The sequence below is a fragment of the Exiguobacterium sp. s157 genome (genome assembly GCF_018618205.1).
GTDB lineage: Bacteria > Bacillota > Bacilli > Exiguobacteriales > Exiguobacteriaceae > Exiguobacterium > Exiguobacterium chiriqhucha.
Window position 1 is genome coordinate 115,344 of the sequence record NZ_JACSLQ010000005.1, and the last position, 55,552, is coordinate 170,895.

Annotated in this window: 60 protein-coding genes, 1 tRNA gene, 1 other RNA gene and 2 riboswitches (2 of these 64 only partly in view); of the genes, 37 read left to right on the forward strand and 25 right to left on the reverse strand. The window is 53.4% G+C overall.

Features of this window, described 5'->3' with window-relative positions; translation table 11 throughout:
* Together KNP67_RS10750 and KNP67_RS10755 are read right to left on the reverse strand one after the other, a co-directional pair.
* On the reverse strand, positions 1–797 hold the 5' portion of the coding sequence (locus tag KNP67_RS10750; protein ID WP_214756585.1) for a cation:proton antiporter. The gene continues 379 nt to the left of window position 1, outside the view; only the first 797 of its 1,176 coding nucleotides appear in the window; it begins with the start codon at positions 795–797; its stop codon lies off the left edge, out of view.
* 40 nt (positions 798–837) lie between these two features.
* Complete coding sequence (locus tag KNP67_RS10755) at positions 838–1,257, reverse strand: GNAT family N-acetyltransferase (RefSeq protein ID WP_029595384.1); 420 nt, start codon at positions 1,255–1,257, stop codon at positions 838–840.
* Between the two features lie 126 nt (positions 1,258–1,383).
* Between KNP67_RS10755 and KNP67_RS10760 the strand changes: the two genes are divergently transcribed.
* The 5 genes from KNP67_RS10760 (at position 1,384) to KNP67_RS10780 (ending at position 6,026) form a co-directional block, all read left to right on the forward strand.
* Positions 1,384–1,932 carry a glycerol-3-phosphate responsive antiterminator gene (locus tag KNP67_RS10760; RefSeq protein ID WP_214756586.1) on the forward strand — a complete coding sequence of 183 codons (549 nt, stop codon included), beginning with the start codon at positions 1,384–1,386 and terminating at the stop codon, positions 1,930–1,932.
* A 49-nt stretch (positions 1,933–1,981) separates the two neighbouring features.
* The gene (locus KNP67_RS10765) at positions 1,982–2,686 is read left to right on the forward strand and encodes an SDR family NAD(P)-dependent oxidoreductase (RefSeq protein WP_198922697.1); all 705 of its coding nucleotides are present in this window, start codon (positions 1,982–1,984) and stop codon (positions 2,684–2,686) included.
* Positions 2,687–2,798: 112 nt separating this feature from the next.
* On the forward strand, positions 2,799–3,653 hold the full coding sequence (locus KNP67_RS10770; protein WP_353048270.1) for an HD domain-containing protein: 855 nt from the start codon (positions 2,799–2,801) through the stop codon (positions 3,651–3,653).
* A gap of 207 nt (positions 3,654–3,860) precedes the next feature.
* Positions 3,861–4,862: a sodium:calcium antiporter gene (locus KNP67_RS10775; RefSeq protein WP_214756588.1), complete on the forward strand. Its 1,002-nt coding sequence runs from the start codon at positions 3,861–3,863 to the stop codon at positions 4,860–4,862.
* A gap of 102 nt (positions 4,863–4,964) precedes the next feature.
* Positions 4,965–6,026 (forward strand): bifunctional glycosyltransferase family 2/GtrA family protein, encoded by a 1,062-nt coding sequence (locus KNP67_RS10780; RefSeq protein ID WP_214756589.1) that lies wholly within the window; start codon positions 4,965–4,967, stop codon positions 6,024–6,026.
* A 43-nt stretch (positions 6,027–6,069) separates the two neighbouring features.
* Here KNP67_RS10780 and KNP67_RS10785 read toward each other — a convergent pair whose 3' ends face one another.
* From KNP67_RS10785 to KNP67_RS10795, 3 genes are all read right to left on the reverse strand, one after another.
* Positions 6,070–6,636: a 3'-5' exonuclease gene (locus KNP67_RS10785; RefSeq protein ID WP_029595390.1), complete on the reverse strand. Its 567-nt coding sequence runs from the start codon at positions 6,634–6,636 to the stop codon at positions 6,070–6,072.
* Between the two features lie 65 nt (positions 6,637–6,701).
* A complete protein-coding gene (locus tag KNP67_RS10790; RefSeq protein ID WP_021067537.1) occupies positions 6,702–7,034 on the reverse strand; it encodes a four-helix bundle copper-binding protein in 333 nt (110 codons plus the stop codon).
* A gap of 113 nt (positions 7,035–7,147) precedes the next feature.
* Positions 7,148–7,220, reverse strand: a tRNA-Ala gene (locus tag KNP67_RS10795).
* Positions 7,221–7,354: 134 nt separating this feature from the next.
* On the opposite strand from KNP67_RS10795, the gene KNP67_RS10800 reads away from it, so the two are divergent.
* Positions 7,355–8,218 carry a GRP family sugar transporter gene (locus KNP67_RS10800; RefSeq protein WP_029595391.1) on the forward strand — a complete coding sequence of 288 codons (864 nt, stop codon included), beginning with the start codon at positions 7,355–7,357 and terminating at the stop codon, positions 8,216–8,218.
* Positions 8,219–8,247: 29 nt separating this feature from the next.
* On the opposite strand, the gene msrA is transcribed toward KNP67_RS10800, so the two are convergent.
* Both msrA and KNP67_RS10810 read right to left on the reverse strand, forming a co-directional pair.
* Positions 8,248–8,760, reverse strand: coding sequence for a peptide-methionine (S)-S-oxide reductase MsrA (gene msrA, locus KNP67_RS10805; protein WP_029595392.1), 513 nt, complete (start codon positions 8,758–8,760; stop codon positions 8,248–8,250).
* A 64-nt stretch (positions 8,761–8,824) separates the two neighbouring features.
* A riboswitch (SAM riboswitch) is annotated at positions 8,825–8,926 on the reverse strand.
* Between the two features lie 44 nt (positions 8,927–8,970).
* Positions 8,971–9,132, reverse strand: a complete 162-nt coding sequence (locus KNP67_RS10810) for a hypothetical protein (RefSeq protein ID WP_029595393.1) — start codon at positions 9,130–9,132, stop codon at positions 8,971–8,973.
* Positions 9,133–9,243: 111 nt separating this feature from the next.
* Here KNP67_RS10810 and KNP67_RS10815 point away from each other — a divergent pair, with 111 nt between their 5' ends.
* From KNP67_RS10815 to KNP67_RS10855, 9 genes are all read left to right on the forward strand, one after another.
* Positions 9,244–10,647, forward strand: a complete 1,404-nt coding sequence (locus tag KNP67_RS10815; RefSeq protein WP_131471195.1) for an amidase family protein — start codon at positions 9,244–9,246, stop codon at positions 10,645–10,647.
* A 69-nt stretch (positions 10,648–10,716) separates the two neighbouring features.
* A complete protein-coding gene (rlmN, locus tag KNP67_RS10820; RefSeq protein ID WP_021067532.1) occupies positions 10,717–11,778 on the forward strand; it encodes a dual-specificity RNA methyltransferase RlmN in 1,062 nt (353 codons plus the stop codon).
* Between the two features lie 176 nt (positions 11,779–11,954).
* Complete coding sequence (locus KNP67_RS10825; RefSeq protein ID WP_131471194.1) at positions 11,955–12,836, forward strand: SMP-30/gluconolactonase/LRE family protein; 882 nt, start codon at positions 11,955–11,957, stop codon at positions 12,834–12,836.
* A 12-nt stretch (positions 12,837–12,848) separates the two neighbouring features.
* The gene (locus KNP67_RS10830) at positions 12,849–13,112 is read left to right on the forward strand and encodes a hypothetical protein (RefSeq protein ID WP_029595396.1); all 264 of its coding nucleotides are present in this window, start codon (positions 12,849–12,851) and stop codon (positions 13,110–13,112) included.
* Positions 13,113–13,214: 102 nt separating this feature from the next.
* Positions 13,215–14,408 (forward strand): GTP-binding protein, encoded by a 1,194-nt coding sequence (locus KNP67_RS10835; protein ID WP_029595397.1) that lies wholly within the window; start codon positions 13,215–13,217, stop codon positions 14,406–14,408.
* 61 nt (positions 14,409–14,469) lie between these two features.
* A riboswitch (TPP riboswitch) is annotated at positions 14,470–14,570 on the forward strand.
* A gap of 81 nt (positions 14,571–14,651) precedes the next feature.
* Complete coding sequence (locus KNP67_RS10840; protein ID WP_131471193.1) at positions 14,652–15,245, forward strand: YkoF family thiamine/hydroxymethylpyrimidine-binding protein; 594 nt, start codon at positions 14,652–14,654, stop codon at positions 15,243–15,245.
* Positions 15,238–15,813 (forward strand): ECF transporter S component, encoded by a 576-nt coding sequence (locus KNP67_RS10845; RefSeq protein ID WP_131471192.1) that lies wholly within the window; start codon positions 15,238–15,240, stop codon positions 15,811–15,813. Before KNP67_RS10840 ends, KNP67_RS10845 begins: the two co-directional genes overlap by 8 nt.
* Positions 15,806–17,134, forward strand: coding sequence for an ABC transporter ATP-binding protein (locus KNP67_RS10850; RefSeq protein ID WP_165569414.1), 1,329 nt, complete (start codon positions 15,806–15,808; stop codon positions 17,132–17,134). Before KNP67_RS10845 ends, KNP67_RS10850 begins: the two co-directional genes overlap by 8 nt.
* Positions 17,134–17,868, forward strand: a complete 735-nt coding sequence (locus tag KNP67_RS10855; RefSeq protein WP_029595401.1) for an energy-coupling factor transporter transmembrane component T family protein — start codon at positions 17,134–17,136, stop codon at positions 17,866–17,868. Before KNP67_RS10850 ends, KNP67_RS10855 begins: the two co-directional genes overlap by 1 nt.
* A gap of 15 nt (positions 17,869–17,883) precedes the next feature.
* Here KNP67_RS10855 and KNP67_RS10860 read toward each other — a convergent pair whose 3' ends face one another.
* Both KNP67_RS10860 and KNP67_RS10865 read right to left on the reverse strand, forming a co-directional pair.
* The gene (locus KNP67_RS10860) at positions 17,884–18,471 is read right to left on the reverse strand and encodes a DUF1643 domain-containing protein (RefSeq protein WP_029595402.1); all 588 of its coding nucleotides are present in this window, start codon (positions 18,469–18,471) and stop codon (positions 17,884–17,886) included.
* 34 nt (positions 18,472–18,505) lie between these two features.
* A complete protein-coding gene (locus KNP67_RS10865) occupies positions 18,506–19,198 on the reverse strand; it encodes a lytic transglycosylase domain-containing protein (protein WP_029595403.1) in 693 nt (230 codons plus the stop codon).
* 78 nt (positions 19,199–19,276) lie between these two features.
* Between KNP67_RS10865 and KNP67_RS10870 the strand changes: the two genes are divergently transcribed.
* Positions 19,277–19,975: a CPBP family intramembrane glutamic endopeptidase gene (locus tag KNP67_RS10870; RefSeq protein WP_131471190.1), complete on the forward strand. Its 699-nt coding sequence runs from the start codon at positions 19,277–19,279 to the stop codon at positions 19,973–19,975.
* On the opposite strand, the gene KNP67_RS10875 is transcribed toward KNP67_RS10870, so the two are convergent.
* On the reverse strand, positions 19,932–20,831 hold the full coding sequence (locus KNP67_RS10875; RefSeq protein WP_131471189.1) for an alpha/beta hydrolase: 900 nt from the start codon (positions 20,829–20,831) through the stop codon (positions 19,932–19,934). The two genes, KNP67_RS10870 and KNP67_RS10875, sit on opposite strands and share 44 nt — an antisense overlap.
* Before the next feature lie 183 nt (positions 20,832–21,014).
* On the opposite strand from KNP67_RS10875, the gene KNP67_RS10880 reads away from it, so the two are divergent.
* Complete coding sequence (locus KNP67_RS10880; protein WP_214756590.1) at positions 21,015–21,443, forward strand: hypothetical protein; 429 nt, start codon at positions 21,015–21,017, stop codon at positions 21,441–21,443.
* 54 nt (positions 21,444–21,497) lie between these two features.
* On the opposite strand, the gene KNP67_RS10885 is transcribed toward KNP67_RS10880, so the two are convergent.
* The 5 genes from KNP67_RS10885 to KNP67_RS10905 form a co-directional block, all read right to left on the reverse strand.
* A complete protein-coding gene (locus KNP67_RS10885; protein WP_035385665.1) occupies positions 21,498–22,145 on the reverse strand; it encodes an ABC transporter ATP-binding protein in 648 nt (215 codons plus the stop codon).
* Positions 22,142–23,149, reverse strand: a complete 1,008-nt coding sequence (locus tag KNP67_RS10890) for an ABC transporter permease (protein WP_131471188.1) — start codon at positions 23,147–23,149, stop codon at positions 22,142–22,144. Before KNP67_RS10890 ends, KNP67_RS10885 begins: the two co-directional genes overlap by 4 nt.
* Before the next feature lie 67 nt (positions 23,150–23,216).
* Positions 23,217–24,563, reverse strand: coding sequence for a sensor histidine kinase (locus KNP67_RS10895; RefSeq protein ID WP_131471187.1), 1,347 nt, complete (start codon positions 24,561–24,563; stop codon positions 23,217–23,219).
* Positions 24,560–25,225: a response regulator transcription factor gene (locus KNP67_RS10900; protein WP_131471186.1), complete on the reverse strand. Its 666-nt coding sequence runs from the start codon at positions 25,223–25,225 to the stop codon at positions 24,560–24,562. Before KNP67_RS10900 ends, KNP67_RS10895 begins: the two co-directional genes overlap by 4 nt.
* Before the next feature lie 63 nt (positions 25,226–25,288).
* Positions 25,289–26,179, reverse strand: a complete 891-nt coding sequence (locus KNP67_RS10905; RefSeq protein ID WP_131471185.1) for a hypothetical protein — start codon at positions 26,177–26,179, stop codon at positions 25,289–25,291.
* A 169-nt stretch (positions 26,180–26,348) separates the two neighbouring features.
* Between KNP67_RS10905 and KNP67_RS10910 the strand changes: the two genes are divergently transcribed.
* Entirely contained in the window at positions 26,349–26,756 is a 408-nt protein-coding gene (locus KNP67_RS10910; protein WP_131471184.1) for a hypothetical protein, read from the forward strand.
* Between the two features lie 105 nt (positions 26,757–26,861).
* Positions 26,862–28,316 (forward strand): S8 family peptidase, encoded by a 1,455-nt coding sequence (locus tag KNP67_RS10915; protein WP_131471183.1) that lies wholly within the window; start codon positions 26,862–26,864, stop codon positions 28,314–28,316.
* A 38-nt stretch (positions 28,317–28,354) separates the two neighbouring features.
* Here the strand turns inward: KNP67_RS10915 and KNP67_RS10920 are convergent, their stop codons facing one another.
* The gene (locus KNP67_RS10920) at positions 28,355–28,759 is read right to left on the reverse strand and encodes a hypothetical protein (protein ID WP_021067512.1); all 405 of its coding nucleotides are present in this window, start codon (positions 28,757–28,759) and stop codon (positions 28,355–28,357) included.
* Between the two features lie 121 nt (positions 28,760–28,880).
* Between KNP67_RS10920 and rnpB the strand changes: the two genes are divergently transcribed.
* From rnpB to KNP67_RS10940, 4 genes are all read left to right on the forward strand, one after another.
* Positions 28,881–29,248: RNase P RNA component class B (rnpB, locus tag KNP67_RS10925), an RNA gene on the forward strand.
* 106 nt (positions 29,249–29,354) lie between these two features.
* Positions 29,355–30,521 (forward strand): THUMP domain-containing class I SAM-dependent RNA methyltransferase, encoded by a 1,167-nt coding sequence (locus KNP67_RS10930; RefSeq protein WP_021067511.1) that lies wholly within the window; start codon positions 29,355–29,357, stop codon positions 30,519–30,521.
* A gap of 442 nt (positions 30,522–30,963) precedes the next feature.
* Positions 30,964–31,446: a VOC family protein gene (locus KNP67_RS10935; protein ID WP_131471182.1), complete on the forward strand. Its 483-nt coding sequence runs from the start codon at positions 30,964–30,966 to the stop codon at positions 31,444–31,446.
* A 21-nt stretch (positions 31,447–31,467) separates the two neighbouring features.
* Positions 31,468–31,965, forward strand: a complete 498-nt coding sequence (locus KNP67_RS10940) for an NUDIX hydrolase (RefSeq protein WP_131471181.1) — start codon at positions 31,468–31,470, stop codon at positions 31,963–31,965.
* Positions 31,966–32,010: 45 nt separating this feature from the next.
* Here KNP67_RS10940 and KNP67_RS10945 read toward each other — a convergent pair whose 3' ends face one another.
* Complete coding sequence (locus tag KNP67_RS10945; protein ID WP_131471180.1) at positions 32,011–32,877, reverse strand: DNA/RNA non-specific endonuclease; 867 nt, start codon at positions 32,875–32,877, stop codon at positions 32,011–32,013.
* Positions 32,878–33,133: 256 nt separating this feature from the next.
* Between KNP67_RS10945 and KNP67_RS10950 the strand changes: the two genes are divergently transcribed.
* The 6 genes from KNP67_RS10950 to KNP67_RS10975 all read left to right on the forward strand — a co-directional run bounded on the left by KNP67_RS10950 (position 33,134) and on the right by KNP67_RS10975 (position 37,640).
* On the forward strand, positions 33,134–33,316 hold the full coding sequence (locus KNP67_RS10950; RefSeq protein ID WP_021067507.1) for a hypothetical protein: 183 nt from the start codon (positions 33,134–33,136) through the stop codon (positions 33,314–33,316).
* Between the two features lie 68 nt (positions 33,317–33,384).
* On the forward strand, positions 33,385–34,290 hold the full coding sequence (locus tag KNP67_RS10955) for a Gfo/Idh/MocA family protein (protein WP_029595415.1): 906 nt from the start codon (positions 33,385–33,387) through the stop codon (positions 34,288–34,290).
* Between the two features lie 59 nt (positions 34,291–34,349).
* The gene (locus tag KNP67_RS10960) at positions 34,350–35,768 is read left to right on the forward strand and encodes an alanine/glycine:cation symporter family protein (RefSeq protein WP_029595416.1); all 1,419 of its coding nucleotides are present in this window, start codon (positions 34,350–34,352) and stop codon (positions 35,766–35,768) included.
* A 108-nt stretch (positions 35,769–35,876) separates the two neighbouring features.
* Entirely contained in the window at positions 35,877–36,698 is an 822-nt protein-coding gene (locus KNP67_RS10965) for a YihY/virulence factor BrkB family protein (protein ID WP_131471179.1), read from the forward strand.
* 79 nt (positions 36,699–36,777) lie between these two features.
* Positions 36,778–37,332, forward strand: a complete 555-nt coding sequence (locus KNP67_RS10970) for a hypothetical protein (RefSeq protein WP_029595418.1) — start codon at positions 36,778–36,780, stop codon at positions 37,330–37,332.
* A gap of 83 nt (positions 37,333–37,415) precedes the next feature.
* Positions 37,416–37,640 carry a hypothetical protein gene (locus KNP67_RS10975; RefSeq protein WP_021067502.1) on the forward strand — a complete coding sequence of 75 codons (225 nt, stop codon included), beginning with the start codon at positions 37,416–37,418 and terminating at the stop codon, positions 37,638–37,640.
* 147 nt (positions 37,641–37,787) lie between these two features.
* Here KNP67_RS10975 and putP read toward each other — a convergent pair whose 3' ends face one another.
* Together putP and KNP67_RS10985 are read right to left on the reverse strand one after the other, a co-directional pair.
* Complete coding sequence (gene putP, locus KNP67_RS10980; protein ID WP_029595420.1) at positions 37,788–39,269, reverse strand: sodium/proline symporter PutP; 1,482 nt, start codon at positions 39,267–39,269, stop codon at positions 37,788–37,790.
* A 358-nt stretch (positions 39,270–39,627) separates the two neighbouring features.
* Positions 39,628–40,605, reverse strand: coding sequence for a D-alanyl-D-alanine carboxypeptidase family protein (locus KNP67_RS10985; RefSeq protein ID WP_035385667.1), 978 nt, complete (start codon positions 40,603–40,605; stop codon positions 39,628–39,630).
* Between the two features lie 201 nt (positions 40,606–40,806).
* Here KNP67_RS10985 and KNP67_RS10990 point away from each other — a divergent pair, with 201 nt between their 5' ends.
* From KNP67_RS10990 to KNP67_RS11010, 5 genes are all read left to right on the forward strand, one after another.
* Positions 40,807–42,339, forward strand: coding sequence for an FAD-dependent oxidoreductase (locus KNP67_RS10990; protein ID WP_214756592.1), 1,533 nt, complete (start codon positions 40,807–40,809; stop codon positions 42,337–42,339).
* 66 nt (positions 42,340–42,405) lie between these two features.
* Entirely contained in the window at positions 42,406–43,872 is a 1,467-nt protein-coding gene (locus KNP67_RS10995) for a carboxypeptidase M32 (RefSeq protein ID WP_214756593.1), read from the forward strand.
* 11 nt (positions 43,873–43,883) lie between these two features.
* The gene (locus KNP67_RS11000; protein WP_029595424.1) at positions 43,884–44,597 is read left to right on the forward strand and encodes a glycerophosphodiester phosphodiesterase; all 714 of its coding nucleotides are present in this window, start codon (positions 43,884–43,886) and stop codon (positions 44,595–44,597) included.
* Positions 44,598–44,850: 253 nt separating this feature from the next.
* Entirely contained in the window at positions 44,851–45,648 is a 798-nt protein-coding gene (locus KNP67_RS11005) for a DUF4397 domain-containing protein (RefSeq protein WP_021067496.1), read from the forward strand.
* The gene (locus KNP67_RS11010; RefSeq protein ID WP_236355686.1) at positions 45,596–46,234 is read left to right on the forward strand and encodes a class F sortase; all 639 of its coding nucleotides are present in this window, start codon (positions 45,596–45,598) and stop codon (positions 46,232–46,234) included. Before KNP67_RS11005 ends, KNP67_RS11010 begins: the two co-directional genes overlap by 53 nt.
* Positions 46,235–46,334: 100 nt before the next feature.
* On the opposite strand, the gene KNP67_RS11015 is transcribed toward KNP67_RS11010, so the two are convergent.
* Together KNP67_RS11015 and KNP67_RS11020 are read right to left on the reverse strand one after the other, a co-directional pair.
* Complete coding sequence (locus KNP67_RS11015; RefSeq protein WP_021067494.1) at positions 46,335–46,772, reverse strand: MarR family winged helix-turn-helix transcriptional regulator; 438 nt, start codon at positions 46,770–46,772, stop codon at positions 46,335–46,337.
* Positions 46,773–46,863: 91 nt separating this feature from the next.
* Positions 46,864–47,922 (reverse strand): GTP pyrophosphokinase, encoded by a 1,059-nt coding sequence (locus tag KNP67_RS11020; protein ID WP_251130850.1) that lies wholly within the window; start codon positions 47,920–47,922, stop codon positions 46,864–46,866.
* A 112-nt stretch (positions 47,923–48,034) separates the two neighbouring features.
* On the opposite strand from KNP67_RS11020, the gene KNP67_RS11025 reads away from it, so the two are divergent.
* Together KNP67_RS11025 and KNP67_RS11030 are read left to right on the forward strand one after the other, a co-directional pair.
* Positions 48,035–48,262 carry a hypothetical protein gene (locus KNP67_RS11025; protein WP_029595427.1) on the forward strand — a complete coding sequence of 76 codons (228 nt, stop codon included), beginning with the start codon at positions 48,035–48,037 and terminating at the stop codon, positions 48,260–48,262.
* A gap of 103 nt (positions 48,263–48,365) precedes the next feature.
* Positions 48,366–48,689, forward strand: coding sequence for a YflT domain-containing protein (locus KNP67_RS11030; protein WP_021067491.1), 324 nt, complete (start codon positions 48,366–48,368; stop codon positions 48,687–48,689).
* Positions 48,690–48,730: 41 nt separating this feature from the next.
* Here KNP67_RS11030 and KNP67_RS11035 read toward each other — a convergent pair whose 3' ends face one another.
* On the reverse strand, positions 48,731–49,768 hold the full coding sequence (locus tag KNP67_RS11035) for an SDR family oxidoreductase (protein WP_029595428.1): 1,038 nt from the start codon (positions 49,766–49,768) through the stop codon (positions 48,731–48,733).
* 192 nt (positions 49,769–49,960) lie between these two features.
* On the opposite strand from KNP67_RS11035, the gene KNP67_RS11040 reads away from it, so the two are divergent.
* Positions 49,961–51,256, forward strand: a complete 1,296-nt coding sequence (locus KNP67_RS11040) for a glutamine synthetase family protein (protein ID WP_021067489.1) — start codon at positions 49,961–49,963, stop codon at positions 51,254–51,256.
* A 49-nt stretch (positions 51,257–51,305) separates the two neighbouring features.
* Here KNP67_RS11040 and KNP67_RS11045 read toward each other — a convergent pair whose 3' ends face one another.
* The 3 genes from KNP67_RS11045 to KNP67_RS11055 form a co-directional block, all read right to left on the reverse strand.
* Positions 51,306–52,799 (reverse strand): peptide MFS transporter, encoded by a 1,494-nt coding sequence (locus tag KNP67_RS11045; protein ID WP_021067488.1) that lies wholly within the window; start codon positions 52,797–52,799, stop codon positions 51,306–51,308.
* Positions 52,800–52,943: 144 nt separating this feature from the next.
* Positions 52,944–54,188 (reverse strand): MDR family MFS transporter, encoded by a 1,245-nt coding sequence (locus KNP67_RS11050; RefSeq protein WP_021067487.1) that lies wholly within the window; start codon positions 54,186–54,188, stop codon positions 52,944–52,946.
* A 265-nt stretch (positions 54,189–54,453) separates the two neighbouring features.
* Positions 54,454–55,552 carry the 3' portion of an AI-2E family transporter gene (locus KNP67_RS11055; RefSeq protein WP_021067485.1) on the reverse strand. 2 nt of this gene lie beyond the right edge of the window, so 1,099 of the gene's 1,101 nt are visible here — the last part of the coding sequence; the start codon is cut by the window's right edge — 1 of its three bases falls inside, at position 55,552; it ends in the stop codon at positions 54,454–54,456.

A 55,552-nucleotide genomic window follows, 5' to 3' on the forward strand; every position in this document is an offset into this window, starting at 1 on the left:
AACAAGTCGCGGACGGGGACCGTCAACCGTTTCAACGGACGGACGTCGTGAATGCCTGCGAGCATGATGCCGGCGATGAACGCCCCGAGAATCTCGGACAGTCCGAACACCATCCCGATTCCGGCGAAAAAGAGAATCAAGCCAATCAGGCCAATGCTCGCATCGTCTTGCCGCAGCAGATGTTTGGCGATTTTCGGTTGTTTCTTGACGAAACGCGATCCGATAAAGAGTAACACACCGAAGATGAGGAAGCCGGCGAACACTTTCCCGATATCAGACACCTCGATCGGCTCATCCTGAATGATGAACGGGGCGACGGTCAAGATGAGCGGGGCGAAGATATCTTCAAAGATGAGAAGCGTCAAGACGAACTCTTTCACATCTTCATGTTTATCTGCATGCCGCTCAAGCATACGCGCGGAAATCGACGAGCTCGTCGCAAACAAGACGGCACCGATTAAAAAAGACTGGGAAAAATCGAGTCCGAACAGCAGGGCAATCCCAATCGTGACCCCAAAAGCGAGCACGATGTCCAGGACACCTGCCTTCCACACCAGCTTGAGACGCTTCATCAACTCTCCGAGCGGAAACTTCAAACCGAGTAAAAAGAATAACAGGATAATCCCGATTTCGCCGGCGATTTTAAAGACCTCGTTTCCGCCCCAGAAGAAGCCGACGGCGACGCCGATGGCGATAAAGGCAAGAATACTTGGAAAGAACAATCGTTCGATGATCAGACTGAGTACGGAGATGACGGCTAGCGCTAGACCGAGCAGGACGATCATATTCAGTTCCATACGTCACCTCCTATATAGGGAACGCGTACCCGTCGACGAATCATTCTCGATTCCATTGGTATTCCATCCCGACCGATTCCGGGCGCGAATAGTCAAAGCCGAATTGACGGTACAGTCCGTCGGCCGGGATATCCGCAATCAGGCTGATGATGGCCGTCTCGTCGGCTTCCTGTAAAATCCAGTCCATTAACTGCTCCACGATCAATTTTCCGAGCCCGAGCCCCTGACAATCCGGGTCGACGACGATATCGACAAGGTGGAACACCATTCCGCCGTCGCCGACGACGCGGCCCATCCCGACCATGTGATCATCTTTATATAGACAGACGCCATATAACGTATTGGCCAGTCCTTTCACCGTCCCCGAGTCGGAACGTTTCGGCATCCCGGCGATGACGCGAAGGCGCTGATGTTCCTCCGGTGTCGGTGTCTCGATTCGTACTTCCACTTCATTGACCATATCGCTACTTCCTCTCTGTGCATAAGTTAAAATTATTTTCCCGCTATATTGAATCGGTAAACCTTGATTTCCACTTCATGTTATTCAGATAATGAAGACATGATTGACAGAAAGGGACGTGTCCATATGATAGAAGGTCAAACCATTTTACCCGCCTTACGCGATATGCGGGACCTCGAGAAGTTCGTGACGGGACCGTTCCGTGTCGGTGTGTTGCTAGAAGTGCACGTCGCCCGGCTCGATGCCGTGTTTCAATTATTGGAGGCCCACGACAAACACGTCTTCGTTCATCTTGACTTGATTCAAGGCTTGAAGGCAGATGAATATGCGACCGAGTATATTTGTCAGACGTATCGTCCGTACGGTATCATCTCGACGAAAGGCAGCGTCATTTTAAAAGCGAAGCAAAAACAAGTCAAAACGGTCCAACGCCTGTTTTTAATCGATTCGAGCTCGCTTGAGCGGAGCTATCGCCTCATTAAACGGACGCAACCGGACTATATTGAAGTGTTGCCGGGCCTCGTCCCGAAATATATTAGGGCCGTGAAAGCGGAGACGGGAATCCCAGTCTTCGCCGGTGGATTGATTTCGTCGACTGAAGAAGTCGAGGCCGCCCTCGAAGCTGGTGCGACGGTCGTGACGACGTCTGACCAACGACTCTGGACGAACGGGTAGGACTCGTTTCTATCGAATCCGGGTATGTGAGTCTCCAGGAGGGATGTATATGAAACAGATTATGATTATCACTGGCGTCAGCCAAGGCATCGGCTATGAATTGGCACGTCATTTCCGCGACACGTATCACGTCATCGGACTCGATAAAGGGGACGACCCACAGTTGGATGGCGTGACATTCCATGAGATGGATTTGGGTGACCATGAGGCGATCGCTCGCGTGTTCGCCGACATTCAGCGCCAAGTCGGTGTTGCCCATGTACTCATCAACAATGGTGGCGTCTCATCACTCGTCAAACCGATGACCGAACTTGACGTCGAGACGTTCAAACAAGTGATTGATGTCAACCTGGTCGGAACGTTCGCTTGTGCCAAAGCGTTCTTGACGTTGAACGAGGGAGCCGGATACGGGCGCATCATCAATCTGGCCTCGACGCGCTCGCTTCAAAACGAAGCCGATTGGGAAGCGTATGGCGCGTCAAAAGGTGGCATCGTGTCATTGACCCAATCGATGGCGGTCTCGCTCGCGGAGCGTCCGATTACGGTGAATGCGATCAGTCCCGGCTGGATTCACACCTCGGACGAGTCGCTCCGTGACATCGATCATGCGCAACATCCGTCGGGCCGGGTCGGCAAACCGGACGATATCGTCCGCGCAGTCGCTTATTTGATTGATGAACAGAACGATTTCGTCAACGGGCAAAACCTCGTCGTCGACGGCGGGATGACGAAGAAGATGATTTATGAGCCGTAAACGAAAAAAACGGGACCATTACCCTATGTTTTAACACGCGAAATGAGTAGATGGGACTAGGCATGGGTAAAGGATGGGGACGCTCTATGAACCCATCGAAGGAGGAATCGCCGTGCACCAGTTGATTGAAGAGGCGCTCCGATTCGCGGCCGTCCGGCACGACGGACAGTTTCGAAAAGGAACGAATATTCCCTACTTAACCCATCCCGTCGCCGTGTCCATGTTGCTCGTCGAAGACCGGCAACCGGTCCCGGTCGTGGCCGCCGGCTTGCTCCATGATTTGCTTGAAGACACGTTGACGACCCCCGAAGAGATCGAAGAACGGTTCGGAAGTGAAGTGAGACGACTCGTTGAAGCGGTGTCCGAACCCGGGAAGCACCTTTCATGGGAAGAACGGAAACGGATGACGATTCAGCACGTGCAGACGATGCAGTACGATGAAGTGGCGCTCTTGGCGGCGGACAAGATACATAATCTTCGTTCGATTCGACTCGACGTTGAGTCTGCCGGTAAACAAGTATGGGATCGCTTCAGACGTCCGCTCCGCGACCAGTCGTGGTATTATCACGAATTGCTCCAAGCGTTCAAACCGTTCAGTCAGACGACGACGCTCATCGAATCGTTCGAGACAGAGCTGAACCTATTGTTTTATGGCGTCGCCGACGAGCGGTTCGACAAACTCGGAAAACTGTTTGACGTCATTCAGCGAGGATTCCATGAAGAGGACTGGCTCCAAGAGACGTCGACGCTCTGTCAGACCGCCTATGAGTTGAATGAGACGATGCGCGAAGGCTATCGACACGGCACGGACGTCAATCAACCGGAGCTTGACGGCCTGTCCGCTCAATTGAAAGAAGGAGGACTCTGGGAACCGTTACCGCTCCCGATGCTTCAAGCGATTGAAGAACTGTCTTACCGGACGGCGATGCCAGTCGATGACGTCATTTCACATTTAAAGGTCAAATGATTGTCAAATGAGATGTAACGTGATATATTCGTCGTGAACATAAGAGGGGGAGTAGCGACCACACCTGTGGTCGATGGGTCGTCATTACGGTGCAATGCACTCGGTCCATCGAGCTTCTTACCAAGTCCGCAAGACCTTTTTATGGATGCTTTTTCGGCGTCCATAAAAATGTCTTTTTGAATTCACGAAAAGGGGAGATTTATTCAAATGGTATTTATTTATTTCATCTTGGCCGCTGCCATCACCGTGTATGCCGCCATGAAACTCTCGACTTACGCTGACGTCATCAGTGAGAAGTCGACGATGAGCGGGATGCTCGTCGGGACAGTGCTGCTGGCGGGTGCGACATCGTTGCCGGAAGTGACGACGAGTGTCTCGGCTGTCTTGATTGACAACCCGGATATCGCCATCGGTAACATGCTCGGGTCGAACTTGTTCAACATCTTCATCTTGGCGATGTTCGACCTCTTCTATCGTCAGAAGCGCATGTTCAATGAGGCGAGTCGAGATCATCTCTATACAGCTGGTCTAGGTCTCATGTTGACGCTCGTCACGATGATTGCCCTGATCGTGCGCATCGATTTCACGATTCTCGGCATCGGAATTGACGCCTTGTTGATCGCGGTATTGTACGGGATCGGGATTTACTATATCGGCAAGCGCCCGCAACAACCTGCCGTCGAGCGGGAAGCTGCACATGAGGCCGTACAAGAAATCGGCGCGAGTGCGACGAGTTCGATCACGGTCAAACGTGCGGTCATCGGCTTCATCATCGCCGCACTCGTCATCATGGGGGCGGGGACAGCACTATCGGTATTGGGCGATCAGATCGCCGTCGTCACGGGTCTCGGTTCGAGCTTCGTCGGTAGCTTCTTGATTGCCGCGACGACCTCGCTCCCGGAGGCTGTATCGGTATTTGTCGCCTTGAAACTTCGTAACGTCAACTTGGCGTTCGGTTCGATTTTGGGAAGTAACATCTTCAACATGCTCATCATCGCCATGTCGGACGCGTTTTACCAAGACGGTTCGATTCTGGCCGACGTGGCTGCGTCTCACTTAGTGACGGCGATCGGCATCACGATTTTGTCGGTGTTGGTCATGTATACGCTCCTTCGTAAAGACGTGACGTCGAAGTTCCGCTATGTCTTGCCGTCAGTGCTCGTCGTACTCGTCTACTTCGCTTCGTCTTACTTCATCTTCATCGGTTAATCTGGCACGGTGTCCTCCGAGGCACCGTGTTTTTTATTTGCCGCGGACCGAGGAATCACTTTTCATCGTCTTGGGTATAGAAGGAGGGAAGGAGGGGTGGCGATGCAAATGCATTCCGTGGAACGTCTAGATAAGTATGTCGTCGTGATTCCGGCCTATAATCCGGATCAAGCGCTTCTCACACTTGTCCGCGAGCTGAAAGAGACAGGGTTTGTCCATGTCATCGTCGTGAACGATGGAAGTGCCGAGACGTCCCAAACTGTCTTCGATGAGGTCGGGAAGTGGGTGACGACTGTTCTCGTCCATGAACGGAATCAAGGCAAGGGTGCGGCGTTGAAGACGGGGATTCGTCACGTCGTCGAACGATTCCCCGGTACGCATGGTGTCATCACCGTCGATGCGGACGGACAACATCTGCCGGAAGATGTAAGACATGTATATGAGGCGGGTATTCAGCGGCCGCATCATCTGGTCATGGGTTGCCGTGATTTCTCGGGCGCACACATTCCGTTCCGGAGCCGATTCGGGAACCAGATGACCCGTGGTGTCATGCTCGTCGGCAGCGGACTTCGGCTGAAAGATACCCAAACCGGTCTACGGGCGGTTCCATTGCGCTATGCGGAACAGTTGCTGGATGTGCCTGGGAATCGCTATGAGTTCGAGATGAACATGTTGACGTTCACGAAACGTTGGCAAGTCCCGATTCAACAGATTCCGATTCAAACCGTGTATGTGGCCGAGAACGCTTCGTCCCATTTTCGCCCGGTCATCGACTCGATTCTGATTTATCGCATGTTTTTAGCCTATTCGTTATCCTCGGTCGCCTCATTTTTATTAGATATCGGCGCCTATGCCTTGTTCATTTTTTTATTGAATCCGTGGTTTGAGACGACCCATGTCTTGATTGCGACGGTATTGGCCCGCATCATCTCGTCCTTATTCAATTACGTGGTGAATCGAAAAGTCGTATTCGACTCGAAAGCGAGACGGGCGATGCCGAAATACTTCGGTCTCGTCGGCGTGCAGATGGCGTTGTCGGCCGGTCTCGTCTATGTATTGTTCCTGTTGTTTCGGGACGGGGAAGTGTGGATTAAAGTGCTCGTCGACAGCCTTTTGTTCGTCGTCAGTTATTACGTCCAAAAAAGATGGATCTTTAAACGGTGACAGGCCAAGACGATTGTCTTGGCCTGTCTGGCATGCTTATGGGTCAATAGGCGAGCTTCCCGAGCTTGACCGATGTATAGCGGTGCAGTTCACGCGGGTCATGAATCCCGGTCTTCTGCATCATATCGCGCATAAGCAACGCGCAGACGCGGGCATCTTCAGCCGCATCGTGATGGATGAACGGGACGTTCAAATATTCCGCCATCGTGTTCAGCTTGTGATTCGGCAGTCGAGGATACAGTTTTCGCGACAGCTTGACGGTACAGCCGTACTCGATCGTCGGAAACGTATATAAATCATATTTGGCGATCGCTTTCTTGAAAGCGCCCATATCGAATGAGGCGTTGTGCGCCATGACGAGGTCGACATCCCGCAGCGTCGGATAGAGCTGTTCAAGCACCTCGGGTAAGGCTGGGGCGTCCCAGACGTCGCTCGGCCGGATGCCGTGGACGCGGATATTGCCTGCGTCAAAGTCTTCTTCTGGATTGACGAGTAGTTGGTTCGTCTCGATGATTTCACCGTCGACGAGTAGGCTCCAGCCGACAGAGCAGATGCTGCGACTATCGCGGTTGGCCGTCTCGACGTCGATGGCAAGAATTGAATGTGACATAATCGGTCCCTTTCTCATAAAACAAGTATAAAAAAAGTCTAACATATCGTTAGACTAAAAAGCGATTATGCGGCCACGAGGTTGCGACACGCCTCGGCACAGCGGAGACACGCTTCGGAACAACGTTGGCAATGGTCATGCAAATGGCGGCCACATTCGACGGCGCACGTGTCGCACACCTGGGCGCAGAGTGCAGCAATCGGTTTGGTGAAAGCCGAATCGGTCTCGAGCGCGTTCAAGGCGAGCGCACACACTTCCGAACATTCTTTCGTCAGCCGGATACACTCGGCGACCATCAATAAATCCTCTTCTTGTAAACATTTTGAGAAACAGTGATTGCTTGCCCGCATACAGTCGATGACGGCTAAAATGGTCTCTTCGACAGAGGCACGATCCATAGTAAGTCCCCCTTAGAATAATGATGTCTTACAATCATTACCCGCTACCAGGTGACTTAAACCGGGCGGAGACGCAAAAAAGTCACCCCTCAAATGAGTGGTGACTTCCATAATGGAGCATAGCGGGCTCGAACCGCTGACCTCCACGCTGCCAGCGTGGCGCTCTCCCAGCTGAGCTAATGCCCCGTTCGAAAATTATTATATCATCCTAGTAAAACATTTGGCAATGGGTATTTTTAAATTTTTTTGAACAAAGTTTAATCGGGCGTAAACGTGGGAAAATTATGGGTAATGTTATTCTACGAAAGCAGGTGTTATCTATGGAAATGATTTTACTCGCACTCTTACCTGCCTTGATGTGGGGGAGTATCCCACTCATCGTCTCGAAAGTCGGCGGCAAGCCGATTCAACAGTTAATCGGGACGACGATTGGGGCGATGGTGATGGCGGTCATCATCGCACTCGTCTTCAATCCGGAGTTCACGACGCTCGCAATCGTGACCGGCTTCATATCTGGTGTGTTCTGGGCACTCGGGCAATATTTACAGTTCCAGTCGTTCCAAATTTTAAGTGTATCGAAAGCGATGCCGATCAGCACCGGGATGCAACTCGTCGGGACGTCGTTGTTCGGGGTCATCGTGCTCGGCGATTGGAAGACGACGACCGAGTTGTGGCTCGGCTTTTCTGCGCTCGTGTTGATTATCATCGGGGCGGCACTGACGTCATACCAACAACAAAAAGATGGCGATAGCAGCGGCGCCTTGAAGAAAGGTTTGCTCGTCCTGCTCGTGTCGAGTATCGGTTATGTGACGTATGCCGTCTTGACGAACTATTTCGAGGTCGACGGCATCACGGCCATCTTGCCGCAGTCGGTCGGGATGTTCGTCGCGGCGCTCTTGTTCAGCCTGCGTGAGAAAGATGTGAAGAAGTTCGACCCGAAGACGTTCAAAAACATTTTGGCCGGTCTCGCTTGGGGGATCGGGAACTTCGGGCTGTTCGTGTCAAGCGGTGAGGTCGGCATCGCGACGTCATTCGCCTTGTCCCAATTGAACGTCGTCGTGGCGACGCTCGGCGGGATTTATCTATTGAAAGAAGAGAAGACGACGAAAGAACGGGTCTTCGTCTTTATGGGAATCGGGCTCATCGTCGTGGCCGGATTCATGCTCGGGATTGCCAAGAGCTAAAAAGACGGGTCAGACGACCCGTCTTTTGTTTACCAGGCTTGCTCGATGAATGCGTCGCGCCCAGATTTCTTCCGGTCCTCTTTATAGTGGGCCGGATTTTTTTTATGGAAGTCTTGATGATATTCCTCGGCCGGATAGAACGTGTCGGCCGGTAGAATCTTCGTGACAATCGGCTGTTTGAAGCGTCCGCTCGCCGCGAGCGCGTCGCGACTCTGTTCTGCTTTCACGCGTTGGTCTTCCGTATGATAGAAGATGGCCGGCGCATATTGGCTGCCGCGGTCTTGGAACTGGCCGCCGTCATCGGTCGGGTCGGTCTGAATCCAATATAGTTCGAGCAGTCGTTCATAAGCGAACAGCGTCGGGTCGAACGTGATCTCGACGACCTCATAGTGTCCCGTCGTCCCTGTCTTCACTTGTTCATACGTCGGGTCATTGACGTGACCTCCCGTATAACCGGATACGATTGACTCGATGCCAGGTTGTTCCTCGAACGGCGTCACCATGCACCAAAAACAGCCGCCTGCGAATGTTGCTTTTTCCATTAATAAGTCCCCCTCATGTTCATTTCCAAAAAAAAGCGCCCATGTCATCGACATGAGCGCTCTGTCATATCGGCCAAGGCAAACTGCCTTGCTGGAAGTAGCACCTTGCCGAAGCAGGTTGCTGTGAAGTCATAGAGCCAGGTCTCTCGTTCACTCGAGATATCGATATGTAGTTGGTGAGAGCATCATACCATCAGATTTGAAGCGGCGTCAACGGTTTGGTTTGCGTCGAAGTTGGACCAAGGTGGCGCCGAGAATCAAGATGACGAGGACGATGGAGAGCGGTAGCGTATACGGAGCGTCCCCGGCATATAGCTGTAAGAAGAACAAGGCAAAGACGGACAATAAGACGAGAACGTACGAACGGTTCATAGTAACCTCCCTTTTCTTTCAGTGTACCAAGTTACATATTCGTTGGCGAACGAAAACAGGAAATCATGTGGCGATAGCGAATACCATCGAGTGACCAAAGGAGGAATCTATATGACTGAACCAAACACATGTTTCGAACTCGATATCGAGACCGCCCATCGCGGATATAAAGAAGGAACGTTCACGGCGCGTGACGTGACGGCCTATTATTTGACTCGAATCGCCCAGTTGAACGATAAGCTGAGAGCGGTCATTCAAGTGAACCCGGACGCCTTGTTCGAGGCCGAGGCGGCCGACCGGGCGTTTCGACGAGGTGACCGCTTGCCGTTGCTCGGCATCCCGGTGTTGATTAAAGACAATGTCGAGACGGCCGGATTGATGAAGACGACGGCCGGGGCCGTCGCCCTCGCGCATCACTTCGCCGGCCGGGACGCCCATCTCGTCCAAAGCCTGCGCGCGAGCGGGGCCATCATCCTCGGGAAAGCGAACTTGTCCGAATGGGCCAACTTTTTGACCGAGGGCATGCCAAACGGCTGGAGTGGGGTCGGTGGCCAGACGCTCAATCCATATGGGGACAAGCTCGATGTCGGAGGGTCGAGTTCAGGTTCGGCGTCAGCGGTCGCGGCCAACTTGACGTTGCTCGCCGTCGGCAGCGAGACGAGCGGCTCGATTATCCACCCGAGCGTCCATAACGGAATCGTTGGTATCAAACCGACCGTCGGGTTGATTAGCCGCAGCGGCATCATCCCGATCTCCCGGTCGCAAGACACGGCCGGCCCGATGGCACGGACACTCCGGGATGCGGTGCTCGCCCTTGAGGCGATGGTCGGGGAAGATCCCGCTGACCCAGCGACGGCGCATCTTCCGGCCGGTCCGCCTTACCGGACTTGTCTCGATGAGCGGCAAGCAGTCGGGATGCGTGTCGGCGTCGTCAAGACCGATTTGTCGGAAGAAGAGCAGGTGCTCTACGACGAAGCAATCGCATTGCTGAAACAGAGCGGCATCGAGGTCGTCACCGTCGAACTGCCGTCGAAAGCAGGGCTCGACCAAGGGGATATCCTGTATCATGAGTTCAAGCTCGGAATCGAGGCGTATCTCGCCTCGACGAAGCTCCCGTATGAGACGTTGTCGGATTTGATTAACTGGAACAACAGTCATCCGGAGACGATTCCGCACGGACAGAAGACGTTCGAGAAAGCGAACGAACAATCGGGTCGCTTGATTGAGGACGCCTATTTGATGCGCCGCCTCGACGACGTCTATCACGCCAAGACGGACGGCATCGACCGATTGTTGGCCGAGCAGGAACTTCATGCGCTCGTCTTGCCGCATGACCACAATTATGACATGGCGGCGAAAGCCGGCCATCCGACCGTCACGATCCCGTATCGCTTGAAGGCGAGCGGGGCCCCGTTCGGTCTATCATTCACCGGGACGAGCTATGCCGAACGCGACTTGATTCGTCTCGCCTATGCGTTCGAGCGTCACGTGACACGTCCCGTCCCACCGTTATAAGAACGTTGCACCGGTCGTCCACGTCCGCTACAATGGTACGTATGCGGATTGAAGAAAGGACAGATAGCAATGAAACCATCTATATACGGGCTGACATTCGATCAGCTGACGGAAGCGTGCGTCTCTTGGGGATACAGCGCCTTCCACGCTAGACAAATCTGGGACTCGCTCTATATCGACCGAGTCAAGCACATCGAGGACATCTCGGTACGGGCCGAGGTACGTGAGGCGCTCGCCGCCGAATACGTCATCTCGACGCAAGACCTGTTCGTCAAACAAGAAGCGGGCGACGGGACGGTCAAATTTTTACTTAAACTGCATGACGGACACTATATCGAGACGGTGCTCATGCGTCACAAATACGGACGTTCGGTCTGTGTGACGACGCAAGTCGGCTGCAACATCGGCTGTAGCTTCTGTGCGAGCGGTCTCTTGAAGAAGACGCGCGATTTGACGGCCGGCGAAGTCGTCGAACAGATCATGACCGTGCAACATTATTTGGACGAGGTCGGGGAAGGTGCCCGCGTCAGTCATATCGTCGTCATGGGAATCGGGGAACCGTTCGATAACTTCGATAACTTGGTCGATTTCCTCCGTGTCGTCAAAGACGAACGCGGACTCGCCATCGCACCGCGTAAAATCAACGTGTCGACGAGCGGTCTCGCCGACAAGATTTACAAATTCGCGGACCTCGATCTTCGCATCAATTTGGCGCTGTCACTCCACGCCCCGAACGATGCGTTGCGGACGCAAATCATGAAAATCAACCGGGCGTTCCCGCTCGACAAGCTCATGCCGGCCATCCGTTATTACGTCGAGAAGACGAACAAACGCATCACGTTCGAATATATTCTCTTATCGAAAGTGAACGATTTGCCGGAGCACGCCGAGGAACTCGCCGACTTGATTGACGATATTAAAGACAAGTCATACGTCAACTTGATTCCGTACAATCCGGTCAACGAGCATATTCAGTATGAGCGGAGCACGTCTGAGGACATCATGGCGTTTTATGACGTCTTGAAGAAGCGGGGCATCAATACCGGTGTCCGTCTCGAGCACGGGACTGATATCGATGCGGCCTGTGGCCAGTTGCGCAGCAAGCATATGAATGTCGAAGGCGCAAAATGACAGGGACTCCTTGAATCTCATGATTCAAGGAGTTTTTTTGTCTTCTGCCCTAGAAGGATGCCGGCCCGGTTCAATATTTTTCTTCCGAGCGGTTGCTATTTTGGGAAATGTTGAATAGAGATTGCCCCCTCAGGGAATAGTCACTTGAAATCAATGTAGAGAGTGGAGGCAATTCAATGGAGACAGTAAACGCTGCGTTATGGATTCGAGTTCGAAATACGCTTGGGGAAGGCCCGTGTTGGGATGCGGAACTGAAACGCTTCTATTGGGTCGATATCGAGGGACATACACTTTGGTGGTACGATGAGAAGGAAGATGAATTGTCGTCGTTCGATATGGGACAACAGATCGGGTTCGCGGTCCCGAAAGTGACGGACGGCGTCGTCGTCGGCTTGAAAGACGGGATTTATGAGTGGGACGAGACGTCAAAAGAGCTCGATAAAATCGTCGAACTCGACGACCCGGAAGGAAAGCTCCGCTTCAATGACGGTAAAGCCGACCCGTACGGACGCATCTTCGCCGGCACGCTCCATCTTGAAGACGAGGCGGAACAAGCGACGCTATACCGCCTGAATCGCGACGGCACGACCGAGGTCATGTTGAGCGAGTTGACATTATCGAACGGACTGACATGGTCACCCGACCATTCGACGTTCTATCATATCGATACACCGACCGAGACGGTCCGTAAATACGCCTTTGACTTGAAGACGGGTACGCTCGGCGAAGGGGAGGCCATCATCGATTTCACCGTCGAGGAAGGATTCCCGGACGGCATGACGTCCGATGAGGAAGGGTTCTTATGGATTGCACACTTCGCCGGCGGCCGCGTCTCGCGCTGGAACCCGGAGACGGGTGAAAAAGTGCTCGAGGTGCTCGTGCCGGCCCCGAACGTCACATCGTGCTGTTTCGTCGGTGACGACTTGAACCAACTCGCCATCACGACGGCTCGTGAAGGAATGGATGACGAGGCACTCAAAGCCCATCCGGACGCGGGGTCGGTCTTTAAAATCGATACAGACGTGAAAGGGATGCCGCTCTATCGGTTTGGACGATAAGGAGGTAAAGAGATGGTGAAGCGATTGCTCGTTCGTGCAGGCATCGGTTTGGCACTCGCGGCAGTGGCCCGGGTCGGGATTCAAAAACTATTGGATTCGAACCAGGAAGACGACCACACGTATTTGAATCCGCGCTGGGATGAGGCCCCGAGTGTCGATGCCGATAAGGATGAGGATGAGGTCGGTCTGACGCAGCTCGATTCGATTTATCGGGCCGAGTGGCAAGCGAACACGTATCCCCGCTCCGAGGCGGAACGCAAGGCGTTGGAAGAATAGGGAAAGGAACACGTCCGGGAACGGGCGTGTTTTTTCTTGACAAGACAAAGGTGACCCGTCATTATCTAAAGAGTAATGATTACGATTTATGAGTGAAGATACATGAAACGAATTCCAATCACGGTGCTGTCCGGTTATTTAGGGAGCGGCAAGACGACATTGATGAATCATCTGTTGAACAATCGGTCCGGCAAGAAATATGCGGTCATCGTCAACGACATGAGCGAGTTGAACATCGACGAACGATTGATCGAGCAGAACGGTTTCTCGCGGACGGACGAAAAATTGGTCGAGCTATCGAACGGCTGCATCTGTTGCACGCTCCGTGAGGACCTGCTCGAAGCGGTACAGGAGATCACGAACGACCGTGAGCTCGACGGGATTATCATCGAGTCATCTGGCATCTCAGAACCGATTCCGGTCGCTCAAACGTTTACATACGCCGATGACGCCCTTGGCATCGACTTGACGAGCCGTGTCTATATCGATGCGATGGTGACGGTCGTCGATGCGTATCGGTTCTTGAAAGATTTCAACTCGGGCGAGTCGCTTCATGAACGGAAGCAGGCCATCGATGAGACGGACGTCCGCGAAGTCGTCGACCTGCTTGTCGACCAAATCGAGTTCGCGGACATCATCGTCTTGAACAAGGCGGACCGCGTGACCGAGACAGAACTCGGTGAGATGGCCGGGCTGTTGAAGGCGCTCAATCCAACCGCCAAACTGTTGACGTCAGTTTACGCGAACGTGGAGTTGACGGAGCTGTTGGACGTCAATCTTTTCGATTTCGAGCAGGCGATGCACGCCGCCGGCTGGATTCAAGAACTAGAGGCCGAGACACACACACCAGAGACGGAGGAATACGGCATCAGTTCGTTCGTCTATCGCCGCCGCCGTCCGTTTCATCCGGAGCGGCTCCACGCCTGGATCGAGGCGTTCCCGGATCAAGTCGTCCGCGCCAAAGGTTTCTTATGGATCGCCTCCCGGAACGACATCGCCTGCCTGTTCTCGCAAGCGGGGTACGCATCGACGCTCGAACACGCGGGACGTTGGCTCGCGACGCTGCCGGAGGAAGAGCGGAGTCTCATGTTCACGGCAGAACCTGAGCTCGCCGCCGACTACGTCGAGCCGTACGGGGACCGTCAGACGGAGCTCGTCTTGATCGGGCAGCGGATGGAGCGTGCGGTCATCGAGGCCGGACTCGACGCGTGTCTGTTGACGGATGAGGAGATGGCGCTCGATTGGACGACGTTGCAGGACACGCTTCCGGGGAACGGTATCGTGACTTTCACATAAACCGTTTACAAATTCGGAGCGGTCGTCTATACTTCTCGTTGCATAGATAACCGCATACATTGGACTACACTAGGGGTGCTTCGGCTGAGATGTGAGCATGGCTCCAATCCCTTATGACTCGATCCGGGTAATACCGGCGTGAGGAAGTGTGGCACTTTTTCTAATGGATTATTACATTGGACGAGTGGCCGCATTCTCATGGATGCGGCTTTTTTGTGTACATACAATAAGGGGGAATAGAACATGAACAACCAATGTGGTACGAGTCCGATCGTCGGATTCCGCTTTACGCTGAGCCCAATGACATCTGATTTTGTGAGTGTCATCAAAGGGGCATTGAAAGAGACGAACTTGCAAAACGTTTGGCGGCATACCGATGACGTCTCGACGGTCATCCGGGGACGCAGTGAGCATGTGTTCGACGTGGCCAAAGCCGTCTTGTCACATGCGTCGAAGAACGGGGAACATATGTCGATGAGCGGGACGTTCTCGGTCGGCTGCCCAGGCGACACGGCAGGAGACAACCTGCTCGACGTGACGACTGATCCTGTGAACGGTCCGGTATCGACCCAGTACGTCTCTTCCCAGTTCGCCCTCTATCCGCTCGGGGACGCGAAGTATATGGACATCATCTACGAAGAAATTGCCTTTGCGAAAGAGCGTGGCGTCTTCAATGACTCGATGCATTACGCCTCGGGCATTCACGGCGACATCGAACCGGTGTTTTCATTTTACGAGGCGACGTTCGACCGGGTCCGTGCGAAGACGAGCCACGTCGTCATGACGGTGACGTTCAGCGTGAACAGCCCGTCACACGAGGGACAACAGCATGCTTAAGTCGTGGAAGTTAAAAGAAATCGTCTTGTTGGCCATTTTATCGGTCGTGTTCGCTGTCGTCTATTTGGCGTTCGTCCATGTCGGGAATCTATGGGCTGGCTTGATTGGACCGATCGCGTACGAATGGATTTTTGGGATTTGGTTCATCGTCTCGATTATTGCGGCTTATATCATCCGCCGACCTGGCGCCGCATTCTTGTCCGAAGTGCTTGCGGCGACGATTGAGATGATGATTGGTAACGCGATTGGACCTCGTATTATTTTAGTCGGGATCATTCAAGGACTTGGTGCTGAAGCAGCGTTTGCGGTCACGAGCTACAAGCGATATGACCTTTGGGTGCTCATGCTGGCCGGATTTGGTGCAGCTGCGACTAGTTTCGCGTATACGTACGTCATGGGTGGACTCGCTGCCCTCAGTCCGACATACGTGGCGACGATGTTCGCGTTACGAGCGACGAGCGGGATGCTCATTGCCGGTCTGGGAGGTAAGATTTTAAGCGACTTGTTGCTTCGGACGGGTGCGCTCGAAGGGTATGCCATCGCGCGTCAGGGACGTGTGCATGGTTGAGGCAGAACAGCTGTCATTCCGCTATCCGGAAAAACAGAGCGAAGTATTGACGGACATCACGCTTCAATTAACTGCTGGGAGGACACTCATCACGGGGGCGAGCGGGTCGGGAAAATCGACGTTGTTCTCTTTGTTGAATCGTCTGTATCCAGAGAACTGCGATGGCATCGTGACGGGAAAACTATATTTGTTTGACCGCTCTTACGACACGTATGCAGCTGGTGAGGTGAATCGTCGTGTTGGAACGGTGTTTCAAGATCCTGACAGTCAGTTCGTCATGCAAACGGTCGAGGAGGAATTGATTTTCACACTCGAAAATTTTGCCGTGGCGAGGGACGAGATGATGGCGCGTGTGGCCAAGATTTTAGCGGAATTGCAGTTGACCGATTATCGTGACCGAGTCATTCATGACCTGTCAGGTGGTGAAAAGCAACAAATCGCTGTCGCCTGTGCTTTGATCGGGAAGCCGGAATGGCTACTACTCGATGAGCCGCTCGCGCACCTTGATCCCGAAACCTCAACCCGTTTCGTTCAGTGGCTCGACAACGTCGCACAGACGGTAAACGTTGTCGTCATCGAGCATCGACCCTTCCTATGGGGCGGATTCTTCGACAGAGAAGTGGAACTCGTGAACGGACGCATCAACTATGACGGACCGTTCGTTGCCCGCCCGGATTATACGTTCTCTCCGGTTGAAGTGATACAAGGAAATACTATTTTATTTCACGTACCGCAATTGAAACGAAAAACATTCAACCTAGCAACGAGCGAGCTGACCGTCGCCGAGGGTGATCTCATTGCCGTACTTGGTCGAAACGGCAGTGGCAAATCGACTTGGCTCAAGAGCCTTGCCCGCGAACATCAAGAAGTCGGACTCGTCCCACAATCTCCGGCTCATCTGTTTATCACGAGTGATGTGTCACGTGAGCTCGCATATGGCCATAATCGTCCGATTGGGGACATCATGAACCGGCTCGGGCTTGGACCGTTTCGTAACGACCACCCACTCTCGCTTAGTCACGGGCAAAAACGAAGGCTCGCCATCGGCGTGATGATGCTCTCGAATAAACGGCTCATCGCGTTCGATGAACCGACTGCTGGACAAGATGAGGTATCGCTTCGTGCGCTTTATGAATTGATGGTTGAACGAATCCGCGCCGGCCAGACGGTTCTGTTTGTGACACACGACCTTAATTTCGCCCGAATCGCGAACACCTATTACTTGATGCATGAAGGTTACTTGAGTGGGCCATATGATGCATCGCTCTGGAATGAGACGGAGCTACTACAAGCTCACGGTTTATTGCTGGAGGAATCGTGATGACGTTTCATGAGATGAACCCGACGATTAAATTTATGACCGTCACGTTGCTCATGTTCGGTCTCGCCTTTATGTACAATCCATGGACGCCGCTTGCGGTATTCATCGGAACGCTTATACTTCAAATTCTTTTTTCTAACGTGAACTGGAAGCGGTGGGGGCTATTCATGGTTCCGTTTTTATTCACCGCGCTCGGGACATTGTGGACGACGCTCGTCTTTGGAAAAGAGACGAGCGGGGAGGTCATGTTCACGCTGTTCGGCAACGACGTCACCGTCGAGAATGTGATACTAGCAGCGACGCTCTCCTTACGGGTATTAGCATTCACCGCGTTATCACTCCTATTCACACTGACGACGGACCCCAAACGGTTCGTCTACAGCTTGATGCAACAAGGGAAGTTGTCGCCTAAAATCGCTTACAGTGTCTTCGTCGGCTTTCGTTTCTTTCCGATTTTGAAGCATGAACTGATGCAGCTGTATGAAACGCATGCTTTGCGAGGCGTTCGTTTAGAGACGCGACTCGATCACATTCGGCACGTTCCGAATTTAATCATCCCGCTTCTGGCCGGATCGATCCGACAAGCGGAACGCATCGCGTTCTCGATGGAGGCACGCGGGTTCACGGGCGAACCACGAGCGACGTATGAAGTCGTCGCCATCACTCGGTACGACTTTCTGTTGGCGTCGCTCTTGATTGTATTGTTCGGAGTGAGCGTGTGGATTGGCATATAAACGAAACAAGACGACTCACTCGGAGTCGTCTTGTTTCGTTTCTTTCACGATTCTAAACTTCGGTTTGACCGATTCGTTATTGAACGCCTCGAGCACAGTGTTCTCGTTGGCCATACGAATCTGTTGCGGCTCGCCTTTGGACGTCGTACCGATACAGAACATATGAGCCTCGTGGTCGGCGAACAGCGTCTTATACGGAGTCGCATGGTGCATCAAGCGGCCTGGAGAGCCCCAGCCGACGATCACCATCCCGCCGGTCGCCTCGACCTCGTCGAGCGTTTCCTCCACGTAATGAAAGTTGACCTCGTCAAGCTGTGACTCGACGTAAGGCAGATTGTCATTGATGGCGAGTGTCGGGACGAGACTGATGACGCGCATCTCACGGATCGGTTGATCGAGATGGTTACGCATGAGCATATACGCCCGCTGTGTGGTCGTGCCAGACAAGAAGGCATCGCTCATCCGGGGTGAGTAGATGATGACGGCACAGATGACGCCGTCGACGACATCTGTGAATTCGTACGTTCGCATATATCGTTTCGTCTTGTCCTCATTGAAGACCGACTTGACGCGAATCGTCACTTCCTCGATATGGGTGTTCATAATGTTTCCTCACTTTTGCTCAAATAGTGCCAGGTCAGACCCAGCCGGCGAACCATTCCAAATAGCGAATCGTATAGCGGGCGACTTGTTGCGTCGCCGACGCCTTGTCATCTGGTAAATAAGACACGTCAGTTTGATATGACTCATAAAACGACATCACATCGTTGACATACTGCTCACTTCGGTTGTACTCGAAGATGGCGTTCCGAATCGAATCCGTCGAGTCTGCCGTCGTCCCACCGTGCTCACTCAAATAATATGCGGCCGTATGGGCCGAATCTACGAGACTGTGCGGGTCGGCCTGACCGTCGTTGTTGCCGTCCCGTCCGAGACCGCCATACTGTTCGATGAGGGCGAGGTCTGTCAAATCGACTTCATCCTCGGGGACATCTCCTTTTTGGTCGTCGGTGTCGTACTGCCAACCGAGCCACGTCCGCGGCATGAATTGGAACGGACCGATCGCCCCGACCGATGAACGCATCGATGAGCTATGGGAGAAAATCGTCTCGACGCGATGTACCGCGGCGAGGAGTCGCCAATCGACGTCATAGGTCGCCGCCGCATCCTCATAAACGTCACGATGGACGGCGGGGATGCCATGATCCCCGTAATAGGCCCGGTAAAGGGCGTTGTTCACTTTATCATGTTGACCAAACCAGCCGATTGCGCCGAGGCACAGCACGATCACAAGCAAGAGACCGGTCAGTCGCAAAATCAATCGTTTCAAGATTCCGCCTCCTAGCTTTCTAGACAATACCCGAATAGTGTAGCATATAGCTAACAGGAAGGACAGGAGTGGATATCCATGCTCGAACAGGCCGTCTTTACCATCATTCTCGTGTATTTATTGATTGTCCAATTGTTCAACGCCCGGTTGATGAAACCGATGATTGAAACGCTCGGACGAAGCCGCGTGTACGATCAGACCATCAAATCGGCGTGGGGGCTCTGTTTGCTGTTGCTCGCCCTCGTCTTTTTGTTCCAGGTCCCGCCTGAAGCGGTCGGGCTCGGCTTCGCCCCGGCCGAGGGGGATTTGCGCGCCTGGCAGTTCTTCTTTTTGACGAGCGTCCTCATCTCCGCATTGATCGCGTTCTATCTGCTCGTGAAAACGTCTCCGGGTTTGCGGCGCCGGTTACGGCCATATTATGAGCTCGAGATTGAACGGCTACTGTTGCCTCAGACGATTCAGGAGGCGAGAGCGTGGGGCGCCGTGTCTTGGACGGCTGGAGTGACCGAAGAGTTCATCTTCCGTGGCGTTCTGCTCTACACGGTCACATTGTGGATGGACGTCTCGCCCCCGATGCTCGCCTTGATCGGCGGAGCGTTATTCGGGTTGGCCCACGCTTATCAAGGTGTCCGAGGCATCCTCGCGACCAGTCTCGTCGGGTGGGGGCTCGGTTATTTATATGTGGCGATGGGTATCCTCTGGCCGGTGATGGTCGTTCATGCCTTGCTCGATCTTATTGCTGGACCGATTCACGTCGTCGATTCAGAAACTGACTGACGGCCGCCTCATACGCGGGCTGGTCTTTCAAAATACAGTTCGTATGTTCCGCGCCGTGGATGAGGGCGATCTCATTTTTGCGGTTGAGCGCATTCATCTCGACGGACATCCAGGTCGGGACGTAATCGTCCTCTGTCCCATGGATGAACAAGACCGGCACATCGATTGCCGCGAGCGCTCGTTTCGGTCGGACTTGGTGCATCCGGAATCCGGCTCGCGTCCAAAGGAAGTAATTGATTCCCGGCAACAACAAATCACCAGGCAGTCGGTGTAAGACGTTCAACTGATGGCGCATGAGTTGTCTCATGTCATCGAACGGGCACTCGGCAATCAAAAAATCGACATCTGTCAATGGACCGGCCTGTAAAATCGAGGCGGCGCCCATCGACACGCCATGTAGCCCGACCTCGGAGACGGACTCATTAACCCGCAACCAGTCGACCCAATCCACGATGTCATGTTTCTCATGATAGCCGTACGAGGCGTACACGCCCTCGGATTCGCCGTGGGACCGCAAATCGACGGCGAGCAGATTGTAGCCGAGGCGATGGAACATCGCCAAATGCGGGGCCATGAAGCTGTGGGACGCCGTATAGCCGTGCACGAAGACGATCCACTTCGATGAGCCTTCGTTTCGGTAGACACGCCCATAGAGGCGATATCCGTCTTGCGAGCGGAGCGAGACGTGCTCAAACGGCACGTCGTGATAAAAGGATTGATCTTCCTTCGTGTAGGGGGCCAACAGCATCTCGGGCGTCTTGCGTTTCCCTCGTGTCATGCGTTTGAACGCATAGTAGCTGATGGCATAATAGCCAGTGAATAATGTTGCGAGTCCAACCTTCCATCTCTTCTGCATATGAACCGCTCCTTTCCCCATTATTGTACCCGAAAACGCGTTCCCAATTCACGCGCCATATGGGTCATGGTGTGTTTTCAATGACGGAACGCCAAGGCTTATATGTGATAAGGCGAATTGTGCCGAATAGAGTTGCCACATATGATAGTAGCGAATAGTCACCAAGTGGGAGGATATGAACCGATGGAGCGACAGGCGATGTATCAATTTTTACAGGCATGTTTGATGGGACAGACGGATTATACGACGACTGAGGGAGTGACGTTCTATCGCGCTCCGACGAGCGGGGAACGGCAACATGGAATCGTCTTGGACGTGTTAATTGACCGCTACTTATGTCAGCCTGGGCAGGCAATCGAATTATCGGTCCCGGACATCGCCGTTTCCATTGACGTGTCGGCCGATGAAATCGTCCGGTCCGTACTCGCACTCGCCCGCATCACTCTCGTCTCGCAACATATCGAGGAGAGATTGATTCGTGTCGTCTCGGCGGGCATCAATGAAGCGGGTCGATTGACGCTCGTCATCGGTTTCAACGCTTGGCTGACGCATCATTTGGGCCATCTATCGGGCGAGTGGGTCGAGCTGCCGGCTCGCGTGCACGCCATGTGACAAACCTTGAACAACAAAAAGGGAAGGCCGCGATGGACGCGGTCTTCCCTTTTTTTAATGTCGGGGCGAGGGTTGAAGCTGACCGTCCTGAAGCAATAGGACCCGGTCGCAGACGTCTAGCATGCGTTCATCGTGAGTGATGACAAGGACTCGACGTCCGTGATTACGCGCCTCAGCGACGAGCAACTCCATGACCCGGCGCCCGTTCTCGAAATCGAGGCTCGCCGTCGGTTCATCGGCCAACAAGAGTCGAGGCCGATTGATGAGGGCTCGGGCAACGGCGACGCGCTGCCGTTCGCCGCCCGACAAGTGCTTCGGCAGTTGATTGAGGCGATGACTCAGACCGAGGACGTCGAGCAGGTGGAGCGGGTCTTGTTTAGATTCGCTTTCGGCCTGGACGAGCTCGAGTTGTTCTCGAACCGTCAAATATGGAACGAGGTGGGCTTGCTGAAATACGAAGCCGATTTCATTCAAGCGAAGCAAGCGTCGTTCTTCTTCACTCGCAGCGAGCAACTCCCGTCCCTCGAGCTCGATGAGCCCAACGTCAGGTCGTTTCAATAAACCAAGAATTTGGAGCAGCGTGCTCTTCCCGCTACCGCTCGGTCCGATGATGCCGATACATTCCCCGGGCTCGACCTGTAAATCGATGCCACGCAAAATGGGTTGTCCGTCATACGTATGGCAAATATTCGTCAATTTCATTGTCCAATTCCTCCTAGCGCGTCGGCGGCGTCAAGCCGGCGCAATTTCCAAAGCGGCAACAATGTCCCGATGAGTGAGAGGGCGGCCATGACCGCACCATATGCGAGCACGTTGCCCAAGTCGAACCGGAACGGGATGGCGTCTGGGACGAACGTGCCGGTGAACCCTGTCAGCACCGTGGCTAGCAGGCTCGCCGTGAGCACCGTGGCCATGACCTGGATGACGAGAGCCGTGCCGATCACACGGGGACGAATCCCGATTGCTTTCAAAATCCCGAGCTCCGGGAGCTTTTGGAGTGTCAACATATAAAAGAAAGCGGTCAAGATGAATGCGCCGATGAACAGCAAGAAGCCGCGCATCATCGTGAATGTGCCTTGTTCTGCCGTATACCCAGGGACGGCCTTAACGACGTCTTGTTTCGTCATCGTAGCGAGTGAGGTGTCAGCCTTCCCGAGCCAGGCCGAGACGTAGGCGGGCTGACCGCTAGCCGTCTGGAACGCTTCCCACGTATCCTGTGTTGCCCAGATGACCGGGGCGTGGCTATAGCGACCGTCCGTCGTCCCGACGATGGTGAATGCATACCCGGACGCAAAATCGCGAACCGTGTCTCCGATTTCGACGTCACCGAGAAAACTTGGGTCGACGAGCACGTCCCCGACAGCGAGGTCAAGCTCGGGCCCGATTGTGGAATCTTTCGGCAGTGTGAATAATGTGGCATCCTGTTTTTTCGTCCCATGGACGAGCGTCATCGATTTGACGCCGAGCGGGGTGAGCGCATCGGGTGTCGGCAGTTCGATGAATGAGCGGGTCAATTGCCCGTCGGCATCATCGGCCAGTTGAAACGACTCGACATCGAGTTCACGCAAGGTGGCCCCGTTATCATAAGCCAGACCGTCCGCGAGTCCGGTGATCAATGTCGACAACAAGACGATAAGTAGCGTGATTACGAAAATGAGCGAAAATTTTCGTTTTTGCCGCCACATCTCTTTTAATCCTAAGTTCATAAAAAAAGCCTCCTTCATAGCGATGAAGGAAGCATAACCGACCAAGATGAACGGAATATGAACATGACTACAACGTGACGTAAAAGACGGTACCCGCCCCGAGCTGAGATTCGACCGTCAACGTGCCGCCGTGAAGGTGGACGATATCTCGGGCGATGGCGAGGCCGAGCCCGGTGCCTCGTCCGGATCGTGAGGCGTCGCCTTTATAGAAACGCTCGAACAGCCGTGCCTTCGTCGCTTCATCCATGCCGACACCAACGTCTTGAATCAAGACGGTCGGGCGTTCGCCTTGATACGCCTTGATGGTGATGAGGCCACCGTCTGCAGAAGCGTGAATCGCGTTCGTCAGCAAGTTGGACCACACTTGTGCCAGCAATAGCGGGTCACCGGTCACGAAGAGCGTCGAATCGAGTTCTGTGGCAACGGCGATCCCTTTCTCGTCGAGTTGGAACGTGTGCCGCCGGATAACATCCTCGATGGACGCACGCACATCGACCGGTGTCGTTAACGACACGTTGGCCTCGTCGAGCCGGGCGAGGAGCAGTAACTGTCTCGTCAGATCGGACAGGCGCGAAGCCTCGTCTCGAATGATGGCGGCATGCGCTTTCGCGTCACCGTCGGTCGTCGCGACGAGTTCCGAGGCGTAGCCTTTGATGGAAGTGAGCGGGGTCTGGAACTCATGGGAGACGCTCGAGACAAACCGTCTGCGCTCGCCTTCCGATTTTTCAAGCGAGTCGACCATATCGTTGAAGCGACGGGAGAGCGTGCCAATCTCATCGTTGCGCTCGAGCGGGAGGTCGCTCGGCCGACCCCCGGATGCGACCGAATCGGTCGCAGCGGTCAACGTCCGCAACGGGCGGACGAGTTGACTCGTCGACAAGGCAATCAAGATGAAGGCGAGCCCGGTCAACAAGGCGAAGAACAACCCGACGAATAAATGCAGCTCGCGGATTTGGGCACTCAGATCGGGACGGATGAAGACGGCATCCTCACCATCGATGCTAAACCCATACGTATTGACGACCTCGTTGTCGAACAGTCCGAGCAAAAACAAGTGGAACGGATAGGTGTGCATCCCGTCGTAGGTTTCACCGGACCGGACGGAGGCGATGACGTCGGTGTCGAGCCGCTCATCCCGGAACGCTCCGCCATAGCGTTCAATCGTATCGTCCGGTCGTACGACGAACAACTGATAGCCGGTCTGAGCGAGCAGTGTATAAAATGTGGACGTCTCACCATCGGTATGGGCCTCGAAGTACACTTTCGCGGCCTCAGCCGTCTGTTCGGTCTTGTCGCTATAGGACGGTTGCCACCACACGTAGTAGGCGACGTTGCTGACGAGCAGGGCGATAGCACCCGACAACAATAAAATCATAAACACGGTCAAGACGATTCGCGTGTATAACGTCTTCATGGCGTCACCTCGAGCGTATACCCGACGCCTCGCACCGTCCGAATCATGTTGCCTTCGTCACGGAGGCGACCGCGTAATCGCTTGATGTGGACGTCGATCGTCCGGTCGTCGCCTTCGAACTCGAGGCCCCATACTTGCTCAATCAATTCATCACGGGTGAACACACGACTTGGAAACGCAGCCAACTGATAGAGCAGCTCGAACTCTTTTTTCGGCAAGTGGATCGTCTCCTCATGAAGTTCGAGCCGATAATCACGCAAGTCGAGTTTGAGCGGTCCGGCAGTGACGACCGTGGCCGCATTCTTGGCGTAACGTTTCGCGACGGCTTGGAGCCGGAAGAGCAGTTCTTCTGGAATGAACGGTTTCGTCATGTAATCGTCGGCCCCGTGCTCGAAACCGCTCCGTTTCTCCTCCCATTCCCCGAGGGCGGTCAATAGGATGACCGGAATATCCGTCAATCGTTTCAGCCGGGAACAGAGCGTTCGCCCGTCTTGGCCCGGCAACAGGATGTCAATCACGGCAGCATCTGCAGGTCGCTCTAAAAACAGTCGCTCGGCGACGTTTCCGTCCATGGCCGTGGTGACGGTGTGACCGGCCCGCTGTAACGTCGTTTCAATCAGATGCAGGATGGCCAGGTCGTCTTCAACAATCAGTACGTGCATGACTCTCTTCCTTTCTCATGAAGGACATCGAAAACAGGTGACCCATGTCAGGTCACCTGGCCGTTATGTCGCTTTGGTCAGTTCTTTGTGTAGCGCCCGGAGCGCCCGCAGGAAGGCATCTTTGAAGTACTTGTCTTCTTGGGCCTCGAGCGTCTCGAGCGCGGTCGTATCGCCCGCGCTCGCTTTGACGAGCAGGTTGACGACCGTTCCCCAGCGCTTGACATGCTCGGGCTTCGGATGGTTCATCGCAACGGTCAACGTGAACCAATACGGTTGGTCCCGACGCTGCAACGTGGCAATCATCTGCTTGGCCGTCTGTGCCTCCGCCTCGGACGGTAACGTGGCCGTCGCGAACCAGCCGAGCAGTCCGGCACTCATTGCCTCGAGTCGCGCCTTGGCTTCTGACTCGATCGGCTCACGTCCGAATTCGGAGATATTGACGAAGACGAGACGGTCCTTGCGGTCGAGGTGGGTGATCCATCCTTTGACCGTCTTGAGCTTGTCTTTGTCTTTCGACTGGGCTTTGACCGTGTAACCGTTCAGTTTGCCGATGTAAATTCGGAACTGGCCACGGTCGAGTTGCTTATCGACTTTGAACTCGATGTCCTGACCGACCGTGAACGGTTGGTTCTGTTTGTTGAGCGTCTCGCCTTTTTTCAGTTCCGGACGTCGGACGATGTAGCGGAGCGCTTCTTGTTCGGTCTTGTCGTCGAGCGTCCACAGATTGTTCGGTGTGACATTTTTAAAGCGATGCCGGCGGACGAAGATGTATTGATCGAGCGCCTCGACGGCGTCGGTGACGGAATTTTTTCCACTCAAATAATCATCGGCGATATCTCTTAGCGTGATTGATTCGAGCCGGTCGATATGCCCGACGTATGGGACGTGTCCGACGACGAACAGGGCGGTGGCAATCAATTCACTCTCGCGAGGGGTCAGAGGACGTTTGGCCATGTTGCACTTCCTTTCTTGCATTCATATCATTTAGTATACCAAAAACAAATTTCGACATGTTGTATGAATCAACCAGATGGAAAATTTTACAGGCATACAGGATTTCGTGGATTGATTGCGAATACTTGAATATGATAGAGCTATGCGGATGTTGAGATGAGGTGATGAGATGAAGCTATCGATAGAACCGGGGGATTATGTCGTGTTGATTGAAATCAACAAGGAAGTATTGAAATGTACGTCCCTCGATCAGGCCGACTATGTCGACCGAGACCGCTATGAACTGGTCGGCCGGATGAGTGAACGGCTCCCGGCCGAGGTGATCGTCCCTTCTATCATCGACTATATTCGGTTCGGTAGTGGATATATCGGCGACAATATCGTCTGGGACACAGAGACGGAATCGTTTTTCTGTCAACAGTTCGAGACGATTGATGGATCTCCGCTCGGTGAGGACCTCGACGGATTTACACCCGATCCGTATCGGACGGAACTGGCGCGTTATTATACGTATTTGACCATCGGAAAGATTGTCGACTATGAGATGGATGAGCCTGACGAACCGAACTATTGGTGAGCGTCGAAAAAATGTCACAATCTATTTTTCGAAAAAAAGGGAAATTGATTCCGTAACTTGAGATAATGGGGGCATCTTAGGAAGTTTGGAATGGAGCGGTAGGCGATGAAAAAAATGATGCTTGTGGCGGCGCTCGCGCTGCTCATGCCTGCATCGGTGGACGCGGCGAAACCGGTTGTATTGGAGAAACACGGTTACATCGTGGCCGAGCCGAGGGTCGGGAACCAATACTATATCAAGCAAACAGGCACCGATTTGGCGTGGAACACGACGCGCGGCGCTTCAGACATCGTGATCGCTTTAATCGATTCGTCGGCCGATCGTCGGCATAAAGAACTATACAAGGTCCCTCGTGTCGTCAATTCGATGAAAGGGCCTTACAGCGTCGATTATCATGGGACGCATACGGCCGGCATCATGTCTGGCCGTCACAACAAGTTCGGGATGGCCGGACTTGCTCCGAACGTACGCTATCATTTTTATAACGTCTTCTACGGTAAAAACTCGGAGTACACGGATTCTTGGACCGTCGCCAAAGCGGTCGATACGGCGGTGGCGAAAGGGGCGAACATCATCAACCTGTCGCTCGGCGGGCAAGATTACGATCAAGTCCTCGCCGATTCGATTCGCCGGGCCCGGGCCAAAGGGGTCATCATCGTCGCCTCGGCAGGAAACGACGGGGAGAAGACCGTCTCGTTCCCGGCCAATATGAAAGAAGTCATCGCGGTCGGGGCGATTGACGCGAACCGTCGCGTCGCCGGTTTCAGCAATATGGCCGCTCAAGTCAAAATCGTCGCCCCCGGGGTGAACATTTTGTCGCTCGGCCTGAATAACGGCTTCGTCTATATGGACGGGACGTCGATGGCCGCGCCGATGGTGTCGTCGGGTCTCGCGCTCGTCAAATCGGTCAATCCGTTTTTGACACCGGCCGATGTGGACGCCTTGATTCAAAAGATGCCACGGGCGAGCGGCAAGATTTATACGGAGCTGAACACGAAGCGGCTCCTCGATGCGACACCGCGTCCCGTGACGCTCTCGGTGCCGTCGACGCTCAAGAGCCGTTACGTCAAAGAAGCGAAACTGACGGTCATGAAAAAACCGAATTTGAAAACGACGTATACGTTATATCAAGGTACCCGTAAAGTGAAGACGCTGTCGGCAGGGAATTCGATGTTCACGATGTATGCCGGCGGCGATTGGCTACCGAGTGGCTCGTACAAACTCCAAGCCGTCGTCACGGATGGGAAACATAAACGTACGGCCAGTCGGTCCTTCAAATACGTGAATCCCGTCAAGCCGGCGGTTGCGGTCAAAGCGTCCGACGGAGGCACGTTCGAATTGGCGACGACGCGAAAAGGGGTCGTCACCGTACTCGATGCGAACAAAAAAATCGTCTATGAGGCGCTTCACGTACCGGGCAAGTTCCCGGTCCGGAGCGACACGGGAGCTGCGTACACGGTCGTCTTGAAACCGACCGACGTCTCTGAGAAAGTGGTGACGGTCAAGTATGCGCCGCAACCGGTCCAAGCCGAGACGGACAAATCGGCGGAATCGACATGAAAAACACCCGGAGCCAGCGCTTGGCTCCGGGTGTTGATTTATGCTTTCGTGATGGCTTCACCGCTCCAACGAATGTTCGCTTCTAAGACGTTGCCGTTGTCGTCGATATGTTCAAAACTCAGTTTCCCGTCGACAATAATCTCACAGAGACCGACACGGACATCCTCGCTCCATGCGCGACGTGTCTGAGTCGACGCGTCGAACGTCGGAATCGATTCAGGAAAACGTTCCTGTAAGTGGGCCAAGTTATGATGGTCGAAGTGATACGGACGTTTGGACAGTTCATTCGGTGCTTTAATGTCAAACGGCTCGAATCCTCGGACGAGTCGATTATTCCGGTAGAAGGCGAACACGCCGTTGTTTGGGTGGAGCGCTTTAATGTCATCGATTTCAATCACATAGGTCAGTCGTTGAATCCAACCGTTTTTTGCATCTTGACGCATCAAAATCCCTCCTTGTTCAATGGAACACGCCTTATTTTAGCGCTGACGCCGGTGAAAATCAAGTTCAGGTTCTCGGTTGTCATTTCACGGGTTATCCGCTACAATGGGTAAAGTGACTATGAGGTCTGGGCAATCGCGGGACGCAAGTCTTGAGGAAAGTCCATGCTCGCACAGCCTGTGATGGCTGTAGTGATCGTGCTACACGAAAAGATAAGTGTAGGCAACGCAAGTTGACGGCAGAAGAAGCACCTAAGTCCTCGGATATGGTGCAAGCTTCTTGAAAGTGCCACAGTGACGGAGTCTGATCGGAAACGTTCAGAGTGGAACGAGGTAAACCCCACGAGCGAGAAACCCAAACTATGGTAGGGGAACTTCCTGACTGGAACCGAACGGGACGGAAGGCGCCAATCGGCGCAGATAGATGATTGTCACTCCATCGTGCCAGGGAGACCGTTATGAGCACCGGAGTACAGAACATGGCTTACAGGGCAGCATAGTCTCTCATTTAACATTGACCAGGAGTTCAAGCAATCCTACTTGAGCTCCTTTTTACATGACCATTTTAGGAGTAACACTTATAGAAAGTAGGGATAGTATGGCAAAACGAAAACTGATTGCCACCGCAGCGATGGGCATCGAAGCACTCGTCGCCAAAGAAGTGCGCGACCTCGGCTACACGTGTGAGGTCGAGAACGGACGCGTCTATATCGACGCAGAAATGGAAGACATTCCGCGATTGAACCTATGGCTCCGGACGGCAGACCGCGTCAAGCTCGTCGTCGCCGAGTTCAAAGCGACGACGTTCACGGAACTGTTTGACGGTGTCGTCGAACTGCCTTGGACGGATCTCATGCCGTGGGACGCTCGATTCATCGTCGACGGCCGCTCGGTCAAGTCGAAGTTGTTCTCGATCCGCGACTGTCAGAAAATCACGGAGAAGGCGATTGTCGACGCGATGCAACGCGGATACGATAAGCCGGGCGAGTGGCTGCCGAAGACGGGCGCCTACTATCCGATTGAAGTCGCCTTGTTGAAAGATGTGGCGACGATCACAATCGACACGTCAGGTGACGCGCTTCACCGTCGTGGTTACCGTGAGCTCCACTCACAGGCACCGCTCAAAGAGACGATGGCTGCGGCAATGATTCAGCTGACGAACTGGAAGCCGGACATGCCGTTCTACGACGTTTTCACCGGCTCAGGGACGCTCGCCATCGAGGCGGCGCTCATCGGTCGTAACATCGCGCCTGGTCTCAACCGTGAGTTCTGTTCACAAGACTGGCCGTGCGTACCGAAGAAAGCCTGGTATGATGCGATCAATGAAGCGAACGAGAAAGCGGAATGGGACAAACCGCTCAAAATCTACGGCATCGACCTCGACCCACGCATGGTCAAGCTCGCCAAGGATAACGCCGAGCTTGCCGACGTCCGTGACGCCATCACGTTCGTCCATAGTGACGCGGCTGCCTTGAAGCCGAAAGAAGAGTACGGTGTCATCATCGGCAACCCGCCATACGGCGAACGGTTGCAGACCGAAGAAGAGATTATCGACCTGTACGAGCGGATCGGCCAGCAGTTCGCCAAATATCCGGGCTATAGCGTCTATATGTTGACGAGCTATGAGGATTTCGAGAAAGCGTATGGCCGTCCGGCGACGAAACGCCGTAAGCTGTACAACGGGAATATCGAGACGCAATACTACCAGTTCTTCGGTAAACGTCCGCCGAGACGTTCAGCTGAGCCGACTTCTGATACGAAATAAGTCTTCATTGCACACACATTGCACACTTTTTGTTTGTGATACTGAAGACAAGCGAAAACTGCTCCTAGGAGCAGTTTTTTTGCTTGCCGTGGTTTTTTTCGCCCTTGTAGGTGACGGAATGAATGTATGTGCAAGATAGTCGGACCAGTCCTCATAAATGGGCATGGCCCGTCCTAAGTCCGTCTGTTCAAGAATCGATTGCGCGTTCTTCTTGTCTTTCTAATACGTGACGACGAGACGTTCGAATAGCCTCCCTGGAGTCGGACGGCAGTGAAGGGCCATACAAGTTTTTAAACATTGCGTAATCGCATCCTGTAACACATTACATCACTCACTTTCCTATACATCGCTCTACCGTTCAACATTCAAGCTATTATAACTTACATTTCCATATATAAGGATTATACTCATAATATGGCAAAGATAGGGAGATGAAGAATGGATGATAAGAGGTATATATGAGGCACACTTGCCGGTAAGTGATTTGACGGTGTCGATTCCGTTTTATGAAAAACTCGGAATGAAGCTGGCCTTCCAAAACGAGTCCTGGGCGTTTCTATGGATCATCGAAGGAGAGAGTTGGCTCGGTTTGTGGGAGAGCGATCGCGTCGAGGTGCCGTACCATCCATCGATTCGTCATGTGGCGTTTCGAATCGACCCCGAAAGCCTTGAAACGGTGAAGAAGTGGCTCAATGAACGGGATATCGAAGTACGGACCGCATTCAAGATGACGCCTGCAGAACAGCCGTTAGTCCTGCCGAACTTCCCGCACGCACATGCCGCTATCTATTTCGACGATCCGGACGGGAATTCGCTCGAACTGATCACGTTTCTTGAGACGGACCCGACCGCTGCGTTTCAAATGATGTCTTTAGCTAACTGGTCAGAAGAGAAGCGGATGCAAGGGTCACAACATACTGAATGAGACAAGGCAGGGGGTAGGGCGATGTATGGGTATACGTTATGTCTATTGAAATCAGAAAATGAAGTCTTACTGTTGAATCGTGAGAAGTCGCCAGCGATGGGACTATGGAACGGCGTAGGTGGGAAAATCGAGTCGGGCGAGACGGTTGAAGCGTCGGTCTGTCGAGAAGTATTCGAAGAGACCGGATATAAGATTGAGCATCCTCTGTATAAAGGGGAGGTCATCCTGCACGGAGAACAGCAGGTCGGGATGCATCTGTTCGTCGTGGAAGTCACGAAACATGAAGCCGCTGACAAGGTACAGAGGACACGTGAAGGGATTTTGGAATGGAAGCGAATCGACTGGGTGCTTCATCCTGACAATATGGGAATCATCAGCAACTTGAAGCAGTATTTACAGCCGATGCTAGACCATCCTATGCCTCGGCGCCATACGTTCCGTTATAACGGGCATGAGTTGTTGACGTACACGCACGACCAACTGGATGAAGCTTCAAGCATTGTACATAAAACGAGATGATTGGCCCCATCGGCCAACCATCTCGTTTTTGATTCAGATATTGGATCACTCGCCAACCATCCCGTCGCCATCGTTATCGCGCATGTGCGGATAGAGCCAATGGTCGCTCGTGATCGGCATGGTGAAGCCGGCGTCCTTTGCCTCTTGAATCGTCACTTGGCCGTTGCCGTTCGTATCGACGCGCGTGAGGTCACCGCTTGCTTCGGTGGCCGATGGTGCGCTCTCCGTCAATCCAAGTTCTTCATTCACCTCATCCGGGTTGACGTTGTCGAACGAGTCGGTAACGACATTCCCTTTGACAGTGTATGTGTACTCATAGTGTGAAGGGATATGAGTATTCGTATCCGGATATGTGATGAGCGCCTCGAAGTCGGTCGCGCCGCCTGCGCTCCGGATCACGCTCTCCATATACGCCTGGTCGCCGTGGCGATTGAGCGTGCTGTTTTGGGGCGTGATGTTGAAGGCGTTCGAGACGCCGCCGAGCGAATCGGCGATGACGTGCCCTTCGTCGAGGTCGCGGTGTTCGACCCCAGACACTTTCGCCTCGTCAGCGTAGTATCGCCCATCCGACGTCACGTCTTCTCGGTCGTCATCCTGCAGCACAATCTCGTCCGCAATCACTTTCACGAGTTGACCGTGCTCGTTCGTGAACGCCCAATATTCGCGGTCGCCGTATCCGATATCGACGACGACATTACTCTCGCGTTCACCTGACAAATCTCCACCCTCGACTTCGATCATGTCATAACCGGTGAAGCGGTCCTCTGTCTGCGGTTCGGGTGGCGCCGTCGTCTCGACGGCGGACTGTTCTGGGGTGTCCGTCACCGTGGTGGTCCCGGCTTCTTCGCTCGTACAACCTGCCAATAGCAGAATCGAGAGCGGGAATGCTAAATAAGTAATGTTTAATTTCATTTCAAGTCTCCTATGTGTGAGGCATACTTGTTCATTCTAGGAATCTTCGACACGATTGACAAGCAATCGGATTGGGACGTGTTTCGGTCGTGCTTGTCATAAACGAGCCAGAAATTGTCACGATTCGATGACGCGCCTCCGTTGGGACTAGTGGTACAATGGATGGGAACGGTCCGGCGGTCGAGCGGGTTATGGCGTTTCAATCGTTTCGTTTCAGGCTATACATACGTATACATCGCTTGAGAGGAGACGTATCATGCAGACATATACCATCGAATATGCGTTCCAGGACAAAGAGCAGACGACGCGGACGTGTGAGGTCGTTCTCGACCGGACGCCCGATTTACATGATAACGAGCAATTGGCCGACTTGTATCAAATCGTGTCAGATGCGATTCGTAAACCGATTACCAGTTTTGAAATTGTAGCGGTCCATTAAACGAACCTTTGACCCCGGGCACACGCCTTGGGGTTTTGTTCAGTCTTAGGAAGAGGAGAGATGTACACATGAAGATTGTCGTTGTTGGGTTAGGGGACGTCGCGAAGAAGGCGTATTTGCCGGTCTATGCCGGTTTAGAAGGGGTCGACGTTTATCTCGTCTCGAGAGACGCGGCGAAAGCGGGTCAACTCGTCGAGAAGTATCGTTTTGCCGGTCAGTATGCATCACTCGAAGACGTCCCGTTCGAGATGATGGACGGTGCGTTGATTCACTCGACGACATCGGTCCATGCCGACCAGGTCGGTTACGTGCTCGCGCAAGGTGTGCCCGTCTTCATCGATAAGCCGGTCACGTTCATGCTCGAGGACACGGAGCGGCTCGTACGCCTCGCTGCCGAGCAGGGCGTCGAGCTCATCACCGGGTTCAACCGCCGTTTCGCGACGGCGACGGCTGCCTTAAAAGAAGTGTCCGACCCGAATCTGATTTTGATTCAAAAGAATCGGACGTATCAACCGGCGACGCTGCGTGAGTTCATCATCGAAGACTTCGTCCACGTCGTCGATACGCTCCGCTATTTGACAGGGCTCGCCCCTGTCGAGAATTTGGCCGTGCGGACGCGCCATGAGGCCGGGACGTTGAAACAGCTCCAGATTCAATTCACGGCCGGAGGGGTCGAAGCGATCGGCATCATGAACCGGGACAACGGCTGTACGGAAGAAGTGATGGAAGTGATGTCGCCTCGTCTGAAGCGGGTGTCGCGCGACGTTGAGCGTGTGTATGATTTCACCCGTGACGGCATGCTCGAGCGGGCACTGAATCCGTGGGAGTCGAATTTGACGCGTCGCGGCTTCACGACCATGCTCGACGAGTTCCTGAAGCTCCTCGCAGGTGAACCGAATGACTCGGTGCGGGCAGAGGACAGTTTGACGACGCACGCGCTCTGTGAGCGCATACTAGAGGAGGCTTCGCGTTGACCGTGTCGTTTCTGTGGCCCATCGGGCGGGTATTAACTCCGTAAAAGGAGGGGATGCGCATGGATATTCGTGAGCTCGTCATGCAGGTGAACGACCTGTTATGGACGTACGTACTCATTTTCGTTTTGATTGCCGGAGGGTTGTATTTCACCATCCGGATGGGATTCGTCCAGTTCCGCATGTTGCCGGAGATGTTCAAGTTGCTGTTCGTCAAAGGAATCAAACACGAGAAAGGGCAAGTTTCATCGTTCCAGGCGTTCGCCATCGGAACGGCCGCACGGGTTGGGACAGGGAATATCGCTGGCGTCTCGACGGCCATCGCACTCGGTGGACCGGGCGCCGTTTTCTGGATGTGGCTCATCGCCTTGATCGGTTCGGCTTCTGCCTTCGTCGAGAGCACGCTCGCCCAAGTGTATAAAGTGCACGACGGGAAGGCGTGGCGCGGTGGACCCGCCTACTATATCGAGCGGGCACTCGGTCAACGGTGGCTCGGCATCGTGTTTGCGATTTTAATCACGTTCGCGTTTGGCTTCGCGTTCAACTCGGTACAGGCCAATACGATTGCTTTATCAATCAATAACGTCTTCGAAGTCGATACGCTCTGGGTCGGCATCGTCTTGGCTCTCGTGACGGCCGTCGTCATCTTCGGCGGGATTCGCTCGATTTCAACGTTGTCGGGGATTATCGTCCCGATTATGGCCGGCGGCTATATCCTGCTCGCCCTCTGGGTCGTGTTCACAAACCTAGAGGCCATCCCGGCCGTAATTTCAGCCATCTTCTCAGAAGGGATTCTCGGCTTCCGACAACTGCTCGGCGGTGCAGTCGGTGCGGCCGTCCTGCAAGGGATTCGCCGCGGCTTGTTCTCGAACGAGGCGGGGATGGGGTCGGCACCGAATGCGGCCGCGACCGCGGAGGTCAGCCACCCGGTCAAACAAGGCTTGATTCAATCGCTCAGCGTCTTCGTCGATACGCTCTTTATCTGTACGGCGACGGCGATGATTGTCCTCATCTCGGGAGTTCCGGGTTCAGAGGACTTCCAAGGCATCGAGTTGGCGCAAGAGGCGCTCTTGACAGAGATTGGGCCGCTCGCGACGACACTCATGACGATTGCCATCCTATTGTTCGCGTTCAGTTCGATTTTGGCGAATTACTATTATGGGGAAACGAACATCGAGTTCATCTCCGAACGAAAAGTGTATCTGGTCATCTACCGGATTGCGGTCGTCGGGATGGTCTTGTTCGGCTCGGTTCGATCGGCGGGGTTGGTCTGGTCGATCGCCGATATCTTTATGGGCTTGATGGCGCTCGTCAATATGTATGCCATCTTCCGACTCAGTAAGGTCGCCAAAGCTTTGCTCGACGATTATGTGGCGCAGAAGCGAGCCGGACGTGATCCGGTGTTCAATCGTGATGATGTGGATTTACCTGGTAAAGAACATGTCGAGGCGTGGGAAGAGAAACGAGAGAACATCAGTTAAGATCGGGGCAAGAATCGGACGCGTCGCGCCATTCTTGCCTTTCCTTTATCGTATTTCTTATTTCAAATACCGCATTTATTTAATAAATTATAGAAAAGAGTGCACGAAATGATACAACCATTCCTTCATACATTCAAACGATTTTTTGCCGAACGATTTTTCGACCAAGCCGCCATGTTGGCCTATTATTTCATCTTATCGACGTTCCCGTTCTTACTGTTCGTCCTCGGGATCGTCGGGTGGCTGCCGTTCTCGAGCGGGGACGTGATTTCCGCGCTCGCCCTGGTCATGCCTGAAGCCAGTTATCGGTTGCTGGAAGGGAACATCGAGGCGATTTTTGATGATTCACGGTTGCGGATTGCCTCACTCAGCATCTTGCCGGCGCTCTGGATCTCATCGATGGCGGTCCAATCGCTCGTCCGGTCGCTCAATGACGCCTATCGCCTGATTCGGAACAAGGCGTTCTGGCGGGGCGTGTTGCAAGACATCGCCGTGACGCTCGCGCTTATGTTCGTCTTGCCGTTCTCGCTACTGATCCCGGTCATCGAGACCGCGCTTCGGGAGTTGGCGACGCATATCATCTTTATCGACGACATCGTCGAGCGCTATGCGCAAATCTGGTTCTATTTCCGCTGGATCGTGGGTACGCTCGTCCTGTTCAGCGTTTTCTTGCTCGTCTATAAGTGGTTGCCGAGCCATCGCGGCACGTTCCGCGACAGTTGGGCCGGGGCGGCGTTTGCTACCATCGGCATCTTGACAGTTTCGAACGTGTTCAGCTACTATTCACAGTATGCAAACTATGAACAGTTTTACGGTCAACTCGGTGCTTTCATCATCTTGCTGATCTGGTTCTATTTGGCGGCCTCGGTCATCCTTCTCGGGGGGCTGTTGAACGCCACGCTTATCGAACGAAAAGAAATATCCGGTTGACGTGTAAATGCTTGTTATCATTCTTTGATTCAGGGAATGATACGGTTAAGGTCACATCTTTTAATCGGAGGTGGGAAACATGGATATGCAACGGCTCGTACACAATCGTCGTTTCATCGATCAAACATTGTTTTACCTCGCCTTACAATTATGGAAGTGGGTTATGTTACTACCGGTCTTGTTCTATCTAGACGTTTCGATGAGCAGTGCCCCGTTTTCCCAGTATGTGGCGGTCAGTCTGTTGCTGTATGTGGCGTTTCGTGTCATGCAGTACGTGATTGCCAGCCGGGCTTCGTTGATGGAGTTACTCGAATTCGGCTATGCGGTGCTATCGCTCGTCCTCGTTTTCTCCTTACTGCTTGAACTCTCAGCATCGCCAGGAGCCATTGCCTTTGTGCTCGGTGTGTTCTTGGTCCATCCATCGCTCGCCTTGCACCATTACCGTGACTTCACAGAACGGAAGTGGTTGAACAAGCAGTTCCAATTGTTCAGTCCGATGCTTCGAAAAGGTGAGATTCCGGTTCACGTGCTCGTGTTGACAGAGGATGAGATTATCATCACGGCAGAGAGTGGAAAAGAGTACACGTATCGGCATATCTACTGGGGCGGATTCTATATCGAAAATGTCTCATGAAGGTGGTCTAATCATTGAATAGTGTGATTGTAATGGTATTTTGGATAGTAACATTTATTGTGTTCTTCAAAGGGGCGTTCGATATGTGGCGAGAATGGCGTGCCACGAGACAGCGCTCGGTTCTATATTTCTTTATCGTCTTGTTGCTCACTTGGTTCTGGTTCAACCCTTACCAGCTGACGGCGCTCCATCCGTTCGTCTTGATGGCGTATTATTGGAACCGGAACCGTCGGATGCGCAACGCGATGCTCGTGCTCGTCCTCGTGCCATTCTTCATTCAACTTTGGTTCATGGCGAGAGCGATGTAATTTATTCAGACCACAGACAAGATGTCTGTGGTTTTTTCTTTAATCCTTTGTCACGGCCATTTATAAAACAAGCCGCGTTAGAGTAAGGATACGCGACCGTGCGCAACAAAAAAACGCGAGCCGTTCGGCCCGCGTTTTTGATTAATGTTATTCTTTTTTCGCAACGGCGAGTTCAGCTTCCATTTCACTGAATTCACGGTTGATCCGTTTCTGCTCACGTTGGCTCGTGAACGTGCTGACGAGCACGATAGCAAGCATACTGAGGAAGAAGCCTGGTACCATCTCATAGATGACGGCCGAGAGTCCAGTCACGATCCAAAGGATGACCGTGATGGCACCGACGAGGATACCGGCAAGTGCACCTTGGCGCGTCATCTTGTTCCAGTAAAGCGACAAGAGAATCGCTGGACCGAACGCTGAACCGAATCCGGCCCACGCATAACCGACGAGCGTCAAAATCGTGTTCGACGGGCTGAGCGACATGAGTGTCGCGACAAGTCCGACCGTTAGGACACCGATTCGACCGGCGAGGACCATTGTTTTCTCACTGGCATCTTTATTGAAGAACTTACGATAGAAGTCTTCTGTCAATGCCGACGATGTCACGAGAAGCTGTGACGAAACTGTCGACATGACCGCTGCCAAAATCGCAGCAAGCAAGAATCCAGTGATGAACGGGTGGAACAACACTTCTGAGAAGCGGATGAACACTGTCTCCGGGTCAGCGAGAGGATTCCCTTGACCACGGAAATAGGCGATTCCGACAAGTCCCGTCATGACAGCACCGATGATTGAGACTGTCATCCAGCCCATACCGATGCGACGTGCCGTTTTCAATGATTTCACATCACGAATCGCCATAAAGCGGACGATGATGTGTGGCTGACCGAAGTACCCAAGTCCCCAAGCGAGGAGACCGATAATTCCGAGCGTCGACGTTCCTTCAAACAGGTCGAACAATTCGGTATTGATTGTGGTAGCCGTATCGACGGCGTTTGATACACCACCGACGTCCGTCAAGGCGACGACTGGGACAAGGACGAGAGCGAGGAACATGATGACACCTTGCGCAAAGTCCGTCCAACTGACGGCTGTGAAACCGCCGAACAGTGTATATAGTGCGACGACGCTAATCGTCACGATGACACCTGTCTGATAGTCGAGCCCGAATGAGCTTTCAAACAACTTCCCGCCAGAGACAAGTCCGGCTGACGTATAGAACGTGAAGAAGATGATGATGACGGATGCAGACAGGATCCGTAGCCAGTTCGAGTGATCTCGGAACCGATTCTCTAAAAAGTCAGGAATCGTGATCGAGTCATTTGCCATCTCTGTGAAGACACGTAGACGGGGAGCGACTAACAAGTAGTTCAAGTAAGCTCCGATGACCAATCCAACGGCTAACCAAATCGCTGATAATCCCGTGGCATACATTGCACCCGGAAGTCCCATTAACATCCAACCACTCATATCCGAAGCTCCGGCTGACATGGCGGTAACACCTGGCCCCATCTTGCGGCCACCTAACATATAATCTGATGAATCGGTTGTCCGTTTATAAGCGACGTATCCGATGAGGAGCATCATCACGAGGTAAAGCGCGATGGATACCCATTCTTGCCATAACATTTGATTACCTCCTGTTTGCCTTCAATTGTGTCGATTCAATCAATCACGGTTCAATCATGTGTGTGTCTCACACAAATGAGTCAAACTTGAATGACTAGGCGAACTTGTGACTAACCATAACGGACCACGGAAATCATTGCAAACTGTCATCTTTTCATGAAAACGGCTCTAAAGCGCATAGTATCAACGGGTGAGCGCAACATTTTTCATGATTAAAGTTTAAATGTTCTGACAATTAGTTATGCGTGTGACACTTTTGTGTCATCTGTTTGTCATATAATTCGTCATATTTTATGTCTTTAAACGCAAACGACGGCTTCTCCCTTTACAGAGAGAAACCGTCGTTTGATTGCTTAAATCACTCGGTGGTGAGATTGAACGCGATTTTTTCGACAGAACGCATCGTCGGGAACGTCTGCCCGGATTTGGCTTGCATCGTCACCAAGGCATATTGTTTCCCATCCCGCTCCATCAAGAACACCATCGTATAGCCCGATTCGTCGGTATAGCCGGTCTTGGTCGCTGTGACGAGTTTCGAGTAATGGATACTCCGTTCATTGACGGCAGATCCGAGATGATACCACCAGCGTCGCTTTTGATTTCCAGCAGCGTCTTTAAACTTTGCCTCATATTCATACGTCCCGGCAATCTCGACGAGTTCAGGATAAGTGCCGAACGCATACGTGATGCGAGCCATGTCGAGCGCGGTCGTATAATGATTCGGGTCGGAGTAGCCATGGGCATTCCGGAACTGGGTCCCGGTCAGTCCGAGCACTTGGGCGCGTGCGTTCATCAGTTCGACGAACTCATTCGTCGAGCCGCTCACGTATTCGGCTAGACTATTGGCCGCGTCATTTCCTGATTCGAGCAATGTCGCGTACAAGGCCTGGCGAACGGTCAAGCGGTCACCGACCGCGAGGTGGACGATATGGCTGTCCCATGGGATATCTAAAGTAGATTTTTTGACGATGACCACGTTTTGATCGAGTTCTTTCTCGGCGACGGCCTTCTCATAAGCGAGAAGTGCGGTCATCAGTTTGGTCGTACTGGCCGGGAAGACGCGGTCCGCACCATTCTTGTCAATCAGCACCTGGCCATCTGTTAAATTGACGAAAGCCATCGATCCGACGAGAAGTTCGGCCGTGTCGGGCGACACGAGCGGTTGCGTCGTCCATGGTTTGATTGGAATCTCGGGGAACGACGGTCCTTGTTTGACCGGTACGGCGGCCGCGGCCGGCGCAACAGGTTTCGGTTCTACTTCTTGTTTAAAGCCGATCAATGCAGGGATGATGGCAAGTAATCCAATCATGGCGAGGCCGACAAAGAGTCGCCTCATGATGAACGTGTTTCTTCGATGTCTGCGGTTTCGTTTCACTAGATAATCGCTCCTTCATTGTTTACTTTTCTACCATAATGGATGAGGCCTCCTGAAATCGTCTTCAAAATCAAGAATCAGGTCAATAATTGAGGCGTATGAAATGAATCGGAAGGGGTATACACAGTAACAGACACTTATCTTATTAGAGGAGGTACGTTTATGCATCGTCATCCGTTCACCAATTCACTCTGGCGTCAGCACAATGCGGCAACACCTTATCCGCGACTTGAGAGCTCTGTTTCGTGTGATATCGTCGTCATCGGGGCAGGAATCGCCGGGCTCGTCACGGCATATGAGTTGCAACAGCGCGGCAAGCAAGTCGTCTTGCTCGAAGCGGCTGAGATCGGCCGGGGGACGACCGGCCACACGACCGCGAAATGTTCTGTTCAGCATGGGACCGTCTATTCCAAATTGATTCGGACGTTCAATCAAGAGACGGCGCGCCTCTATTACGAGTTCAACGAGCAGGGACTCGCCTATTTGCGGCAACAGGTCGAGGCCGGATTCGACATCGATTTCGAGACAAAAGATTCATACTTATATTCAATCGATGGGTCGAGTCAACTCGTCGCCGAGCGCGAGGCGTATGCACAACTTGAGCTGCCCGGGGGAGATGCGACCGAGGAAGTGAAGGCGGTCCTCCCGTTCGAGGTCAAACAAGCGATCGTTATTCGCGACCAGGCCCAGATGCATCCGGTCAAATACTTACACGAGCTCGCCAACCGTTTCGTCGAGGCCGGCGGGAGACTCTACGAGAAGACACGGGCGACCGAAATCAGTTCGGGACCTCGCCCGATCGTCACGACGTCGACAGGGCGACGGGTCCAGGCGAATCAGGTCGTGGTCGCCACCCATTACCCGTTCAACGACATCCGGGGGCTGTACTTCTCGAAGTTTGAGGTCGAGCGTTCCTATATCGTCGCTTGTGAGACGGAACAGAGCGTCCCGGACGGTATGTATTTGAGTGTCGATCAACCGAGCCGGTCGTTCCGTACGTTCAAGGAGGGCGACAAGACGTATATGCTCGTCGGAGGCGAAGGGCACTTGAGTGGACACGTCACCGAGACCCGCTCGCGCTATGACCGCTTGGACCGCTTCGCCCATGATTCGTTCGGGGCCAAGAAAGCAAGTTTCCGCTGGTCATCCCAGGATCTGATCACGTTGGACCACCTCCCGTACATCGGGCAAATGTTCAGCCGTGAGCCGGACGTGTTCGTCGCCACCGGGTTCGCCAAGTGGGGGATGACGAATGGGATTGCCGGCGGACTGTTGCTGGCCGATCGACTGACCGGGCGCCCGAATCGGTTCAACGACTTATTGGACCCACAACGCTCGAAATTGAAACCGGCCGACGTCGGGCAATTCTTAAAGACGAACCTCGACACGGCCGTTCAATTCGTCAAAGGGTCACTGGAAAGACCGGGTACTCTCGACGACCTGCAACTTGATGAAGGCGGGATCGTCCAAGTCGACGGCAAGAAGGTCGGCGCGTACCGTGATCTCGACAACGAATGCCATCTCGTCTCGACCCGATGCACCCATATGGGATGTACCATCAATTGGAACGATGCGGAACGCTCATGGGATTGTCCGTGCCACGGTTCACGGTTCGACACGAAAGGAAACGTGTTGGAAGGACCGGCGACACAACCGCTCTCCTATGAGCGGAAAACCGATGTGCCGAAACAATAGGCAACGCGGGTCGTCTATATTAAAGTAAAGAAGTAACGATATAACTGTCATAGGGGTGGAATCAGAATGGAACTAACAAAGCAGTGGCGTGACCATTTCAAACAATTGCGTGCCTTCGACGAGGCGATTTCTTTACTGTATTGGGACATGCGTACCCAGATGCCGGAACAGTCGGCACCGCTACGGGCCGAGACGATTGGTTATCTGTCGACCGAGGCGTTCAAACGCCAGACGAGCGAATCGTTCAAGGCGCTGTTGGCCGAGATGACCGAGACGGAGAACTTGACACCGATCGAGTTGCGTTCGGTCGCGGTCGCCAAAACCCAATATGAACGGAATGCTAAAATTCCGTCCTCAGAATATCAGGCGTATGTGACGCTCGTCTCTGAGGCTGAGACGGCGTGGGAGAAAGCGAAGGATCAGAATGACTGGCACATGTTCGCTCCATATCTTGAGAAAATCATCGGATTTCAGCGGAAGTTCGCCGACTATTTCGGCTACGAATCGCATCCGTATGACGCCCTCCTTTACGATTATGAGCCAGGGATGACCGTCGACCAGCTCGATGAATTGTTCCGGACGCTTCGCGACGAGCTCGTCCCGCTGATCCGTCAGCTGCCTGAACCGGTCCAAGGGCTCGACTGGTCGATGGACAAGGCCGTTCAGCAACGACTGTGTGAGGACTGGATGCGTGTCGTCGACTATGATTTGACGCGCGGCCGTCTCGATGCCACGGTGCATCCGTTCGAGATCACGATCAACCGTCGCGATGTGCGCATCACGACGAAATATGATGAGACCGATTTCCGTAACGCCTTGTTCGGTACGATGCACGAGGCCGGGCACGCGACGTACGAACAGCAAATCGACTCGGAACTCGACGAACTCGGTCTCGGGGGCGGTGCCTCGATGGGCATCCATGAGTCACAGTCCCTCTTCTTTGAAAACTTTGTCGGACGAAGCGAGGCGTTTTTGAAAAGCGTCTATCCGCGCCTTCAATCCGAGCATCCACAGTTGCAGAACATAGATTTTGATACGTTCTATGCCGGCGTGAACGAGGCGAAACCGTCTCTCATCCGGATTGAGGCGGACGAACTGACATACAGCCTGCATATCATCATCCGCTATGAGCTTGAAAAGCAACTCATCCAAGGCGATTTGTCGGTCGAGGATTTGCCAGCGGCATGGAACGCGCTCTATAAGGAATATCTAGGTGTCGATGTGCCGAGTGATGCGAAAGGCGTCCTACAAGACGTTCACTGGGCCGGCGGGTCGTTCGGCTACTTCCCGAGTTACGCCCTCGGTTTGATATACGCCGCTCAATTGACGGAATCACTCAAGAATGAGCATCCTGACTTCGAGTCGCTCGTCAGCACGGGCACGTTCGGTCCAATCAAACAATGGCTTGAGGACAATGTCCACCGCCATGGTAAAGCGCTGACACCGAACGAACTCATCAAGCAAGTGACCGGAGAGGACATCTCGGTCCGCCCGCTCATCCGCTATTTGACGAACAAATACAAAACGAACTGAGGCGAAAACGAATGAAACTTTTCGCGCACCGAGGGGTGATGGCCCATCATCCGGAGAATACGATGACGGCGTTCCGGGCCGCACTCGAAGCACAAAGCGATGGGATTGAGGCGGACGTGCACATGACAAAGGACGGAAAGCTCGTCCTTATCCACGATGAGACGATCAATCGGACGACAGATGGGCGTGGACGTGTCGCCGATATGACTCTATCGGAGCTGCGAGGCTATAATGCCGGTGTCACGTTCGCTATCCAAGAACAGATTCCGACGTTAGACGAACTGATCGATCTGTGCCGAGGGACATCGATGGTCCTCAATCTCGAGGTCAAGACGGATATCGAGCGGTATCCTGGTATTGAACAACTCTTGCTTGACACCATTCGAAACCAGCGTCTTCCAGTTGGACAAGTCATGTTCTCTTCTTTTAACCATTCGACGCTCCAGCGTTTGAATCAATTGGCGCCAGAAATTGAGTGTGCCGTATTGTTGGCACAACCGCTCTATGACCTCGTCGCATATTGCAAGAAAGTGGGCGCGACCGCCGTTCATCCGAATGTCCTGACGATGACCGATGAAGAGATTCTTCATCTTCAGGACGAAGGTCTCTCCGTACGTCCCTATACCGTGAAAACAGTCCCCGACCTAGAGCGGTTCAGTCAACTCGGCGTCGATGCGGTGTTCGTAAATGACATCGACTGGGCAAAAGCACATTCAACCCCGTAACGTTACGCGTTACGGGGTTTTTAAACAATAGGGAAGGGTAAGTGTGGTTAATGTAAAGAAAGCGGTTTCTTTCAAATGTGCTGAGCGGCATATTGAGAGCACACCGTCACCTTTACGCCGTTGCTCCGTTGTCTTAAATTTAAGATGTCACCAGCTACATAGCAATCAGATGTAGCACACATTGCAGCACCGCATCAAACTTGTTGTATACAGTCAATCGGTCAACCCAAGCAGAAAAAGGAGGAAATTTCACATGAAGAAATTGATGTCTTTACTTGGTACACTCGCCTTGGCGTTCGCACTCATCGTGCCGGTCAGTGCAGATGGACACGAGAACGCGATGGTACGTGTACTCCACGCTTCACCTGACGCACCTGCAGTAGATGTGTACGTCAACGGTGAAGTCGCGGTCGAAGGCGCAGAGTTCAAAGCGCTCACAGACTACTTGACTCTCCCGGCTGGAGATTACAACGTGGAAATCAAGCCAGCTGGTGATGCAGAGACGGTCGTCGTTGCGGCAGACCTCTCAATCGAAGCAGGAAAATTCTACACAGCGGCAGCAATTGGTCAACTTGAAAACATCGAGATCGCAGCAATGGAAGACGATGCGAACTTCGAAGATGGAAAATCGAAAGTCCGCGTCGCTCACTTCGCACCTGACGCACCGGCAGTCGATGTCGCTCCTAAAGGCGGCGACCCACTCTTCTCGAACCTCGAGTTCAAAGCAGTAAGTGACTACGGTACACTCGACGCTGGCACGTATGACCTTGAAGTTCGTCCGGCCGGCGCGACTGACGTCGTGAAGGCACTTGACGGTGTCGCTCTCGAAGGCGGTAAAAACTACACGGCATTCGCCATCGGACTCCTTGAAGGCGAACCAGCGTTTGAAGTCCTTCTCGCAGCAGACGGTGGGGAAATGGCTGGAGCACCTGACACAGGTCAAGGTGGTCTCGCTCAGACAGCATCGATGAACTGGTTGCTCGCAGCAGCGGTTCTTGGTGCAGCAGCAGCTGGCTTCTACGTCTTTCGTCGTCAGAAGCAAGACGCTTAAACTACTCTTCATCGGAACGTTATCGTTCCTTATGATTGCACCGGGCGCAGACGCACCGGATGCGGACGCGAAATTGACGACGGTCGGCTTTGCCGAACCGCTCGTCCTAGCAACGACCGAAATTGATCGGCAGTCATTCCGTACCGACACATTTATCCCAAAACGACTGAAGATTCCGTCAATTGATGTCAACGCGGTCATCCAACCGGTCGGGAAAGACCGACTCGACCGGATGGATACCCCGACGGAGACAGATGAGGTCGGCTGGTATCGGTACGGGGCGAAAGCAGGGGCGACCGGAAACGTGGTCCTATCTGGTCATCTCGATGACCTCAGTGGTCCGGCCATCTTCGCGAACCTTGGCGACTTACGCCTCGGAGAATCGGTGACGCTCCAGCGTGGCAAAAAGGCAATCGCGTATGAAGTCGTTTCCGTCGAACGGTATCGGCTCGAAGACGTCCCGCTCGCCTCGATCTTTGCGGCGACCCAGGCGGAACGGCTCCAGCTGATCACTTGTGCGGGTCCTTATGACCCAGAGTACGGATACCGGGACCGAATCGTCGTCACGGCGATCGCCAAGTCTTAAATCAAGAATGAACCCGAGTGTGGTCCAACCACACTCGGGTTTTTTGTTGTAGCGTGGCGAAACAAAAACGACCAGGCCGAGATAATCGGCCCAGTCGTTCTTATGCGTCCATTCGGTCAAGCAGTCTTGACAGAAGAATCAATTCGTCATCTGAGAAATCGGTGAACACGTCCATCAAATACTCGATTTTCATGTCTTCCAGTGTCTCGAACAAGGCACGGCCTTCTTCAGTCGCTTGCAATTCGACGACACGACGATCACGTTCGCTGCGTTCACGGGAGATCAACCCTTTTTTCGTGAGTTCATCCGCGAGAGCGGTAATCATCGAAGCCGAGAATTGGAACTCGTTCGATAGAGCCGAGGCGATTTGAGGACTGTTTTGACAAAGCGAGCGGAGAATGAAAAATTCGTTTCGCGTCAAGTATTGTGAGAACATCGACCGGAGGTTCTTTTTCACTCCGCGATAGTTCATGCGAATCCCTCGCTCAGCATCGGCGACGAGCTGACGGCGGGATGCTGTTTGTACAGGTGTTGTCATCCTCAAGAGTACCTCCTACATAAAATATCATTATTTGCATATATTTCAGAACATAAAAACATTCTACAACAAAAACATGAAGTCTGTAAAGTTATGATGGCTCTTCGCGGGTACGAAGTTCTTGGATGACCTCGTCGTAATGTTTCAAATCCGGATAGAAGCGTCGGAAGAAGAACTCGATTTGCTGGTCATCCCCTTCTGCGAGCAATTTCGCGAGGACGGCATAGACGACACCCATTCCTTGACGGGGCAGGAGAGACGATGGCAACAGCGTCGCACATTGAATAGCCCGATTGAAGTAGAGGTCGAGCGTGTCGCTCAAGTCCTGGAACGTGCGAATCTCCGCGTAATGGAACATACGCGTCAGTTCAATGATCGTCGACAAGTCGGTGTCGAGTAACCAATCGCTCTGGAAGATGGCGTTGTCAAGCTTCTCGACGGTGACGTCATTGGCGATATAGTAATTCAAATTATCTCGCGTGATGCTCACCTTATCGGGCGATTCGACGATCCGTTCGACGGTCTCTTGTTCGAACGTCCGCAACTGTTTGCGGATATTGACGAACTCGGAGTCGGCAATCTCGAGGAGCCCCGCGACACGGCTGAAGCTGCGCTTGATTTCCGGTGGCACGGCGTTCGGTTTCTTATAACCGAGGTCATGCTCGATCTCGGCCCACGCGTGCTGCAAGATGGACCGGACTTGAATCTCGGCTTCTTTGTCTTCATAGCGACGGTACTCCCCGAGGGCGAGCCGCGTGTCGCTCAAGCCGACGACGTAATGGACCGACAAATAGCCGAACTCATTCGGGTCGAGCAACGTGGATTTATCGATCGACTGTTCGCGGTCAATCCGGAACTCATCCTCGAGGATTTGGGCCACGGCACGGACATCGTCGTGGAAATAGGTCACGATCCGAATCCCCGCCAAATCCTGGACGTCGCGCAACGACCGGTATTGATACGGTTTGCGGGACAACTTAGCATACAGGCTCTCGGCTTCCTTCGCCCGGGCGACGATCGAGTGGAACTGGATGCCGGCGTCGTTCAACAGCTCGCTGAGGAGTAACTTCAGCTTGGCTGCGAATGCCTCGTAATCTTCTTTCTCATTCATATAGTCGAGCATGATCGTGTTCATATCCTGTCTCGGCATCAACATCACTCCTTGTCTCATTATATGTAGTATAGCATCAAAGAAATCGGTGTCGCATCTGTTGTCCGTCCCTATGATACAATACGGTTTGGAACGGGAAGGAGTGTCACGCGTGAGAGTGAGCCATACGTTGAAATCGAACGAGCGCGAGAAGCTCGAGATCGTTGCCGGGTTGTTGCAACAAGCAGGTTATCGGTCTGGAAAGATCGACTGGCAGACCGGGATCAATATCGTTCGGGTCAGTCGCGAAGATGTGTCGTCTGAATCGGACGAACGGACCCGCATCCAAGGCATCGTCGACCATTTCGGGATCGAGGACTGGAGCGCCACGTTTTCTTGAACCCCTCTTTTTCAAATCGCTGGACGAAATGGGTTTTGTGACTCATTTTTCGGGAATAGTATATTATTCGATTATAGATCAGCGGACGTTTAGGAGGATGAATATGTTAGAAACAAGAATCGTGCGGGATATGACCTCGGTCGACCATGAAGTGAACGGGATGGTGTCAGGGGGATGTGTCAACGAGCACATTTACTTATTTGCGAGAGATGAAGAATTGACGGTGCGGCTCGCTGCAGAAGCGGGTGTGCAACCATACCGCATCACTGAAAAAGGGCTGTGGGAGTCGCTCATGTCGAAGTTTACAAAAAATTCGGATGACCGGATCGAGCAGCTCGAGAGCCTCGGTCTGACGAAAGAGATGGTCGAATCGCTCGAAGGAGAGATTCAGGCCGGGAAAATCGTCCTCGTCTGCGACAAGTCATAAAAAGAGCCGGAACTGACTCTCGTCAGTTTCGGCTCTTTTCGTCATTTCGTCTCGTAATAGGCGTTCACGATCCGGCGCAGCGACCGCTCGTTCAAATCGAGCGGTTTGAACCCAGCGTCCTGCAACAGACGTTTCGTATTGGCGTCGTCGAACGCGATATCGCGATTCAAGTAAGGATTGAACACCTTCACCATCTCGTTGAACGTCTGCTCGGCTTGGCTGAGCGAAGACGTCGCCGTCTCCGTGATCTTCAAGTGCGGGAACGCAAGCGCTTGCTTCATATAGTCGAGCATGGTCACGTTGCGCGGCGGGGCATCGTTCGTCACGTTATAAATCGTGTCCGGTTTAGCGTGTTCGATGGCAGCGAGGAGTACATCAGCCACATAATCGACCGGGACGAGGTTCGACGTGCCGGTCTCAGAGCCGAGGAGACGGATCGGTCCATCCGGTGCCCCACGGCGCTCGAGGCGGCGCTTGAACACCTCGAGAGCGCGCATATAGCCGTACATCGTGAACTTCGAGTCGGCCTCACCGGTCTTCGAGTCACCGACGATGATGGCGGGACGGAAAATCGAGACGTCGAGGTGGTCCCGTTCCGCCCAGACGGCCTGTTCGGCGTGCGCCTTGCTCTCCTCGTACGGATTATGGAACGTCTGGTCGGTCGCATACAACGTCTCATCGCCGACCTCGCGTGCTCCGAGCGTGTACGCCGTGCTGACGTGGAAGAAGCGAGGGCAATGTAGCGCCTTTGCGAGCGCGAGCGCTTGTCTCGTCCCGGTCAAATTCGTCTCGAACAGTTCCTCACGGAGCTCCTCATCGAATTTGACGAGGGCCGCCATGTGGAGCACCAAGTCGAATGAAAGGTCATGATCGGTGATGAACCGCTCGTCTGCTCCGAGGAACGGGGCCGTCAAATCCCCGGCCAGGACAGTGATGGAGCGACGTTCGTCCCGTGAGAACATCGCCTCCACTTTCTCAGGTGTACGGGCGAGGACGCACAGCGTATGCCCACGATGAATCAGCTCGCGGGCGAGCCGTCCTCCCAAAAATCCGGTCGCACCGGTCATAAAAATATTCACAGCGTTCTTCCTCTCTTTTCAGTCTCTCCCCATCATAACAAGTGGCAACGGAATGAGCCACTTTCAACCTAAAGAATAAAATTAGGGGTTTAATAATTTTTAAAGTCGGTTATGACTTAAGGAGAAGCGTACGCAAGGTACGTCATGACAGTGTTGATATGTCAAATAACTTAAGTGAGGTTTTTTAGAATCATGGCTAATCTATTCGGAACAGACAAGGATGGCAACAGGAAGAAGCAAGAAGAGATTGAAAAAACGGTTCAGGAGAAAGGGATCACACAAATCCACATGTACTTCTCCGACGTGCTTGGAGACTTGAAGCTACTGACTCTCTCTGCAAAATTGTTGCCGGAAGTCTTTGAAGGGAAGACGATGTTTGACGGTTCATCCATCGCCGGTTTTTCTTCCATCAAAAACTCAGACCTATTCTTGAGACCGGATTTAGATCGTCCACGCTACGAGCAGGATGGGGACGAGAGCATTCTCGCCTTTTTCTGTGACGTCTGCACACCGGACGGCGAACGTTACGAGTTCGACCCGCGCAACGTCTTGAAGGATGCCCTCGAGCGGGCTGCACGTGACGGCTACTCGATTTTCGTCGGCGCTGAGCCGGAATTCTTCATCTTCGACGAGAATGGTGAATTTTACGATGAGGCGGGTTACTTCTCGACACGTTCGGAAGACAAAGGGTATGAGGTCCGCCAACATATCGCCAACCGCTTGAGCGAAGTCGGTTTCAACATCGAGGCGGTCCACCACGAAGTCGCACCGGCCCAGCACGAAATCGGCATCAAATATGATGACGCGCTCCACACGGCCGACAACATCCAGTTCTTCAAAGAAATCGTTCAATTGGCAGCCCAAGAGAAAGGTGCAAAAGTATCGTTCTTGCCGAAACCGCTCCGTGACGTGAATGGTTCGGGGATGCACCTCAACATCTCGGTATGGAAGAACGACAAGGACGGCAACCCGACGGTGAACGCATTCGAAGAGCCGGAGTCAGACTACGGTCTATCGCTCACGGCCCGTCACTTCATCGAAGGGATTCTGAAGCATGCCCGCGCAACGGCTATCTTCACGAACCCGCTCCCAGAGTCGTATGAACGTCTCGTGCCAGGTTTCGAGGCACCGGTCAACATCTGTTGGAGCCCATCGAACCGCAGTTCGATGATTCGGATTCCGGCGTCACGTGGAAGCGCGACGCGCGTCGAAGTCCGTAACCCAGACCCGAGTGCGAACCCGTACTTCGCGCTTGCGGCATTGATTTATGCCGGACTCGAGGGCATCGAGCAACAGCTCGAGCCGTCGGCACCGAACGAGGACGACTTGTTCGAGTACTCGGCGAAGCAGATTGAAAGCCAAGGCATCTCGTCACTCCCGGCGACGTTCCATGAGTCGATTCAATCGCTCAAGTCGGACCGGTTCCATGATTACTTCAACCATGACTTGATCGACCGCTACTTGTCGCTCATCCAAGTCCGTAAATAAGCAACGTATACAAAAGCCCATTCCTCGGCCGAGGAATGGGCTTTTACGCTTAATGAATCCCGCGCATATACTTTTTGATGACCGGGGCGAGAGCGAACAAAATCATACTGAGTACAATCGCTGCTCCACCGATAATCCCGAAGTAGAGCATCTCGTTCTCTGGTGAATAGAAACGAACGAGCTGGGCGTTAATCCCTTGTGCCGCCGCGTTCGACAAGAACCAGAGTGACATCGTTTGGGCCGAGAAGGCAGCCGGGGCGAGTTTCGTCGTCGCCGACAGACCGACCGGCGACAGGCTGAGCTCACCAAGCACGACGATGAAGTAACTGAGGACGAGCCAGAGCGGATTGACGAGCGTGTCCGGGCCACCGAAGTAGGCCGGGAGCAAGATCACCAAGAAACTTAACCCTGCGAACAAAATCCCGAAGGCGAACTTCGTCGGGATGCTCGGCTCACGGTCACCGAGTCGGACCCAAAGCCATGCGAACACCGGAGCGAGCATGATGATGAACAACGGGTTGAGCGACTGGAACCAGGCCGGTGACAGCGTGAACCCTAAAAATTCAAGGTCGGTCCGCTTATCCGCATAACTGGCCAAAATCGTTGCGCCTTGCTCTTGAATCGCCCAGAACATGACCGAGGCGATGAACAGCGGGATATAGGCGATAATCCGTGACCGCTCGACTTCCGTCGTTTTCGGGCTACGATACATGACGATGAAATAAATCGTCGGAATCGCGATCCCGAACACACCGACGAGACCGATGAACGTGTTAATCGTGAACAACCCTTGTGGAATCAACACGGCCAACAGACCACCGATGAGGACGACTGCAATCGTCGTATACTTGATTGCGTTTTTCTTTTCAGACGGTGTCAACGGGTTCGGTACGTATGAACCGGCGAGACCAAGGTTCTTTTTCTTCGTGACCATGAAGACGACGAGACCGATGAACATCCCGACCGCGGCGAGCGCGAAGCCCCAATGGAAGCCATAACTCTTTTGAACCCCTCCGACGATCAAAGGCGAGATGAAGGCACCGAGGTTGATCCCCATATAGAAGATACTGAACCCGGCGTCACGACGACGGTCCGTCTCATTGTATAAATCACCGACGATACTCGAGACGTTCGGTTTCAAGAGACCGGTCCCGATGACGATCAACGCCATTGAGATGAACAAGAACGTCAGGCTACCCGGAATCGACAGTACGATATGACCGAGCATGATGAACACACCGCCGAAGAAGACGGCCCGGGACGTCCCGAACACACGGTCAGCGAGCCATCCCCCGATGACCCCCGACATGTAGACGAGTGCGCCATACACCGACATGATGGACAAGGCGACGTTCTGGTCGAGACCGAGACCGCCATCTGATACCTCGTAATACATGTAGAAGACGAGGATCGCACGCATCCCGTAATACGAGAACCGTTCCCAAAACTCAGTGAAGAATAGCGTGAACAACCCTTTCGGCTGTCCGAAAAAACCTTTTTGTGGCACGCTGTCCACAATTTTCTGTTTATCGATCCTTTCCATGAAAGATCCCTCCTTAACCGTATTATCATAAAAAGAATCATTATGTTTGTAAAGAATAATAGAAGCAAATATTCAAAATTTAACGAATTTGCAACGAATTAAAAAATCACACTAAACGACTAGGTTCAGTGTGATTTATATAGGTCAAGCCGTCTTTTGTTTCGCTTCGGCCGCACTGACGCGACGTCCGAGCTGCCAGTAGATGAGGCCTGACACACAACTGGCCGCCCCGACGAGAATCAAGGCGATATGTCCGGCCCGCTGATCGAAGAATAGGCTCGCCATGATTGGAGCCGTCACCCCGCCGATCAACCATTGGATACTGGCGGCCCCGTTATAGGCCCCACGCATATTCTCCGGAGCGATCAAGGCGATGAACGTCTGTTGGACCGGGGACATGATCATCTCACCGAGCGTATAGAACGCGTATACCGCGAGCAAGACGCTCACGAGGACGAGGTACGGTGTCCCGAGGGAGTAGAGGAGACGCGGCATGACCGCGATCAGGATCATGCCGACCCCGAAGATGGTCGCCCCGGCGAGCATGACGTTGCCGAACGGCTTGCGCCCGAGTTTCGAGGCAATCGGGAACTGGAACAACACGACCATGATGCCGTTCAAGGCGAGCATATAGGCGAACGGATTCTCACGGTCGGTGAACGACGGCATCGACTCGCGCAAGAACAGCGGCAACATGCTCTCGATGAGCGAGAAGCCCATCGAGATGAACACACCGGCGAAGATGAAGACGAGGAACACCTTATCGTTATAGAACACCCGTAGGACGTCCCGGTTAGACGGTGTATCGGCCTCGGTCGTCTCCGGGAGCGACTCCCGGATGAAGCGGCCGAGGACGAGCGCATAAAGGATAAAGACGAATGACGCCGAGAAGAAGATATACTGCCGGTCGATGAACAGGACGGCGCTGCCGAGGAGCGGGCCGAGCGCCGCCCCGATGTTATGGCCCATCCGCAACAGGCCGAACGCCTCGTTCATCTGTTCGGGCTCGGTCACGTCCGCCACCATCGCGCTCGCGGCCGGATGAAACAACGAGTTCGTCAAGCCGAGCATGGCGTTCAAAAGGAGGAGCGGCCAAAACGTCTCGGCGAACGCGAAACCTACGAGCGCGAGCGCGTCGCCGAGGATGGCGATCATCATGATCGGTTTACGGCCATACAAATCTGCGAGCCGTCCGCCGACGACCGAACCGATGAGGGCCATGATCGGACCGGTCGCCATGATGACACCGACCTGGATATAACTGTCGAGCTTGTCGCTGTAATAGAGGACAAGGAACGGCGCGATCATGAACATCATGACGCCGGTGATCGTCTCCCCGAGGAAGCGGATCCAAATATTGCGGTCGAGTCGTTTGAGTGATTGAATCATTAGGTTCACCTGCTTTAATTATTGGAATGTAAAAAGGGACGCAGCATGCACAAAGGCATACGCGTCCCTACGATCTTAGACATGCCTCGGAAGGCGGGCGAACGTCACGGATTCAAATCACGGAGAGGCGCCTGCCGGTCAATATGGACTTGGACGTGCGAGCGTTGAATGACTGACATCGGTACCTCTCCTTTCTGCATTGGACTGTCTTCTCTTCAAGATTATGATATTTCTGTGAAATGTGTCAACCTAAATCGTCAATGTGTCATAACAATTCATTCAAGTTCTTGCGACTGAGCCGGTAGTCGATCAAGCGCGAGAACACGACTTGAATCATCGCCGTGACCGGCACGCTGATGAACATCCCGACGAGGCCGAACAGGCTGCCGCCGATGATGATCGACGTGATGACCCAGAACGGCGTGATGCCGACGCTGTCGCCGAGAATCTTCGGCCCGAGCCAGAGTCCGTCGAATTGTTGCAACAAGAAGATGAACAAGAGGACGATGAGCGCCGTGAACGGGTCATAGAAGTAGGTGATGATGAACGCCGGGATCATCCCGAGCAGCGGCCCGACGTACGGGATGAAGTTCAAGACACCGACGATGACGCCGAGGAGAAGCGCGTATGGCGCCCCGATAATCAACAGACCGGCGACGGCCAGCACCCCGATGATGAGGCAGTCGAGCGACTTCCCGATGATATAGCGTTTAAAGATGTAATCCATCTCTTGGAAGATGTCGATCGTCGTCTTGGCTGACGCGACCGGGAACATCGCATACAACAGCCGCTTGAACATGCGGGCAAAAATCTCTTTGTCTTTTAAAAGATAAATCGAGATGACGATCCCAATCAAGAAGTTAATGAGCGTCATCGTGAAGCTCGACACGTAGCTGACCGACGACAAGACGGCCGTCTCGACCCAGCCCGAGTAGCGCTCCTCGAACCGGCTGAAATCGATGGCCTGGGCGACTGTCGCGTTATACTCTTTCAAATACGTGTTCAACTGTGACAGATACCCGTCGATTTGCCGGATATAGGACGGGAGTTCCTCGATGAGCGAGGCGAGGCTCGAATAAATGCGTGGGAACAGCGTCACCGCAGATATGACGAGAATCCCGATAAAGATGATATAGACGATCAGCAAGCCTTGATATCGTTTTAGTTGAAACCGTTCTTCTATATAGGACAGGACGGTATTCAGGAGCAGCGCGATGGCGATTCCCATAATAATCGGCGTCAGCAACTGGAACGTATAATGCATCATCTGCGAAATCGTATCCGGTTCGCTGATGACTTTCCAGAGCACGAGCAGGATCAGGCCGATCACGCTCAACTTCCAAATCAATTGACGGTTTAATTCC

Excerpts from the sequence above, each read along its gene's own strand:
- msrA (WP_029595392.1), bottom strand. The coding sequence starts at position 8,760 with ATGGAAAAAGCAACATTCGCAGGCGGCTGTTTTTGGTGCATGGTGACG.
- KNP67_RS10990 (WP_214756592.1), top strand. The coding sequence starts at position 40,807 with ATGCATCGTCATCCGTTCACCAATTCACTCTGGCGTCAGCACAATGCG.
- KNP67_RS10895 (WP_131471187.1), bottom strand. The coding sequence starts at position 24,563 with ATGAAGACGTTATACACGCGAATCGTCTTGACCGTGTTTATGATTTTA.
- KNP67_RS10900 (WP_131471186.1), bottom strand. The coding sequence starts at position 25,225 with ATGCACGTACTGATTGTTGAAGACGACCTGGCCATCCTGCATCTGATT.
- putP (WP_029595420.1), bottom strand. The coding sequence starts at position 39,269 with ATGTTATGGCAAGAATGGGTATCCATCGCGCTTTACCTCGTGATGATG.
- KNP67_RS10955 (WP_029595415.1), top strand. The coding sequence starts at position 33,385 with ATGAAGATTGTCGTTGTTGGGTTAGGGGACGTCGCGAAGAAGGCGTAT.
- KNP67_RS10875 (WP_131471189.1), bottom strand. The coding sequence starts at position 20,831 with ATGCAGAAGAGATGGAAGGTTGGACTCGCAACATTATTCACTGGCTAT.
- KNP67_RS10940 (WP_131471181.1), top strand. The coding sequence starts at position 31,468 with ATGTATGGGTATACGTTATGTCTATTGAAATCAGAAAATGAAGTCTTA.
- KNP67_RS10920 (WP_021067512.1), bottom strand. The coding sequence starts at position 28,759 with ATGCGTCAAGATGCAAAAAACGGTTGGATTCAACGACTGACCTATGTG.
- KNP67_RS10880 (WP_214756590.1), top strand. The coding sequence starts at position 21,015 with ATGGAGCGACAGGCGATGTATCAATTTTTACAGGCATGTTTGATGGGA.
- KNP67_RS10970 (WP_029595418.1), top strand. The coding sequence starts at position 36,778 with ATGGATATGCAACGGCTCGTACACAATCGTCGTTTCATCGATCAAACA.
- KNP67_RS10845 (WP_131471192.1), top strand. The coding sequence starts at position 15,238 with ATGCTTAAGTCGTGGAAGTTAAAAGAAATCGTCTTGTTGGCCATTTTA.
- KNP67_RS10765 (WP_198922697.1), top strand. The coding sequence starts at position 1,982 with ATGAAACAGATTATGATTATCACTGGCGTCAGCCAAGGCATCGGCTAT.
- KNP67_RS11000 (WP_029595424.1), top strand. The coding sequence starts at position 43,884 with ATGAAACTTTTCGCGCACCGAGGGGTGATGGCCCATCATCCGGAGAAT.
- KNP67_RS10945 (WP_131471180.1), bottom strand. The coding sequence starts at position 32,877 with ATGAAATTAAACATTACTTATTTAGCATTCCCGCTCTCGATTCTGCTA.
- KNP67_RS11020 (WP_251130850.1), bottom strand. The coding sequence starts at position 47,922 with ATGCCGAGACAGGATATGAACACGATCATGCTCGACTATATGAATGAG.
- KNP67_RS10850 (WP_165569414.1), top strand. The coding sequence starts at position 15,806 with ATGGTTGAGGCAGAACAGCTGTCATTCCGCTATCCGGAAAAACAGAGC.
- KNP67_RS11005 (WP_021067496.1), top strand. The coding sequence starts at position 44,851 with ATGAAGAAATTGATGTCTTTACTTGGTACACTCGCCTTGGCGTTCGCA.
- KNP67_RS10860 (WP_029595402.1), bottom strand. The coding sequence starts at position 18,471 with ATGAACACCCATATCGAGGAAGTGACGATTCGCGTCAAGTCGGTCTTC.
- KNP67_RS10975 (WP_021067502.1), top strand. The coding sequence starts at position 37,416 with ATGTGGCGAGAATGGCGTGCCACGAGACAGCGCTCGGTTCTATATTTC.
- KNP67_RS10760 (WP_214756586.1), top strand. The coding sequence starts at position 1,384 with ATGATAGAAGGTCAAACCATTTTACCCGCCTTACGCGATATGCGGGAC.
- KNP67_RS10830 (WP_029595396.1), top strand. The coding sequence starts at position 12,849 with ATGGTGAAGCGATTGCTCGTTCGTGCAGGCATCGGTTTGGCACTCGCG.
- KNP67_RS10870 (WP_131471190.1), top strand. The coding sequence starts at position 19,277 with ATGCTCGAACAGGCCGTCTTTACCATCATTCTCGTGTATTTATTGATT.
- KNP67_RS10885 (WP_035385665.1), bottom strand. The coding sequence starts at position 22,145 with ATGAAATTGACGAATATTTGCCATACGTATGACGGACAACCCATTTTG.
- KNP67_RS10800 (WP_029595391.1), top strand. The coding sequence starts at position 7,355 with ATGGAAATGATTTTACTCGCACTCTTACCTGCCTTGATGTGGGGGAGT.
- KNP67_RS10775 (WP_214756588.1), top strand. The coding sequence starts at position 3,861 with ATGGTATTTATTTATTTCATCTTGGCCGCTGCCATCACCGTGTATGCC.
- KNP67_RS10790 (WP_021067537.1), bottom strand. The coding sequence starts at position 7,034 with ATGGATCGTGCCTCTGTCGAAGAGACCATTTTAGCCGTCATCGACTGT.
- KNP67_RS11045 (WP_021067488.1), bottom strand. The coding sequence starts at position 52,799 with ATGGAAAGGATCGATAAACAGAAAATTGTGGACAGCGTGCCACAAAAA.
- KNP67_RS10910 (WP_131471184.1), top strand. The coding sequence starts at position 26,349 with ATGAAGCTATCGATAGAACCGGGGGATTATGTCGTGTTGATTGAAATC.
- KNP67_RS10965 (WP_131471179.1), top strand. The coding sequence starts at position 35,877 with ATGATACAACCATTCCTTCATACATTCAAACGATTTTTTGCCGAACGA.
- KNP67_RS10935 (WP_131471182.1), top strand. The coding sequence starts at position 30,964 with ATGATAAGAGGTATATATGAGGCACACTTGCCGGTAAGTGATTTGACG.
- KNP67_RS10960 (WP_029595416.1), top strand. The coding sequence starts at position 34,350 with ATGGATATTCGTGAGCTCGTCATGCAGGTGAACGACCTGTTATGGACG.
- KNP67_RS10915 (WP_131471183.1), top strand. The coding sequence starts at position 26,862 with ATGAAAAAAATGATGCTTGTGGCGGCGCTCGCGCTGCTCATGCCTGCA.
- KNP67_RS10930 (WP_021067511.1), top strand. The coding sequence starts at position 29,355 with ATGGCAAAACGAAAACTGATTGCCACCGCAGCGATGGGCATCGAAGCA.
- KNP67_RS10950 (WP_021067507.1), top strand. The coding sequence starts at position 33,134 with ATGCAGACATATACCATCGAATATGCGTTCCAGGACAAAGAGCAGACG.
- KNP67_RS10810 (WP_029595393.1), bottom strand. The coding sequence starts at position 9,132 with ATGAACCGTTCGTACGTTCTCGTCTTATTGTCCGTCTTTGCCTTGTTC.
- KNP67_RS10905 (WP_131471185.1), bottom strand. The coding sequence starts at position 26,179 with ATGGCCAAACGTCCTCTGACCCCTCGCGAGAGTGAATTGATTGCCACC.
- KNP67_RS10890 (WP_131471188.1), bottom strand. The coding sequence starts at position 23,149 with ATGAACTTAGGATTAAAAGAGATGTGGCGGCAAAAACGAAAATTTTCG.
- KNP67_RS10755 (WP_029595384.1), bottom strand. The coding sequence starts at position 1,257 with ATGGTCAATGAAGTGGAAGTACGAATCGAGACACCGACACCGGAGGAA.
- KNP67_RS10785 (WP_029595390.1), bottom strand. The coding sequence starts at position 6,636 with ATGTCACATTCAATTCTTGCCATCGACGTCGAGACGGCCAACCGCGAT.
- KNP67_RS11015 (WP_021067494.1), bottom strand. The coding sequence starts at position 46,772 with ATGACAACACCTGTACAAACAGCATCCCGCCGTCAGCTCGTCGCCGAT.
- KNP67_RS11040 (WP_021067489.1), top strand. The coding sequence starts at position 49,961 with ATGGCTAATCTATTCGGAACAGACAAGGATGGCAACAGGAAGAAGCAA.
- KNP67_RS10835 (WP_029595397.1), top strand. The coding sequence starts at position 13,215 with ATGAAACGAATTCCAATCACGGTGCTGTCCGGTTATTTAGGGAGCGGC.
- KNP67_RS10825 (WP_131471194.1), top strand. The coding sequence starts at position 11,955 with ATGGAGACAGTAAACGCTGCGTTATGGATTCGAGTTCGAAATACGCTT.
- KNP67_RS10985 (WP_035385667.1), bottom strand. The coding sequence starts at position 40,605 with ATGAGGCGACTCTTTGTCGGCCTCGCCATGATTGGATTACTTGCCATC.
- KNP67_RS10855 (WP_029595401.1), top strand. The coding sequence starts at position 17,134 with ATGACGTTTCATGAGATGAACCCGACGATTAAATTTATGACCGTCACG.
- KNP67_RS10815 (WP_131471195.1), top strand. The coding sequence starts at position 9,244 with ATGACTGAACCAAACACATGTTTCGAACTCGATATCGAGACCGCCCAT.
- KNP67_RS11050 (WP_021067487.1), bottom strand. The coding sequence starts at position 54,188 with ATGATTCAATCACTCAAACGACTCGACCGCAATATTTGGATCCGCTTC.
- KNP67_RS10780 (WP_214756589.1), top strand. The coding sequence starts at position 4,965 with ATGCAAATGCATTCCGTGGAACGTCTAGATAAGTATGTCGTCGTGATT.
- rlmN (WP_021067532.1), top strand. The coding sequence starts at position 10,717 with ATGAAACCATCTATATACGGGCTGACATTCGATCAGCTGACGGAAGCG.
- KNP67_RS11030 (WP_021067491.1), top strand. The coding sequence starts at position 48,366 with ATGTTAGAAACAAGAATCGTGCGGGATATGACCTCGGTCGACCATGAA.
- KNP67_RS10995 (WP_214756593.1), top strand. The coding sequence starts at position 42,406 with ATGGAACTAACAAAGCAGTGGCGTGACCATTTCAAACAATTGCGTGCC.
- KNP67_RS10840 (WP_131471193.1), top strand. The coding sequence starts at position 14,652 with ATGAACAACCAATGTGGTACGAGTCCGATCGTCGGATTCCGCTTTACG.